Source organism: Bradyrhizobium sp. BRP20 (genome assembly GCF_020194215.1).
Taxonomy (GTDB): Bacteria; Pseudomonadota; Alphaproteobacteria; order Rhizobiales; family Xanthobacteraceae; genus Bradyrhizobium; species Bradyrhizobium yuanmingense.
The window spans coordinates 1-57,671 of record NZ_JADYVY010000012.1 but is presented as its reverse complement, the minus strand read 5'-3'; the positions used below and the strand labels follow the sequence as shown (position 1 = coordinate 57,671).

Genomic DNA, 57,671 nt, shown 5'->3' with positions numbered 1-57,671 from the left:
TTCGGGCATAAGGGTTCGCAGGCTGAACAGCTCGTACACTGCGAGGCGATGATCTTGAATGGCATATATCCCCCTTAGCCTGCGGAGATCAGAGATCCTTGCGGGATCGCGGCGTCGCCGCGCTGCGCGTGCTGGATCTCCCCGCGTTTCACCTTATCCAGATAGGATCTGAACCAGGCGATCGCCGACTTCTCAATGAACTCATGGGCATATTGATCGACCGGCTCGATCCCTGCCTTGATCAGATTGCTTTTCGGGCAGCCGCCTATCTTGGAGACGAAGACCGCATGGCAGTCATGGATGCCACGCATGATGGCGGAAAGCCTGTCCTCCTCGCCATAACCGCCCTGGCAGTAAACGTCCACGCGGCGGTGGCCGACGAATTTGGCGCCGGATGTAGAAAGTTCGTAGACCTGGAATTCCTTTGCATGCCCAAAGTGCTCGTTGATCACCCCCGAGCCCTTGGTTGCGACGGCCACTAGAAGAGTGATCGCGCTCATCTCCCCGGCAAATTCCGCAAGCTCCTTTTGGGCGACCGCGACTCTGGCGGCACGCTCATGCTCTACCCTGCCCTGATATGCCTTGCGCATCTCTAGGTCATATTCGACGTCCATTTTCATGACCTGATCGGTGGTGAACTCTGCGCTGCGGTCCTGCCCGAGCAGACCGACCGCATCGGCCCGGCACTGGCGACAATGGCGCATAATTTTTATCTCTCCTTCACAAGCATCTTGCAGCGCCTTCAATTCTTGCGCCGTCGGTCCGCGCTGACCGTTGAGGCCAAATACTGTGCCGTGTTCGGGCGCGGAGATCAGCGGCATGATATTGTGAAGGAAGGCACCGCGCGACTTCACCGCCTTGTTGACCTCGATCAGGTGGTCGTCGTTGATGTTTGGGATCATCACCGAGTTGACCTTGCACAGGATACCTCGTTCGCTAAGCATCTCGAGACCTTGCAGTTGGCGATCGGTGAGTATTCTTGCCGCGTCAATACCCGTGTATCGCTTGTGGTTGAAGAAGATCCACGGATAAATCTTGGCTCCGATTTCGGGATCAACCATGTTGATGGTGATGGTGACGTGGTCAACCTTGGACTTGACGATGGTATCAACATAGTCCGGCAGTGCGAGTCCGTTCGTTGACAGACACAGTTTGATTTCGGGAGCGGCCTTGGCGACCAGCTCGAACGTCTTGAACGTCTTTGCTGGATTGGCCAGAGCATCGCCCGGTCCAGCGATGCCAAGCACCGTCATCTGCGGAATGCTGGTCGCGACCGCGAGCACTTTTCTGACCGCCTGCTCAGGCGTGAGCTTCTCGCTCACCACACCCGGACGCGATTCATTGGCGCAGTCGTATTTTCGGTTGCAGTAATTGCACTGGAGGTTGCAGGCAGGCGCGACCGCGACATGCATACGGGCGTAATGATGATGCGCTTCTTCGCTGTAGCAGGGATGGTTCTTGACCTTTTCCCAGATTTCGGTCGGCAGATCGCCTTGGCCTGCGTGCGAGCCGCAGCTCGCCTGTCCGGTCTTGGCCGAAGCGCGGCAGCGCTTATGCTCGGGGGCGGGCTGCATCATCTTGCCGCTATCCACTGCAGCTTTGACATACTTTCCGCGTTCATTTTCATTTTTCCCTGCTGGCATCATCGCCCCCCCAGGACGATCCGTGAGCGAGCCTCAAGAAGCTGGATAGCAACTTGCATGCCATGGCGCAGACGATGAAATTGCAGCCATACGCCAAGGAGTTAGCGGAAACCATCGTCGCTGGCGCACGAAAGAAGAGCAATGATGCGCTTGTTGACGATGCGACAGATACGTCGTCATTCTCACGCAGAGCTCCACGGCTTGCGCATGCTCGCGCTAAGCTCGCCGGAACCGGCTCCATCTGAACGGGTTTTCTCGCGTTGCGGCTCCCACGATACGAGCTGGGGGATCCGGGCTTCATAAGGCCACTAATGGGTGAGCAGTATCTCAACCGTGCAAGGGAACCCAATCGCAAGCGGTGTCAGGCGTTGCTCGAGTAGAAAGCGGAGCTCGTTGCGAGAGAGCGCGTCCCCATCAACGATGGCATAGTGGGTGCTGGCCGAGCGCTTGATGATCTACCGCCGCATAGCTACGCAACAGCTGTTCGTTGAAGCGACAGCCGATCAAGAGAAAGGTCTGTTCGCCTTTCCTTGATGGATGTCCGGAACTGGCGTCTGAATGTCGATTTCGGTCAACGCCTGACGTAGTCCGCGTCGGAGATAAGGAAGGTGTTGGCCGGCTGCACGCTGCCATGCGACTTGTACAGCACCCCCGTCGCCCAGCTGACGGCCACGGCACTGCCGACCTCTCGGCCAAGCGAATCGTAAAGGCGATACCAGCGATTTTCGCCAATGCCGACGCGGGTGATACCCTGCACTTCGACCCATCCATCGCGCTTATCCAGCGCCGGGCGCATGGCGGCATCATACCAGATGTCGACTATGACTCGCAGCGACAGGGACGCAAGATGATGGCGCGACCGCGTCGGCTGAACTGGCCGAGCGAAAGCCCGCGCCATCAATGCCGTCACGGCGGACCGATCTTTGCTGATCTCGACTTGTCGCGCCGACGCCAACGCATTGCCCCTAGCCGGCCGCGGCAGCGGAACCTCGCTCGAAGAAGCCGGGCAACGCCTCTGGCGTGGTCGACATATCGGATCTGCACAATTCGGCGAGGCCAGGACCGAGATGGGGAACAATGCTCGCGGCCCTCGTCCACGAGCGTGGCTTTTGCATCGGCCGCATCGACAAAGTCGATCTTCGGGGGCGCCTTCAGGGATCGTCCCCGTTCTCGCCCCGTTTTTTAGCGTTGATTGTGATCGGTAGCCGTGTGTCGCTCGCCATCTCGGGCAAATCGAGCACCCAGCCATTAGCTACTTTGATCCAGCCGCCCCATAGCGTCTCGTGCTCGGATTCCACGATTGGCTCTTCGAGATCCTTTTTTGGCACGTATATCGACAGGCCCGCGTCCGGAGACCGGCGGATCATGATTTTCACGTGGTCAACTCCTTGGCTGTGACGCAGGAGGTGGCGCGCAGGCGAGCCACGATGTCGGACACTGCGCACACGACCTCATCGACCTCCGCGAACGAGGTTTCACGTGACAGAGAAAAGCGCACCGCGCCGCGCATCCGCCACGCCGGCACCTGCATGGCACGCAGAACATGCGAAGGCTGCATTGAGCCGGAGTTGCAGGCTGATCCGAGCGACACGGCAATACCGGCCCGATTGAGATGGTGGGCGATGGCTTCGCCTTCGAGATGATCGAAGGCAATAGTGGCCGTGTTCGCTAACCGATTGCTGATATCGCCGAGCGCAACGCACTCGCCATTGTGCAAAATTCCCTGCTCTAGGCGGTCGCGCAACGCGCCAATGCGAACGCGCTCCGGTTCGAGCCGCTCCGCCGCGAGCTCGGCAGCCTTTCCCAGGCCGACGATGCCGGGAATATTCTCAGTCCCGCCGCGGCGTCCTCGTTCCTGTGATCCGCCACAGATCAGCGGCCGGAATTTTGTCCCTTTGCGCAAATATAGCGCGCCGATTCCCTTGGGGCCGTGCAGTTTGTGCGCGGATAGCGACAGCATGTCGATCGCACTGTCCTTTAGGTTTACGCGCACCTTACCGATGGACTGGACTGCATCGGTGTGAAACAGCGCGCCCGCCTCACGGGTCAACCCGGCCAGAAACTCTACAGGGAATATCGTTCCGGTCTCGTTGTTGGCCCACATAACCGAGGCGATCGCTGTGCGTGGCCCGAGCGCGCAGCGAAACGCCTCGATATCGAGCCGGCCGCGGGAATCTACGGGTACGATGTGCGTCTTGACTCCTCTTGCCGCCAATTGCTTGGTTAACGCAAGAACGGCGGAGTGCTCTACCGAGGTGGTGACAATCTCGTCTCGGTCTTCCTGCGTCGCAAGCGCAGAGAGGATCGCGGCATTATTCGCCTCGGTCCCTCCCGAAGTGAAAACGATTTCTTGATCGTATGCGTTCCCTAACAGGCCCCGCAAGCTATGCCGGGCCTGCCTCACAGCGACCGCGACCTCGTCGCCAAAGGCATGCGTCGACGAGGCATTGCCGAATTGCTCGGTGAAGAACGGCAACATGGCTTGTACAACGGATGGATCGGTCCGGGTCGTTGCATTGTTATCGAGGTAGATCGGCATTCTATTCCTCGCTCATCCATTGCCTCGCCTGCAGCAGCAACGGGGACCAGATTCAATTCGCCGAATTGATCAACCAGCCGCGCCTGAATGCCTTCCAGCGTCACCCGCGAAGTCTACAAACCGTGCAGGCACCGGTCAGCGTGACCATGATCCTGCTGCTGCCATCGATGCCTATCAGCTGACAGTCGCCATCATCGCGTGGCAGATTGGGGCGTATCTCTTCGAGAGCCCCGCGAATGCGACGCTTTAGGTCTGTCGCAGTGGACGACGATTGCCTCAGTTGTTCGGCCGGCATGCTTCGATATGTCCTCTTCATCAGCTGAACGATTTTTTTCATCAGCTGAACGATTTTCCGCAGGAGCAGTTCGCGGTGGCGTTCGGGTTGTGAAAGGTAAAGCCAGAACTCTCCAGTGCCATCACGAAATCGATGGTCGTGCCGACCAGATGCTCACGGCTCTTGTTATCGACGAACACCTTCAACCCGTCGCATTCGATCACGGTGTCGTCAGGCTTCGGTTCCTCGGCCAGGCCCATCTTGTATTTAAATCCATTGCAGCCGCCTGCTTCGATCATGACGCGCAGACCGCCGGTCGGGTGCGCCGACGATGAAATCGCGCTCTTGATTGCATTCACTGCGCTGTCCGTCAGGTTGATCACGGCTTTCCCTCATCAGCTTGGATCTAGCTGTTAAGGGCAAGTCACGTGCCAGCGCGCAGGCGCTTGATGATGCGCACTTTTTCGGACCGCGCCTGTTGACTTTGGAACCGGTGTTGGGTTCCTGACACGACTAGGCGCGGCCCCCTGACGCGTTTTCTTTCTAAGCTACGCGCGGGCAGCTACGCATGCAACGGCAAGCAATTTGCATCGCATCTGGCACCGGCCAAGGCGTCGGTGAAGAGCTTAGATCGAGGACGAATTTAATGACTGCAATCGAGAACACCGCACTCGGCAGATTTGAGAAGGAGGGCCGCCTGCTCAACGCCGTACTCAAAGGCGCGACTACCAAGCCGGGCCGGTTCGGCTTTCGTGGCGACGTCGCACTGAAGTTCCAGACTCAGGTCGCCGACGAGAAGCGACCGCCGGACTATTCGATCGAGCAGGTTCTGACGATCGCGCAGGACGGAGAACGCACTATTCCGGTGCTGGCCGGCTACCTACACTCCTTCGCGTATCTTGCTGACGTCGCGACCGTCCTTGACGGCGCCTTAAGCCCAACCGGCAGCTACTTCATGTTTTGCAACAACATCGATTTGCTGGCGAAATATCGAATCAAGTTCGGTGATATCAACTTTCACGTCTTGCCCTGCGATGAATCGACCGTTTGGAAGGAGATGATGGAGCTGGTCGGGCTCAACAAGGACGACATCAAGAAGCTCGATCCGGGCGGCAAGCTTGATTACCTCCTCGATGCCGCAAAGGATCTCGATCTGTCCTATGAGGAGATCTCTTACGACGGCGGGCTAAAGAGGATGGAGCCGGTGAAAAACCGCAACGAGAACCGCCCGGTCTGAGGCGGTCTTCAGTTGTTTGGCGATGCATCGTCTTCGACAAGACGCACGCCGAGGACACAGATATCACCATCCAGAACTGCCAACGCGATCGGCGTGAGCGCTCTACCCTGACATGGACCTTCGACGCACCGCCCGGTGCCGAGTTCGAAGGTCGAACCGTGCTTGCCGCACATCAGCCGGATGCCGCAAGGATCCAGGAATTGGTTCTGCTCCCAATCCAATTTGACGCTGTTGTGCGGGCATTTATTGACATAGCCAAGCACTTTTTTGCCCCAGCGCACCACAATGATGGACCACGGCCGGTGATTGCCGTCATCTTCAACGACCATAAGATGGAATCCCATGGCTTGGCGGCTCGGAATGTCGTTAAAGCCGCAAATTGCATAGATGGGATTTGGCTGCATTCATGCTCGCTTATTGCAAGGCGCTTTTCATTGCGTTGTGCAATCAACGTGCAAGAAGTGTGCAAGTGCCTGAGCGGATCGTGTCTGTGGTAATCCAATGCGCAAGCTTATTGCAGCTCACCCCATTACCAACGCACAATTAGGCCAGTTCGTTCGACGATTGGGCCGTGCTGCCCTTCCATGAAGCCCGCCCAGCTACAGCTTTCGGCTTCAAGCATTCTGCACGATTTGCCGGATAGCTACATGCGGTGGCTGGTCGTTGCTGCTCGTTGATGGCCACGGCCGTGGCAACCCCGTTAGGGCCCCTCGGATCGCCTATCCCCCGCGAGCATCGTAAGAGCCTCGGAGAGGGGCTAGACGGTCGTTTCGGCCGCCGGGGCGACGCTGCGAGCGTCGCCCCCTTGAAGTAAGACCATTGCGTCCGCTATAGAACGGTCGAAAGCCCATCATTTCAGGCCCGGTGCTGCTATGCAGCCAATTTACTCGAGGGGCATTCGCCTAAGAGCGCGCTCCAGGTAAATTGAAGCGCCGTCGTCCGAGGAATCCGAGTCGTAGCTTCTCTGAGGACCGACATCACTGCCCCCAGCTTTGGAAAGATACTTCGTAGGCTTGTCTACACGCTGCCACTTGTCATTCTCGTTCTTCGTCCACACTTCGGGATTTTGGTGAGGATCAAGCACCCAGTGGTTACGGCCCACGTGAACAAAACCCATGTCCGCAAGGCGGGGTTCCATGCCTGGTAAGGCCGGCCTCGACATGATCAGCGGATGGTCGCCGTCCTCTCGCAGTAGATGTTCTAGCAAGATGTCGCCAGCGTTCTCGACAAGCGGATGAGTTACCCTAAGATCTACCACGGACGTGATATCGTTCCGCCCAAACTGTTGTTGAAATTGGTCTCCTTTGATCCGAACCGGGCCTCCTGCTCTTAATAGCCCGACAATTTCGTCGCCCAACCGGTAGCTGTAAAATCGTGCTGGCTTATTTGGATCGTCGTAGGTGTAGGCGTAACTTCCAGCAACGGTTGCTGCGCGCTCAGCCTTCTCGGAGACGAAATCTGAGTATTCCTGTGGGTTCTCGGCGATCTGCATGATATCGCTGCGCAAGAACCTCTCGACTCCTCTCCTGAAGGTTTCGCGGTCGGGGATCTCTCTAATGGGCGGTTCGGAAACGAGAGAGTATGACGCCGCTGGTTCGGATGACGACCCACTTGGTTCCATCCCTGCAACTGTTTCCGCAAATCGGGGACTATCTCCCGCTTCTGACGAATCGTCATTACCGGTTGTGAACTGGCTGGATGAGCCAACGATTCTGCCATACATCAGACCGCTCTCCTATGAGAAAAGTTGCACGCAATCGAGCTCGCCCACGCGCGGCTCTGCCTGCGAGGATAGAATTCCTAGCTGACCACAACCTGACCAAAGCACTCAGCGTTTACACGTGGCTACCCCGCGCAGTCTGCGCGTAGCTGCGACTAGCCGCGATCTGTGGGTGGAATCGCACGTAATATCGGCGGCTACGATCCGTCGAAGAAACCGATGCTTATGATAATGACTTGCACGTTCCTATTAGCAGATGGGTTACCCCGCCCGACCACGTACATCGACCCATGAACCCGCAACGAGAATTAGAGACCTGCGTGCCAATTGTTCCGCGTCCTGATTTTGCGATGTGCGCTCGATGCCCATGTGCTCTATTGCAACGGCCTGTACTGGGCAGCGAAATGTCGTCCCCGCTGGGCGTGTGCAAAAGACCAACTAAGGTGTTCCCGGCGCATCCCGTCCCTGTAGAATCGACCATCTAGGCAGACACCATTGTCCACGATCGGCGGCGCGGCGGGAACATAAGCTTCTCCTGATCCGCAAGCAGACATGCACAGGATCCGCTCGGATCAAATCGCCAGATGTAGTGGCTAACTGCCTTTCAAAGTAGACTCCTCGGCCTCAATCATGACAGGCTTCAATCCACTTAGTGCGGCGCGAGGCGCAGCTCGCCTCCTACGAATACGCGAACCTTGGGGACGAGTGGTTCGTGAGCAACGGATATTATGCCGGCATGACATAGCCCGAGGCCCCAACCATCGCCCGGTAATGCTTACGCTTTCGCCGCTCGATCTTGCTATTCGATGCTTGGTCGACATCCTTCTGGCATGCCGTCCTCACCTGAGTTCACCTGATCACAATTGCGCCTTGCCTCACGTATATCTCGCCTGCCACAACAGGACGAGTGTGTTCGCTCACGCTGCTTCAGGTACCGCCGAAGTGTGCGTCTGGCAGTTGGCCGGGCAAACCCTGGCGCATGCACCGCAGCCGATGCAGGCGCCTTGATCATTCAGAACCATAATTTTCTTTTCGATCTCATCGTCCTCGTCGTCGAGGTCGACAAGTTCGCCTCCCTCACCGATTCCTTTCAAAGTCATGACATCTCGACCGCACACCTTGAAACAGCGGCCACAGCCGATGCATTTCTTTGCATCGATCGTGATCAAGTATTGTGGCGTCCAGTCGCGTCCGTCTCGTGTTTGGAACGACATGCATTGCCCCTTTTAAGTATTCTCTAGCGCCTTCAAGGCGAGACTCTCGCGCTCAAGTTCGGCATAAGCATCGTACGTCTTCTGCGCGACCACCATGATCGAGGTCCAGTTGATGGGCAATTCTTCCGAAAGGTCGTGCAGATCCAGCTTGGCCTGTATCGCCTTGGCGGACACTTTCCTTAGTTCGGCCTTCAGTGTTTCACGATCGCTCATGAATATCCCCAATAGTTCGCCACCTCCGGAAATTTCCAAATCAGGCCGATTCCGTCGCTGACACATTTGTCGCCCTGCTGCGCGAGCTTCACCAAACTATCAAATCCGAAGCGATACACATCGCGCAGCTGCTTGTTCACGGCGATCAGACGGCCTGAGATGAGCACCATGCGGGCGAATCCTTCATGATGCAGATCCAGAATCGGCTGGGTCATCGCGCCGGTCTCCCTCTCGATCGAGAGCGCGACCGCATCGAAGAAAAGCTTAAGCCGCCACAGTGGATCGGGATCAGGATCACCGATAATCGGCAATGCGCGCCGTTTCTCCTTGTCCAGAATATAGAGTTCGAGCAGATCGAGATCGCTCCTCGCCTCCAAGGCTCCGTTGGTGTCCTGAGCACGCCAAACCTTGATCAACTCCACGAGGAACGGCGCGTCGGCGGCGTTTCCCTGCTGCTCTATTTTAGCGGTCATATCACCTCATTCGTCGAACTCGAAGGTTCGCCGTCGGTCTTTTGCCATAGCCTTGCGTAGCCAGGGAGGTGGCGTGCCCTTCAGTACGCGCTCGAGTTTCTCGAGCAACACCAGAATGCTTTCTGGCTTGTTCACCTTGATAGGATGGATCTTGTTGGCGACCACTCGCGCAGCCCCAGCACCGCCAATGGCGCCGACGTAAAGGATTGCGCAATCCTTGATTGCGTCGATCTTGGGCGCCAACTTGTCGTCGTTGCCGTCTTCCTTTAGATCGCCCTCAAACTCAACCGCTTTGAGAAACACGTGCCCGCTAGGCGTGACATCGTAGATCGCGATATTCTTTGCCCAACCAAAATGGGCATCGACGCGTTTCAGGTCCTGAGTGGCAAACGCGACCTTCATGCACTCGACCTCTCAGCTGCGCCGGTGGAACTGCGATATCCCGAGCATCGCGGCGATCCGGCCGCAGTTCGCCATTTGTCGGGCGTAGGCCGATCGTTCTCCTCACGATGCGCGATCACGAGATTGGCGATATCGAAGACCAGATTGCGGGTACCACGATAGCCCACGGATAGTTGGTGTCCCGCACCAAGTCGGTCGAACATCGGAAAACCCGTACGATAGAACGGGACTTTCAGCCGAGCAGCCGCTTGCCTGCCATGCGAGTGCGTGATCAGCAGGTCGCAATGCTTTGTTTTGGCAAGCCCTTCCAGATCCTCGAGATCGCCAATGAGTACCTCCTTGGTCTTAATCCGCTCGATCACCCCCGACTGAGTGGTCGTCACGGCCGCCGTCACCTGCGCGCCCATATCGTGGAGCATGCCGGATAGATCGAACAGGAGGTCTGGCTCAGCGCCGATCGCAACTTTGCGACCGCCAATATGGAAGTGCGCGTCCAGCATTGCATCGGCGAGCTGACCGCGCTGGCGCCGATACTTCAACGGTATGGGGCGACCGCTGATCTCGCTCAAGAACGTCATGAATTCGTCGTTCGGACACAGGCCACACAACCGCTCGAAGACACGAAAAGGCACGCCGGTCTTGCCCTGCATGACCTCTGCCGCCCGCTGCATCTGCGCGCCGATCGCAATCGTCCACCCGGCGCGGCCCATGCTCGCAATTTCGTCGACGCTGATGCCGCCGATGGTCGTTGGCGTAAACTCATCGGGGATATGCCCATCGAGCGATCCCGCCAGATCAGGGAGGAAGGACGGGATCAACCCGAAATCCTCCAGTATGACACGGAGTTCATCAAGGTCGCCGGGCGTGAGGTGACATCCCGGCAGAACATTCACCTTCGATGGATCCCGCAGGCCGCTGGCGTTGGGCCCTTCCACCAGCACCTCCACAATGCGCGCCACAGCCTTTTCCCAGCCGTCCTGGAACGCGCCCTTGAAATCCGGCGTCGAGACATACACCAGTGGCAACTTTGCGAGTTGCGGATGATTGCTCCGGATTAGCTTGAGGTAGGCATCCACATCGTCGCCGTTGGTCTCGGTGATACCGGTCGAGCAGATTCCGATGATCTTTGGCTTGGTTCGGTTATAGATGTTCAGTATAGCGTGCTCGAGATTCTCATAGCCGCCGAGTACGGTCGCGACCTCGCTCATCGCGGTGGTCTGCAGCGGTACTGCCTCTTTGAAATGCCGGACAAAGAGCGTGAGACCGAAGGATGTGCACCCCTGGGAGCCGTGCAGAAGCGGCATCGCCCCGCGCAGCCCCATGAACGCGAATGCGCCGCCGATCGGCTGACTCATCTTCAGCGGGTTGACAGCGCACGCTTTTGTCGGCGCCGTGACGATTGCCATGACGCCTCGCTATTCTGCGGCCTGTCGCATGGCAGATGGTTCGGACACCAAGATATCTTCGATGCGTCTTTGGCAGCAGCCACCGACCGCATTGGTATGCTCTCTGACCGCTGCGACGCTCTTCAGGCCGTGCGCATAGATTGCATCCTCAATCGTGCCCAAATCGACTCTGTTACACACGCAGATCTTCCTCGCGCGGCGCGCGGTTTCGGCGAGCGCCGGATCGCGGGCGATCGCGGCCATCGGCGATTGTATCTGCACCATCGCCTTGGCCAATGCTTCCCATGGTGCCGGTCGACGTAGCTGCTCCCACATCGGACTGGAGAGCGAATTATCGATCTCCTCCACCAGCTTGACCATTCCGACATAGCCCATATAGGCGTGGCAACGCTCCTGGTTGATATCGAGCCAGGGCATCGCCGCTTTCAGCGCGACGAACTGCGACTTGCCGCCCGATAGCATGATGTCCGCTTTTGCGTCCTTCAACATCTTATACATTTCGCGCGGCGTCATGTCCTCGATCATGTGGGCATCCTGCCCCATGAGCTCCTTGATGCGCTCCTTGTCCTTCCTGGTTGATTTCTTGACGCTGGTTCCGACTAATTCAAGCCCTGCTTCCTGGAGTGCCGCAACGACCGACCACGACTTGACGCCGCCGGTAATCAACAAGGCCTTCTTACCTTCGAATCGCGGCTTGTACGGCTCTATCGCAGCCCACGCCCACGCTTCCTCGCGCGCGATCACTGCTTCGGTGCGCCCGAGCAGATCTGTCGGCGCGCCGCGTTCAACCAATAAGCGGGCAAGCTGACGCAGCGATTCGCTCGAATCTTGAATACCGTAGAACGACCCCTCGAAGAACGGGATCCCGTAGCGTTGCTCCATCTTGCGTGCGACGTTGATCATCGACTTTGAGCACACCAACATCGCCGCCCGCGCGCGATGAGATGACGCGACTTCGCGATATTTGCCATCCCCGGAGATGCAGGAGAGAATCCGTACTCCAAGCTCGTCTAGCAATGGCTTCACTTGCCAGAGCTCTCCCGAAAGGTTGTATTCCCCGATCAGGTTGATGTCATACGGCGTGGTATAGTCCGGTTCTTGCGTCCCGATCACATACTCGAGCAAGGCCTCGCCGGCGAGCTTGTTACCGAGGTTCTTCGAGCCGACGAAGCCCGGCGAATTGATCGGGATCACCGGCTTTGCGAACCTTTGAGATGCTGCCTTACAGACTGCGTTGATGTCGTCGCCGATCATCGCCGGAATACAGGTTTGATAGACGAAGATGGCGGGCGGGTCGCACTTCTCGATGATCTCCTTGATCGCTTTGCAGAGCCGCTTCTCGCCTCCGAATACAATATCGGTTTCGCTCAAATCGGTTGTGAATGCAGTGCGCCACAGATTCGCGCCGGACGACGCCGCGCCGCGATTGTCCCAGGAATTTCCTTCGCACGCGATCGGACCATGCACCAAGTGAGCGACGTCGGTGAACGGCTGCAACGCAATCTTGGCGCCATCGAAAGCGCAGCCGCCGGCAGCGCTACCCGGCTGCAGCTGTTTGGTGCAGCCGTTCTTGCGTTCAGCCTCCGACTTACTGCCGTTCTTGGCGCAGCCCGGCTCGTCGAAAATATTCTGGAGCGTGGCCGCTAGTGAATTCATCCTTTTTCCTCTCAGCGCAAACTAATTGCGTGGTCAACCCTCGTGTGCTTGTGTCATCGTCAAGTGCTTTGGCGATGGCACACGGTCGCTCATCAACGAATGATATCGAAACTGTAGTCAGTTTTGCCAAGAACGTTTGTCTTCTTGTCCATCTCATCGAAGATCTTGTCCAGGATCTTCACCAGCACATTCAAGCCGCCCTGATAGCCCCATAGGGGGGAGCGGTGATGATGATGCCGATCAAAAACGGGAAAGCCGATGCGGATCAGTGGCGTTCCAGTATCGCGCTCCAGATACTTGCCATAGGTGTTGCCAATCAGAAAATCGACTGGCTCGGTGAACAGGAGTGAGCGCATGTGCCAGAGATCTCGGCCCGGATAGGCTTGGCAGCCCTGCCCAAATGGCGAGCTTGCAAGCAGCACCTGCATTTTTTCGTGCCACGCCTTGTTGCCGTTGGTGGACAGCACATGGGTCGGTTCGGCGCCGAGTTCGAGCAGAAACCCAGCCAACCCATAGCAAAGATCCGGATCGCCATAGATCGCGAACTTCTTGCCATGGATATGCGCGCTGGAGTCAGCGATCGCGTCGACCAGGCGGCCACGTTCTCGCGCGAGTTGCTCGGGAATCTCCTTGCCGCTGATGCGTGACAGCGCCAGGATAAAGTCATCCGTTGCCGATAAGCCCACGGGGTAGTTGAAGGATACGACGTCCTGTCCATGCTCAGCCACGAATGGCAGCGTTTTTTCGGTGCACCACTGCTGCATGGAGATTGTCGCCTTGGCGTGAACCGCGTTGGCCGCATCTTTCAGGGTCGTGCCTCCGTCATACATCCGGAACTCGCCGTCTGTCGGAGTATCGAAAACGTCAGAATTGTCCGCTAGAATCGTGTGCTGGATGTCCATTAACGCCAAGATGCGCTTGATCTCGCGAAGGTTTCCGACGGTATAGCCATCGAACCCACCAATGATGTTGATCGCCCCGTTCTGCTTGCGCTCCAGCTTCGGCGCTGTTCCGGCCTTACCGTCCCAAAAATGCTCCAGAATGCCCTTGAGCGCATTGTCATAACCGGTAACGTGGCTGCCGACGAACGCTGGCGTGTGGGCGAATGGCACGTCGAAGTCTGCCGGAACCGAGCCTTTTTCTTTCGACGTCTTGATGAAGGCGTTGAGGTCATCGCCGATCACCTCGGCCATGCAGGTCGTCGAGACCGCAATCATCTTGGGCTTGTACATGTTGTAGCTGTTCGCGAGCCCGTCGATCATGTTGTTCAGGCCGCCAAATACGGCAGCGTCTTCCGTCATCGACGAAGAGACGCAGGAGCTAGGCTCCTTGAAGTGCCGCGACAGATGGCTGCGGTAGTAAGCCACGCAACCTTGAGAGCCGTGGACGAAGGGCAGCGTGCCCTCAAAGCCAACAGAGGCGAATACGGCGCCAAGCGGCTGGCATGCCTTGGCCGGATTTACCGCTAGCGCCTCCCGCGCAAAGTTCTTCTCGCGATATTCGGCCGTTTTTGTCCATTCCTTGATACGCTCGACCTCGGCGGGATCGCGAGGATTCTCGAATATCTTCTTCTTAGCCAGCATCTGCTGGTATTCTGGACCGCGGAACAGCTCGAGATGATCGAGCACGTGTTCGGCACTCTGCGCCATTGTTGAAATCCTTCACTATCGAGGTTGGTGTCGCCCCGGCTTTCCCAAAGAGCGAGATAAGTTGATTTATTCAGCAGCCAGGAGCTTCGCCCTCGAAGCTTGATTCCAGGGGGCCTTCGTTTTCTTCCAGACCGGCGAGTTGATCGCCATGTCCATGTCGCGCGCAAAGATCGCAAAGCCGTCATAGCCGTGATATGGGCCCGAATAGTCCCAGGAGTGCATCTGCCGGAACGGCACACCCATCTTTTGGAAAATGTACTTTTCCTTGATACCCGAGCCGACGAGGTCAGGCTGGAGCTTTTCGACGAAGCGCTCGAACTCATAGCCATTGACGTCATCGTAGATGAGCGTGCTGTCCTTTACGTAATGCTGAGCTGTGCGCTGATAGTCGTCGTTGTGACCGAACTCGTATCCGGTGCCAATGACTTCCATCCCGAGGTCCTCGTATGCACCAATCACATGACGCGGACGGAGCCCGCCGACGTACAGCATCACCGTCTTGCCCTCCAGGCGCGGGCGATATTTTGCGATCACAGCGTTCACCAGCGGCTGGTACTTTTCAATCACCCGCTCGGCGCCTTCCTTAATCTTGTCGTCGAAATAGCCCGCAATCTTGCGCAGAGACTCTGCGATCTTTGAAGGTCCGAAGAAGTTATACTCGCACCAAGGGATACCGAACTTCTCTTCCATGTGGCGTGAGATGTAGTTCATGGAACGGTAGCAATGCAGAATGTTGAGCTTTGCTTTCGGGGTTGCCTCGAGCTCAGCCAGAGAACCGTCGCCGGACCACTGCGCGATCACCCGCAGGCCCATCTCCTCCAGCAGAATTCGTGATGACCAGGCGTCGCCGCCGATATTGTAGTCTCCGATGATCGCAACATCGTACGGCGTCGGCTCAAACTTTGGTTTGCCATCCGGCTCGAGCTGGTCGAAAATCCAATCGCGCACCGCGTCGTTGGCAATGTGGTGGCCTAGTGACTGCGACACACCCCGAAAGCCCTCACAACGGACCGGCACGATGGTCTTGCCGCCATATTCCTTGGATTTCGCTCTTGACACGGCCTCGATGTCGTCACCGATCAATCCGATCGGGCATTCCGATTGGATCGTGATGCCGTTGTTGAGTGGAAACAGCTCCTGGATTTCGTCAAGAATTTTGACCAGCTTTTTGTCGCCACCGAATACGATATCCTTTTCCTGGAAGTCGGAGGTGAACTGCAGGGTCACGAAGCTATCGATGCCCGTCGTGCCAACGTAATAGTTGCGTCGCGAGCCCCACGAATACTGACCGCAGCCGACTGGGCCATGGCTGATATGAACCATATCCTTGATCGGTCCCCAGACCACCCCCTTTGACCCTGCATAGGCGCAGCCTCTGATCGTCATCACGCCGGGTATGGATTTGATGTTGGACTTCACCCCGCAGTCTGATTTGCCGGCTTGGTGAACGTTGAGGTGCTTGGCACGCCGTTTCGCGGTTTTCTCCGGATAGACCTTCAGCACCTCCTCGATCAGCTCTTTGTTGCGAGCCCTGATTTCTGCGATGCTCTGGGTCGTGGCGAGACTCATCTGATGTCCTTCAAAGGTTAGCTGTTGTGAGGGCGGCTTCTTGCCAAGACTTCTGCAACCAGCATGCCAGCATCTCGTGAGCACAAAAAACAGAGCAATCAAAATCGCTTAGCGCGCCTCGTGCGGTGATAGGGGGTGTTGTTGCGAACCCGACATCACGCTTTGGGCAGAGAACTCTTGGCTTGGCCCTGTTCGAAATGGAACAAGGGCTGGTTATGGGTGAAATTGCCCGCCCAATACTCGAGCGTGTCCGCGATCGGAATACTCTGCAATCGGCGCTCGCCGAAAGCGGCCGAACAGGAAGACCGGCTGCAAGGCCGAGTGGCCTACACAGGCTCGCCAATGCTATCTATGCCTGCTGAGATCTACAGGTGCTTACGTGCTACGATGACGATGAGGTGCATGACCTCACGCTCCAGATCTCAATGCGAGCTGCCTCGCCACCCGGCGTCGTAGGCTCGCCGATCACGATAACAGCTGCCGCGCCTTGATAAGCGCACGCACGAGCACATCAATCTCTTCACGTGTATTGTAAAGTCCGAGTGACGCACGGCACGTCGCCAGCACGCCGAAGCGCTTGAGCAGCGGCATCGCACAATGGCCCCCCGCCCGCATCGCTACACCAGCGCGGTCGACGACGGTAGCAATATCATGGGCATGCGTACCCTTCATATCAAAGGAAATGATCGGCCCCTTCTCGGCCGGGGTCCCGATCATGCGCACGAAGTTGATGTCCGTCAGCCTCTCCTGCGCGTAAGCGAGCAGTGCGCCCTCGTGCCTGCGGATTTGCACCTTGCCTATTGAGTTGATGTAATCGATAGCCGCCCCTAAACCGATGGCTTCGACGATCGGCGGCGTACCCGCTTCGAAGCGATGTGGCGGATCACCATAAATGACGCCGGAACGCGAGACGTCGCGGATCATCTCCCCGCCGCCATTGAAGGGCGGCATCCATGCCAGATGCTCAGACTTGCCGTAAAGCACACCGATCCCCGTCGGACCATAGAGCTTGTGGCCCGTCATGACGTAGAAATCGCAATCAATGTCGCAGACGTCGGCGCTCAGATGGACGCATCCTTGCGAGCCGTCGACCAGCACCGGGATACCACGAGCATGCCCGATCCTCACCACGTCTTTCACCGGCAACACCGTGCCGAGCACGTTCGACATTTGTGTGATTGCAACCATCTTGGTGCGCGGGGTCAGCAGTCGCTCAAAATCATCGAGCAAAAAGTTTCCGTCATCATCCACTGGGGCCCATTTGATCACTGCACCGAGTCGTTCCCTGAGAAGGTGCCATGGCACAATGTTGGAGTGGTGTTCCATAATCGAGAGAACGATCTCATCACCCGCGCTAATGCGTTCACGGCCAAACGTCTGCGCCACCAGATTGATTGCCTCCGTGGCGCTCCGGGTGAAGATGATCTCTTCGTTTAAATGCGCGTTCACAAACCGCGCCACCTTGGCACGGGCGTCTTCATACGCCTCCGTCGCCGCGTTAGCGAGGTAGTGCAAGCCGCGATGAACGTTGGCATATTCGCTGGAGTACACCTGCGTCATACGGTCAAGCACCGCGTTGGGCTTTTGCGCGGATGCAGCGTTATCGAGGTAAACAAGCGGCTTGCCGTACACCGTCATGGCGAGCGCAGGAAAGTCTGTACGCAGACGGTTGACCTCGTAAATGCCATTGCTCACGGCGGGATGTGCGCTCATCGCCCCGCCTTTAGCCAGTGTTCAGCTTGCGCCGTCACAAAATCGCGCAGATTCTCGGAAGTGATCTCCTCAATCGACTCGCCAACGAACGCTTTAATCAGCAACATCTGCGCATCCTTCTCTGATAGCCCCCGGGCGCGCAGATAGAATACGAGAGTGTCGTCCAGCGCACCCGATGTCGCTCCGTGGCCGCAGGTCACGTCGTCGGCCAAGATTTCGAGTTCCGGCTTGTTGTCGACCTCGGCCTGGTCGGATAGGAGCAACGCTCGCGTCGTCAGGGTGGCGTCCGTTTTCCGGGCGGCAGGACGAACGATAATTCGGCCCTGAAACACCGAGCGACCGCAATCGTCTACGACCGCGCGGAACTTCTCCCGACTGGTGCAATGTGGCATGGCGTGGTCGACCACGACCGTTGTGTCCGCGTGGAGCTTGTCCCTGATGAGATTAACCCCATTCGCCGAGAGCTTGGTTCCCTCGCCGGCCAGCGTGATGAATCCCTGATAGCGGCTGATGGAGCCGCTGCAGGTCATGCTGAAGAGGTCGAGCTTAGCCCTGGCGCCGACTGCGATGATCGCCGACGAGATGTTCACGGCGTCAGAGGCAGCAGCTGCCACGCGGATATACGAAAGGCTCGCCTCGTCACCAACCAGGGCGATTATCGCATCGTTGGCTTGATAGCCACTCGCGCGTTCAGCCGGGACGAAACTTTCTACGATGGCCGCATGCGCTCCTTTACCGAGTTGCAGATAGCAACGTGTAAAGGTGGACACCGACAGTCCGGTTGCGACGTGAACGATTTGAATTGGACGCTCCACCGCATTGCCGTCGGCGACCGTAATCACCAAGCCATCTGTCGCCATTGCGGCGTTGAGCGCGATCGCCGAGTCGCTCGTCGTCGATAGCACCAGACCGGCCATGCCCCCAGTAGCCGAGTTCTCCAGAACCTCTCGCAGCGACCGCACAACGACTTCGTTTTCCAGCCTGCCGAGATCGGATAGCTCCGGCGCGAATATGCCATCCACCAAAACCAGTTTGACCGCCTGATCGGCAGCCACTTGCTTGACCGAGACCTTTGCGCGCACCAGCGCCTCCGCATCCGGCCGCGGAGCGAGTGGCAGCACCTCGCTGATCAGGGCGCGCAGATCTGTGTATTTCCAATCCTCCATGCGCCGATGCGGGAGGCCGGTACGCTCGTAGACCTCGAATGCTCTCGCCCGTATTTGGGGGACAGGGCCTGCACCAGGCAGCCGTCCACGCGCCGCAGCGAAAACATTGCCCATTGCGCGTTCGGCGTCGGCTTTGACCAAAACCTGCTTCATCGGGAAGTCCCTAGAGCCGTCAGGCCGCGTCTTCGAATTGGGCGTAGCCACAAGCCTCGAGCTCCAGCGCGAGTTCCTTGCCGCCACTCTTCATGACCCGCCCTTTCGACATCACGTGCACAATGTCCGGCACGATATGCTCGAGAAGCCGCCGATAATGAGTGATCACGATCATCGCTCGTTCCGGCGAACGTAAGGCGTTGATGCCACTGGCGACGATACGCAGCGCGTCGATATCGAGGCCGGAATCGATCTCGTCAAGGATGCACAGGCTCGGCTCGAACAACGCCATCTGCAAAATTTCGTTGCGCTTCTTCTCGCCGCCGGAGAAGCCGACATTGACGCCGCGCTTGATCATGTCCCGGGGAATGTTGAGCGAACCGGCCACCTCGCGGACTCTTTTCAGAAATTCGGGGGTGGAGAATTCCTGTTGGTCGCGCGCCTTGCGCTGGGCGTTCAGTGCCGCGCGCAGGAAGTTCATGGTGGTCACGCCGGGGATCTCGACTGGATACTGGAATGCTAGGAACACGCCCTTGGCGGCGCGTTCATTTGGCTCCATCCGCAAGAGGTTCTCGCCCCTGAACAAGATTTGTCCGCCGGTGATCTCATAGCCCGGCTTGCCGGCGATGACGTGCGAGAGCGTCGATTTGCCGGAGCCGTTCGGCCCCATGATCGCGTGCACTTCACCGGCATGGACGCTAAGATGCAGCCCGCGAATGATTTCGCGGTCTTCGACACCAAGATGCAAATCTCGGATTTCGAGTAGCGCCATTCTGATCTGCCCCCTGAAATGCGTCGTCTGGCGAGCCGCATTCGAGGGGCTCGCGGGAGGTTTCGTTATCCAACGGATCCGTCGAGCGAGATCGAGATTAGCTTCTGCGCCTCCACTGCGAACTCCATGGGCAGTCTTTGCAGAACTTGCTTGACGAAGCCGTTGACGACGAGGCCCACCGCTTCTTCCTGGCTGAGCCCGCGCTGGATGCAGTAGAACAGCACGTCCTCGGAGATCTTCGAGGTCGTCGCTTCGTGCTCGAACGTCGCCGACGAATTCTTCGCCTCGATGTACGGCACGGTATGCGCACCGCATTTGTCGCCGATTAGCAGCGAGTCGCAGGCGGTGAAGTTGCGCGCGCCGGTCGCTTTGCGATGCGCCGTCACGAGACCGCGATAGGTGTTCTGCGACTTGCCGGCGGCGATACCCTTGGAGATGATGCGGCTCGACGTGTTCTTTCCGAGATGGATCATCTTGGTGCCGCTGTCGACCTGCTGGAAGCCGTTCGAGATCGCGATCGAGTAGAACTCACCGCGCGAATTGTCGCCGCGCAGAATGCAGCTCGGATATTTCCAGGTGATCGCAGATCCGGTCTCGACCTGGGTCCAGGAGATTTTCGAATTGGCGCCGCGGCAGTCGCCCCGCTTGGTGACGAAATTGTAGATGCCGCCCTTGCCTTCCGAATTGCCGGGATACCAGTTCTGCACCGTCGAATATTTGATCTCGGCATCGTCGAGCGCGACAAGCTCGACCACGGCGGCATGCAGCTGGTTCTCGTCGCGCTGCGGCGCGGTGCAGCCTTCGAGATAGGAGACGTAGGAGCCCTTGTCGGCGATGATCAGCGTGCGCTCGAACTGGCCGGTGTTGCGCTCGTTGATGCGGAAATAGGTCGACAGCTCCATCGGGCAGCGCACGCCCGGCGGCACGTAGACGAATGAGCCGTCCGAGAACACCGCCGAGTTCAGCGTCGCATAGAAATTGTCCGAGGTCGGAACCACCGAGCCGAGATATTTCTGCACCAATTCAGGATGCTCGCGGATCGCCTCCGAGATCGGCATGAAGATCACGCCGGCCTTCTTCAGCTCCGCCTTGAACGTGGTCGCCACCGAGACCGAATCGAACACCGCATCGACCGCGATCTTGCGGCGGGCCGGATCTTCCTCGCCCACCTTCGGCTCAACGCCTTCGAGCATGGCGACTTCCCGCAAGGGAATGCCGAGCTTCTCGTAGGTTTTCAGGATCTCCGGATCGATCTCGTCCAAAGACGAGACCGTCTTCTTCGGCTTCGGCGCCGCGTAATAATAGAGATCCTGGAAGTCGATCTTGGGATAGTCGACGCGGGCCCAGGTCGGCTCCTGCATGGTCAGCCAGCGCCGATAGGCCTCCAGCCGCCACTGCAGCATCCAGGCGGGTTCGTTCTTCTTCTGTGAGATGAACTTTATGATCTCTTCCGACAGCCCCTTCGGGGCCTTCTCGGAGTCGATCAGGGTCTCAAACCCATAACGATACTGGTCGACGTCGATGCGCTTCACGCGCTCGACCGTCTCTTGTACGGCTACCATTGCCCGCTCCACTCACGCAGCGACAACTCCCGCCGGCGAGGATAGCGCCGCAATCTCTCTGAGCGGATCGTGCAAGTCGCCGCCAACTCTGGGCCAGCGAGTGAGAGAAACAGGACACGGATCCAAAAGGCGGCGGCTGACGATAGCGTCTTCATCATGTTTCGCGCCGGAGCTCCTCTCATCGGCTACCCCACCTATGCCGGCACGCAGGTATCGGGCACCGGGCAAACGACCACGCATTGCGGCGCGTCAAAATGCCCCTCACATTGCGTACACTGGGTCGGATTGATCACATATATATCGTTCTTCAGGCTGATCGCGGCATTGGGACATTCGAACTCACACGCACCGCAGACGGTGCACTGGGATGCGATTATCTTGTAGGCCATCACTGCGATTCCATGAGCAAAAGTTGCGCGACAGTTTCTTGCTTTCAAGTCTTGTGCCAGACAGTTAACCTTGATTTGTCTGGGCTATTTTCGATAACGCAAGTCGCCGCCTCGACACGGTGTCGCAATTCCTACAACGCGCATGACAGCAGCTTGATCTCGATGCCGTGGTTTGCGCATGGTCGATCTCTCGGCAGTCAGCGATCAGGTGAACCGCGTTAGCCAGCCTGCGATGCATCCTAAGGTGGTCGTGCCGCGGCTATGATCGATGCGCCGCGCGACTTCACAAGGTTCTCCGCCGGTGTATCAGGTCGACCCCAAGCCCCAGTCACGGGACACCGGCGGCCTCGGCGACGGCACCGCGATAAACAGCCCGCGCAGTCATCACCGGTCCGGTCGGCGTTCCACAGCCAGCCAGAAAGGGTCGCGGCGATCGCGCCAGATAAAGTCGCCCGTGATTGCGGGTCCCCTGCGGACCCGCGGGACGCATTCTCAATTGCCTTCGATTACCTGGCAAGACCGGCATTCATATGCGCTGTATGGGCGAACGTACATTGTCTCGCATCGTGCGAGCGACTGAAGCCGGCGCTCGTCTGGTGATCCTTCACTTATGCCGACGGCGGTCAGCAGATCGATGGAGCCAAAAAAAAGCCACCCCGAGGGGTGGCCTAAGTCAGGGAGGAAACGCCCATAAGGGCCTCTGGGATCAGGCCGCAGCCTGTTCGATCGGTGAGAAGGGCAGCCCGAGGCTTTCGGCCACCGCTTTGTAAGTTAGTCGGCCCCGATGGACGTTGAGGCCCGCGCGCAAATGCGGATTTTCGAGCACGGCGGAAAAACCTTTGTTGGCCAGAGCCAAACCAAACGGCAGCGTCGCGTTATTCAGTGCCTGGCTCGAGGTCAGCGGTACAGCCCCAGGCATATTGGCCACGCAATAATGAATGACGCCATCCACTTCGTAAGTAGGATCAGCGTGGGTGGTTGGGTGCGATGTCTCAAAGCAGCCGCCCTGATCGATAGCGACATCCACGAGCACCCCCCTCTTGCGCATCGAGCTCAGCATGCTCCGGCGGACCAGCTTCGGCGCGCTCGCACCTGGAACGAGCACCGCACCAATCACCACATCCGCCGCAAATACCTCTTCCTCCACGGAGTCGATAGTCGAAAACCTGGTGCGAACGCGTCCTTCGAATAGCTCGTCCAGCTCGCGGAGCCGGCGTATCGAACGGTCGATGATGGTCACTTCTGCGCCCAGACCGACCGCCATGCGTGCCGCGTGCGTACCAACGACACCACCTCCGATCACCACGATACGGGCAGGCTGAACACCGGGCACCCCACCGATCAACAGCCCTCGTCCGCCTGCACTCCGCTTCAGGGCGCTACCCGCCGCTTCGATCGCAAGCCTACCCGCGACCTCGCTCATCGGCGCCAGCAGCGGAAGACCACCATGCGCATCAGTTACGGTCTCATAGGCGATCGCGGTGCATCCAGATTTCAGGAGGCCCTTGGCCTGATCCGGGTCGGGGGCCAGATGCAGATAAGTGAAAAGGATCTGATTTTCCCGCAGCTGACACCATTCGGACGGCTGAGGCTCCTTAACCTTTACGATCATCTCGCTCGATGCGAATACCTCAACTGCGGAAGTTAGAATCGTTGCGCCAGCATTGCGATAATCGTCGTCGGTTGCACCAATGCCAGCGCCGGCATTGGTCTCGATCATCACGCGGTGGCCCGCTGCCACGTATTCGCGGACAGCTCCCGGGGTAAGGCCGACGCGATATTCGTGCGCCTTGATTTCCTTGGGGACTCCGACCTTCATTTGAAAACTCCCTACCTGGAGCGCCTTTCTAATCGGAAGCGAGCAGGGATATTGCGACGCAGCCGTCAAAATGACGCAGAAATTCAGCGATATTTGGCAAGCTTCGCAGGATTTCAAACCCACTGGTGCCGAGCGGATCGAGTGACCATGCTCGCTGAGCTTAACCGTCGAAAATGCGTGATCGCGATGAAGTTTCGAATTGCGTTCTCGGCTCGTGAAAAAGCTAACAACCGAAATCCAGCCTCGCCGAAACTTCTTGAAGAGCCGAGTCGCAGTGTGCCGGTTGGGTAGACTTGCCCATAGAAGGGATCGTTTCCAAAGCTGATGGCTCTTGGCTAATGACCATTGATCATAAATTTGGTTTCCAAAAAACTGGACGATGCGCAACGTGTTCAACAGATCCGAGGCAATTGTTCGCCCCACAACCAATCAACGATTCGCCGGCCGCCGAAACCGGTCGCCATCTGCACAAATTTCCGATCGTCAGCCACCGCCTCGCCAATATCAGCTGCATCGGACCCGAGCGGGTGCGCCTTCATGGCTGCAAGCACGGCATCGGCCAAATCAGGCGCGACGATCGCAACGAGCTTGCCCTCATTGGCGACATGGATCGGATCGAGACCAAGGAGCTCGCAGGCAGCTGCAACCGCGGGCTTCACCGGAATGGATGTTTCCTCCAGATGGAACCCGAGGTCAGATTGATGCGCAATCTCGTTGAGGGTCGCGGCAAGCCCACCCCGCGTCGGGTCGCGCATCACCCGGATGCTGCTACCGCCGGCGGCAACCATGACCGCTACGAGATTATGCAACGCTGCGCAATCCGAGACGACCTCGGTTTGAAAAGCGACGTTCTGACGTTTTGACATGATCGCCACCCCATGATCGCCGACGCTACCGGACACCAGCACACGGTCCCCGACCCTTGCCTTGTCGGCGGAGAGATCGAGCCCATCGGCCACAATCCCGATGCCGGTCGTAGAGATGAACAAACCATCGGCCTTGCCGCGCTCGACCACCTTGGTGTCTCCGGCAATGATGTAAACGCCAGCGCCGCGCGCTGCCGCGCCCATCGAATCCGCGATCGCCTTCAGATCCGAAAACCGGAAGCCCTCCTCGATGATAAAACTGGCCGACAGATAGAGGGGACGCGCGCCGGACATCGCGACATCATTGATCGTGCCGTGCACAGCCAGTGACCCGATATTACCGCCCGGAAAGAACAGCGGGGAAACCACATAGCCGTCGGTCGTCATCACCATCCTGCCTGCCGCAACGTCAAACGCGGACTGATCATTGCAGCGGGCGAGCCATTCATTACCAAAGGCTTGGTGAAAAAGGCCGGAGATCAGCTGTGCCATGGCACGGCCCCCGGATCCATGGGAAAGATCAACGCGTCCGTTCTCGATGTCGAGCTTGCGTTGATAAGCCTTTACGCTCATGACGTCCGCCTCAACTGTTCATCGCGAACTCGGCCGTAGGCCCAATACGCCGCACAAGCGCCTTCTGATGACACCATGCAGGATCCTATGGGAGTTTCCGGCGTGCAGACGGTTCCAAACAGCTTACAGTCGACCGGCCGCTTGGCGCCACGCAAGATCGCGCAGCACTCGCATGCCGGATTGTCTGCGATACGCAGGTCGTGGATCGCAAAACGCGTCTCGGCGTCGAATTGCGCGTAAGCCTGCTTCAGCTTCAGTCCGCTGTTGGGGACGAGTCCGAGCCCTCGCCATTCAAACTGCTCGCGCAGTTCGAATATCTGCGATACCTCCTCCTTGGCGCGCCGATTGCCTTCACGCGTCACCGCACGACTGTATTGGTTCTCTACCTCGTAGCGATCTTCGTTCACCTGCCGCACCAGCATCAGGATCGCCTGCATCACATCGAGCGGTTCAAAACCCGCGATCACGATGGGCTTGCCGAATTGTTCCGCCAGAGGCTCGTAAGGCTGCGTGCCAATAATGGTGCTCACATGTGCAGGCCCGATGAAGCCGTCGATTGGAACCCCGCCGGTGTTGCGGATTTTGGGGTTCTCGAGAATGCTGTGCATCGCAGAGGGTGTAAGCACGTGATTGCAGAACACGCTGAGGCCCTTCAACCGCTTCTTCTCGGCAATCCGGATCATCACCGCCGTCGGAGGGGTAGTGGTCTCAAATCCAATGGCAAAGAAGACCACCTCGCGGCTCGGCGCCTGTTCGGCGAGCCGGATAGCGTCGAGCGTCGAGTAGACCATCCGAATGTCTGCGCCGAGCGCTTTGGCTCGCAACAGGGACTGTCCTTGCGACCCAGGCGCGCGCATCAGGTCGCCGTAGACGCACAGAGTGACCTCTGGTCGGTCGACGAGCCGGATCGCCATATCAATTCGGCTGGCGGGCAGAACGCAGACGGGACAACCGGGCCCGTGGATCATGCGAACGTTCGCGGGCAGCAGATCCTCCAGGCCGTAGCGGGAGATCGCATGAGTGTGTCCGCCGCAGAATTCCATGAACCGATAGGCTCTTTGCGAACTGACCTCGGCGCCAATCGCACGCGCAATTCCCTGCGCGATGGCCTTGTCGCGAAATTCGTCGGCATATTTCATGATCGGCGTTCTCCTGCACTGCCTAGCTCCTGCAGGAGCTCCAGCGTGCGCTTGGCTTCCGTCGGATCGATCTTGGCCAGCGCATAGCCGACATGGACAAGGACGCAATCGCCGACCTCGAGCTCGTCGATGAGAGCAATCGATATCTCCAGGCTGATGCCATCGATGGACACCGTAGCCATGTCGTTGGGAAGAATTTTCGCAATCCTTGCCGGCACTGAAAGGCACATATCAGGCTGTTCCTTCCCTGGCGGACGACCGTTGAGCAATCTGCAGAGCGGCAATCCAGGCCTGGCCAAGGCTCAAACCGCCATCATTGGGCGGCACCCGCCGTGGCACGAGCGGGGTAAGGCCGGCAGCGCTGCAACCGCGCGGGATCTCATCCGCCAGCACCGCGTTCAGGAAGCAGCCGCCGCTCAGAACGACAGTATTAACGCCGGTTGTCCGCGCAGAGCGTGTGACCCAGTCAACGCAGGCGGCAGCGAAGGTGCCATGAAAAAGCCCGGCTCCGCCCACGGCGTCAATGTCATGTGCAATCAGCTGCGCAAACAGCGGACGAAGCGACAGCACGCCGCCGTCGATCGTCCAGCCGGCTTCGAGAATCGCAGTCCGCCCCACCAGCGCCTCGAGCTTCATCGCCGCTTCGCCCTCATAGCTCTGCAAACTCGCAATCCCCAGCAGCGCCGCTGCCGCGTCGAACAACCGGCCCGCACTGGTCGTGGTGGGCCCGCCCGGCTGATCGAGCAAGGCCGACACACATCCAGCCCGCCGTTGCGCCGCAAAGCGCGGCCCGATTTCATTACCCCGGCCGAGCCCGTGTAGTACTGCGCTCGCCATGCGCCAGGGCTCGCGAGCTGCACGATCTCCACCAGGCATTTGCAGCGGCGCTAAGTGCCCGATGCGTCGGCACCTCGGGCCTTCGCACAACAATAGTTCGCCACCCCAGTTGCCGCCGTCGGAACCAAAGCCATGGCCATCGAGCACCAGGGCAAGCGCAGGTCCCGCATGGCCATGCTCGGCGATCACTGCGGCAGCGTGTGCGTGGTGATGTTGGACAGCCACCAGCTCGCGGCCATTTGCTTCCGCAAACCGGGTAGAAACCATATCGGGATGCAGATCATGGGCGACGACGACAGGCTCCACGTCAAGGCTCGATGTGAGGTGTCGGATCGTCTCCTCGAACGCACGAACGCCTTCGGCCGTATCCAGATCGCCAATATGCTGAGAGACGAACGCTTGGTTGTCCCGCGTGATGGTGATGGTCGATTTCAGCGCGCCGCCGACGGCGAGCACGGGGGGCACAGACTTCGGAAGCCTGATGGGTTCGGGAACATAGCCACGGGCACGACGAATGAATTGTGGCCGGCCAGCCACCACTGACACCACGGAGTCATCAGCACGCGTCAGGATATCGCGGTCATGGGTCACGACAAGGTCGGCGATCTCATCGAGCCGCCGCAGCGCCTGCGCGTTGTCGATCAGGAGCGGTTCGCCGCCAAGATTGGCACTGGTAGCCACGATGACCGCGCCGGCCCCCGCCCATGCACCTGCCGAGCGAAGCGCATGAAAGATGAGGTGATGCAGCGGCACTATAGGCAGCATGACACCCACACGTGACAAGCCAGGAGCTATGTCGGGCGCCAGGTTGTTTCGCGAAGGCAGAAGGACGATGGGACGTGCTACGGATTCGAGCAGCGCAAGCTCGGGCACGTTCGCCTCCGCGATCTCGCTGACGCGCTCTATCGAATCGACCATAACCGCGAACGGCTTCTGAAGGCGCTGCTTTCTCCTGCGCAAACGCTGCACCGCGTCCTGGTTACGCGCATCGCAAAGCAGCTGGTATCCGCCCAGCCCCTTTATCGCCACGATTTGTCCACCCGCGATTGCCGCGACAATGGCGCTGATCTCATGGCTGAGCCGAGGACCGCATGTCGGACACGCGATCGCCTCCGCATGAAACCTGCGGCTCTCCGGATCGCCATATTCGGCCGCGCAGGCGGCGCACAGCCTAAAAACCCTCATGACGGTGTTGCGGCGATCGTAGGGAAGCCGTTCGGCGATGGTGTAGCGTGGGCCGCAATGGCAGCAACTGATGAAGGGGTAAAGGTAATGCCGATTTTCTGGATCGAACAGCTCACTGAGACATTGCTGGCAGACCGCAGCATCAGCGACGATCTGCGTTGACAATTTGCCGCCTTCGCTCGTGCCGATCGAAAAGTCTTTCGCCGCGAGCGCCGCAGTCTCCCGAACGCAGATGTGGTCGATGCGTGCCAATGGCGGCGCCTCGAGCGGCAACGTGGCGATAAACTCCGAGGCCCGATGCCCCTCGACCTCGATCGTAACACCGTCGGGGCCATTGATGACAAATCCCGCCAATCCGTACCGCATAGCGAGTCCATAGACGTAAGGACGAAAGCCGACCCCTTGTACGGCCCCACTCACGCGCACGCGTAGCCGTGTTCGGTCGCAGGAGGTTGCGGCGTTCATCGCCTTGTGTCCTCTACGATGGGCCTCTGATGCCTCGCCTGTCTATCGATCCAGGCGTAGAGCGCGCCAAAACCCTCGCCGGTACGAGCCGAAACTACAAGCACGTCAATCTTCGGATTGACGCGTCTGGCGTATTCGATCGTCTTACCCAAATCGAAATCGAGCAGCGGGGCTAGATCAATCTTGTTGATCACCATGAGCGAAGAAGCGGCAAACATATCAGGATATTTGAGCGGCTTGTCTTCACCTTCGGTAATCGACAAGACTACGATCTTGCAGGCCTCACCAAGATCGAAGGCTGCGGGACAGATCAGATTACCGACGTTCTCGATGAAGAGAATACCGCCAATCAGCAGCGGCAAGCGCCGATGAGCCTCGCCAATCATTGCAGCATCGAGATGGCAACCCTTGCCGGTGTTGACTTGAACGGACGGCACGCCGGCGGCCCGAATGCGTTCGGCATCGTTCGAGGTCTGCTGGTCGCCTTCGATGACCCCGACCGGACGGCTGCGCTTGAGCTCGGACACGGCGCGGACAAGCAGGGTCGTTTTACCTGCACCAGGACTAGACAGAAGATTAAATACAAGCAGGTCATCAGCTACGAAGAGCGCGCGGTTGTCCGCCGCAATCCGATTATTCTTGCCAAGAATGTCGCGCTCGATCTGAATGACCCGCTCTCTGCTCATGCCCGCAGCCTTCAAGCCAGCCGGCCCGGCGCCGCCGCTCAGCAGCGCCTGCCCGCCATGAGCCTGGTGATGGGCAAAGCGATGATCGTGACTATGACTGTCGCGAACATGGTATGAACGTTGCAGGCCTTGGTCGCCATGCGGATGGTAACCGCGATCGAAATCGTCCTGCATATCAACATAGTAACGCGCGTGGCTCTCCGCGTCATGCGCCTTGGCGCGTTCGGTCGACGGCGTCCCGTCGGTGCAGCCGCAAACGGTACACATCAATCGATCTCCAGCTCTTTCACGCGCATCTGCTCGCCCGCGGTTACCTGCAACTGATAGCTGCCGCAGCGAGGACAGCACTCACCGCGCCGTGCAATTTCAACGCTTTTCGAACAGCTCATGCACCAGACAATGCCTGGCCGTTCGACGATATTAAGGACCGCGCCCTCGGCAACGGTCCGCGTTGCAACGACAGCAAAGCAGAACCTGATCGCTTCAGGCGCAGCATGGCCCAGCGCTCCCATCTCTAGACAGACGCTCCGTACGCGCGAAAACGATCGGTGACGTGCCTCCTCCTCGATGATTTGAATGATGCCAAGACAAATCGCCATTTCATGCATCGCCAATTTCGCGAAAATTGAGGGTGAATCCGACGCACGGATCGAGCGATGCAATCACTGCATGGACTGCATCCCGACGCCGTCTAGCCGTCAGCACCGCGCCCTGCAGGCTGCGGACAAGCGGTCCGCGGCGGTGGAAATTCCACTCCGTCGGCGCAAGGAATTCGAAGCGGGATATCCGGCCCTGAGGATCAAGCTCAACCGCTTGGTAGAGACGCCCCCTGGCGCATTCGACCGCGGCCGCTGCACGGCCGGGCCCTAGCCTATATCTTTCGATAATCCCATGCTCCGCCGACTCAATCTGAGCACCGGCCTTGAGCCAGGCGCATAGCCGGAGGATTTCAGCAATTCTGGCCCTCAGCCGCTCGGCCGCTCCGGAGGGGCTCGGCGAGAGTTGATCACGCGCCATTTGGCGCGCCCATGGACCCGTCTCGGGCGCATGTCCGTCAAGATCGGGACAATGGCAAAATGTAGCGTCATCCACGAGCAGCCGTTTAATGATGTTGCGGTCGTCAGCAACGGACAGGAACGAGTGCTCCGCCGGAATTGACTTCAGGTCGATCTCATCAAGCGCTGCAATGCGAAGCGCCAATGGGCTACCGGATGTCAGCGCGCCACCCTCATTCGGTATGCCGAGCGCGGCCAGCGCAGCCACAATCCGCACCGTTGCTTCGCATTGAGTGGAGCCCCAGGGTGGCTGGGTGGTGCCGACAAGCGCTGAGATTTCCCGCATCACGGAGCGGACTGCCGCCGCACTGATGACGTCTTGCGCAAGATGTCCGACAAAGAGGCCCCTTAGCAAGTCCGCGATGCGCTCGGTAACGATAAGCGCAATACGATGCTGTTTTGTTGTGCGTGTGATCACTTCGTCGCGCGCCGTCTCGATCGCGGACAGCAGTGCGGTTTGCTGCGCAGCGGCACACAATGCGAAGAGCCGCGGCAGCACCTTAAGCAGCGACGAAGCTTGTTTGCCAGCGAACAGCTGCCCCAGCGGCGGCCGGACTCGCGGCAGGATCTCGACCGCGGCGACTACGTCGGCAGCAAGCGATACGGTGACATCGATCTTGTTGTGGGCAGCAAGGCTCATGCGCACCGCTCCGCAAACATCCTGCGCAAGGTATGCCGGCGGTCGCTGCGCACGCGCCGTCTACGGGATCCCCCCGGACGCCGAACGTTCTCCAAGCTCTTCATGTGACGTACGCCTTAATAATTTCCTGCATGCGTTCGGCAGAGTCCTGGAAATCCTCGTCGGCAGCCAACGCAACAATCGGCACGCCGCCGACCTCCAGCGTATCAAGGATGATGTTGTCCGTAGAATTGAAGAACTGCACCGACCAGACATTCCTGATCCCGGTCGCCTGCACTCGGCACGTTCCGTAACCGCGGAAGATGAGCTGGACCGGGCCATTGCCCAGGCTGAGCTGCAGGAATGCCAGATCGATAACGCTCATCGGCAGCAACGTGAGATTGATGACGTGAGCGCGCATGCCAAACCGCCAGACGCGCGACCGCTCGCGTATTTCCGCGAGCAAGGGTTGCACGTTCATCGCGCCGTCCGGCGCCGCGCGGATCACAATATCGGCGGACGTCAGGTCACTTGCGGCGCGCCGGACAATTTGCGGAATCGCTCCGACCTCGACATATTCGTGCGCCGGATCGGTCCCGATGCGCACGCGCCAGATTCCCGCAAGCACGGACTCCCGGATTTGCGCCAAAGTGCCATCTGGCAGCGCAACCACGCCAGCAATCTCACCTTCTCCGAGCACTTCGCCAATCAGCTTGCGCTCGGGATCGCTGAGATTCGCGAGTCCGTACTGTTGCGTCCGAGCGCCCCTTCTCTGGCTGGCAACGGCAGCAGCGGCATTCGATAAGAGCGCGGTGGCATTTGGATAGTTCCTTGCAAGCCCGTCGCCATCGCGCCAACCGCTGGCGAGCGCACTCCTCGACCCGCCATGGAATACATCGAGGCTCCCAGAGCCCATGGCAAGCTTGCTCGCCACCCGCTCGGCGCCGTCCGATGCAACGCGGAGCGCTGTTTTCATCATGCGATGCTCCGTTGGCTGTCTCGAGGAGCAATGCCCTTGCCGACACAAGTGCTGCCGGCGTGTGGCCGAACGATCGGTACCGAGATACGGCTGATCCTGACCAAACGGACCGGTCTCTTGCCGATCACGCGGAGTGTATTGCGCCGACGGCGCAGGCTCGGGCTCGACGGGCCGCGCAGGCCGAGCCGGCCGACCAGTTCGCCACCAACGCCGCCCGCAGGCACTGCGCCTTGCATGCGCCGCCGAAACGAGTTGACCATTTCAGGACGGAAGTACGCGGGCTTGATGATTCGGAGCAAATATAGGAGATCGGCCGGTGACTGCGGCATCACGTCCGCCCTCACGGGAGCGTGTGCGACTAGGCACGCACCTCCGCTGACGCCCCCCACCTCGGATGGAGCGGGCCGCGAAAGACCACGCTGCGCCGGCTGCAACTTCATCACACGCCTTCTGAAAATCTTCGGTTCTGCTAACAGGCTATTAGCAAGGTGCATGCCAATCATCGTCTGGCCGCGTCTCCCCCTCGAACCAGAGGCTCGAAGCGCCTGACATTTTCCATGCAAAGGTTACGAGCGACTGGAAGCCAATGTGTGAGCAAGCAATCGGCGCAATATCCGCAAGCGGAATCGCTAGCGTAGGTGCTCCGGCAATTGCGGCTCATGACCGATTAAGTCCGCAAAGAAGGGATCGCAGTCCTGGCCGTTGAGGCTGGCCTCAAGCCCGTCCAGTGCTTGCGAGATCAGCGTTGCTTCATTTTCATCCAAAAGCCGCACCGCGCTGTCGATATGAACGAGCACCTTTGCGCCGACCACGGCGTCCGAGAGCAGCATGACCGAGACGCGCCGCTGTTTATCGCCATACTCGCACAGCGCCGTGATGCCGTCGGTCTCGAGAATCGTCATTGGCAATCCAAGGCACATGGTCACTCGCGGGCCGCTAGATCGGCTGCGTCCTCATCTCATAATTTGCATGGTCGATATTGTTCGCCAATAGTCGTTCTGATGCAGGCAGCGGCGCGGTCCGCGGTTTTGCCGGCGAGTCCCACTGCGCCAGGAGTTTGCAAGCCAGTTCAATCGCAGGCGCAATCTGAAAGCGTACCGGGGCAGTCAGCGGACCGCCCCAATGCTCCAGGTCCAGCGGCTGACAGCCGATGAGAGCGAGCTCTCGCGGGCGGCGGCCAAGCAGGTCGGCCGCACTCAAGACCTCCTGAAAGCCGGTCTGATGCAGGCTCACCTTCTTGGCGGCGGTAAATTTTGGCACTTCGTCATCTCGCACAAGCTTCAACTGCCCGGGCAGTAATCCATAGTCGATAGCATCGAACACGATCAGGCAATCGGCCTGCTCAAGAAAACTAATGAGGTAGAGCCCCTGTGTGCCGCCATCGAGAACGGTGACGTTGTCATCGATGGCATAGCGGCGATGAAACTCCTCGACCACCCGCACCCCAAATCCCTCATCGGCCCATAAGATATTGCCGATGCCGAGCACCAGAATCCTCTTCTTGGTTTCCGGATTGAGCATCCGCCTCCCAGTCAATCGCGAGACCCGCGCTCACCCGATGGACTAGATGCTCCGGCGCGACATGAGTCTTCACGGATCACCGCGTAGATGTGGACCAGCGCAAAGGTCACGATCACCCACAGGCCGAGATGATGCCAGGTATGGACGTCCTGACTGTTCGGCCAAATTGAAAATACCCAGCTGAACAGCTTGTACTGCCAGCTGTCAGTGCCTGCACCTTGCCCATAAAGTGCAAATCCTGTGACAACCATGAACGTGATCGTCTGCGTAAACATAAAGAACATTGCGAGCTGAGCAAGACGGTTGCGCCCGACGCGCCTCTCGGGCTCAACTGTAAGGAACGCATACGAGCGAATCTCGTGGTAGACCTCGCGCCAAAAGCACCTGCGCCAGAGCGGCACCCAAAAGATCTGCATGGCATGCGCATTTCCCATTAAAGCCCAGTAGATTCGCAGAAGAAAGCCGGTACTGAGCACATATCCCGCCGAGAAATGAGCAAAGCGGATGTAGCCGAACAGGAAATTGCCGGTTGCCTCTCCCGACATCGCCGGTGTCCCGGTTCCAATGAGATAGCCGGTTAAGCTCAGCATCAGAATGGTCGCGGCATTGACCCAATGCCACAGTCGCACCGGCGCGGAGGCGATGCCACCGCCGATCCTGCCTTCAGTCGGTGCCGCATCGACGGCGGCAAGGAGCTTCCGAGCCGTGTCCGGCATGCCCCTAACGAACATTGACTGAAGCCATTTCCTGGCCATCAGGACTCATCACATGGGTCGAGCAAGCCAAGCATGGATCAAAGGAATGGATCGTGCGCAAGATCTCCAGGGGCCGCTGCGGATCGGCCATCGGGGTACCGATCAGGGAGGCTTCAAAGGCGCCAATATTGCCCTTGGGATCGCGAGGAGATCCATTCCACGTCGTCGGCACAACACATTGATAATTGTCGATCTTGGCGTCCCTGATCTTGATCCAGTGCCCAAGCGCACCGCGCGGCGCCTCAGTGAACCCGTAGCCCTTGGCCTCCTTGCGCCAAGTTTCCGGCTTCCACCTGCTGACATCGGCAGTTGCCGTATTGCCTGCCTTGATGTGGATTACCAGCTTATTCTGGAAATAACGCATCTGATGCGCCGCCCACTGGCATTCGAGCGCTCGCGTCGCAGTACGGCCAAGCGTCGAGAACAGCGCACTCAGGGGAAGATTGAGCCCCTTGAGCAGTCTCTCGGCGGGCTCCTTGAACTCGGCTTTGTCTTGCGCATAACCGATGATGTATCGCGCTAACGGCCCGACCTCCACGGCGTGGCCGCGCCAGCGCGGCGCTTTGATCCAGGAATACTTGCCGCCCTCGTCGAGTTCCTTAATATCTGTCTTGCTGCCTTTGAGTTTTGGCCCAAGTTCAAAACTCGGCTCGGTGAGACCGTCCCAGGGATGCAGTCCAGAGCAATCGCTGGGGTATTTATACCATGAATGCGGGACGAATTCCTGGATCTGCTCGGGATCACCATGGTCGATCGGCAGTATCTCCTTGAGATTGCCACCAAGAATGACCCCTCGCGGCAGCTTGAAGCTTTTGGCGGAACAGTCATTTGCGTTTTCGGGGATGTCGCCATAGGACATCACGCTTTTGCTCGAAAGTCCGCCGCCATGGAGCCAGTCCTTATAGAACGAGCAGATCGCGGCAATGTCGGGCAGGTAGACCTGCTCGACAAACTCGATCGAACGGTCGACGATCGAGGACACGATGTTCAATCGCTCCATATTGATCGCACCCACCGCACCAGTTCCGTCGACGTTGATCGCGCAGGGCACGCCGCCGACCAACCAGTTCGGATGCGGGTTCTTGCCACCATAGATCGCCTGGATCTTGACGATCTCCTTCTGAAAGTCGAGCGCTTCTAGATAATGCGCTACAGCCATCAAGTTCGCTTCCGGTGACAGCTTGTAGGCCGGATGCCCCCAATAGCCATTCTTGAACGGACCGAGTTGGCCTGATCCGAAGAATTTGGTGAGCCGGATCTGCAAATCCTTAAAATAGCCAGGGGACGATAGCGGCCAGGGCGAGACAGACTGCGCGAGCGCGGAGGTCGACTTGGGATCGGCCTTGAGCGCGGAGACCACGTCGACCCAATCCAGCGCGTGCAGGTGATAGAAATGTACGAGGTGATCATGCACGAGCAGGCACAGCTGCATGATGTTGCGGATCGAATTGGCATTCTCCGGAATCGCAATTCCTAGTGCATTTTCAACCGCGCGCACGGAGGTGAGCGCATGGGTTCCGGTGCATACCCCGCAAATCCGCTCGGTGAACGCCCAGGCGTCGCGCGGATCGCGCCCGCGCAGGATAACTTCAATGCCACGCCACATCGTGCCGCTTGAGACCGCATTGCGGATCACATTGTCTGAATCGAGATTGGCTTCGACACGCAGGTGGCCTTCGATCCGCGTCAGCGGATCGATGACGATTCGCCTGCCGGAACGATCGAGATTGAACCCATTCGGTGTCTGGACGGCCACCGTCGCCCCCTCCTCAAGTCGATTTGCTTTTGTGGGCTGCGCGATCCCGCTTGTGGGTCAACCGCTTCGCGGCGGTGAGCGCCGCGTGGGCAGCGACGGTTAGCCCAACTACGCCGGCAGCGGCCATGCCGATCTGGTCGGCGTTCGCCTCGATGCCGAACTGCTTGATGGTTGTGAGGCGGTCGTAAAATGATCCCTTATCCCAGAAGCCGTCTTCGGAGCAGCCGAAGCAGCCGTGGCCGGATTGAATCGGAAATGAAATGCCGCCGTTCCACCGAATGGCCGAACAGGCATTGTAGGTGGTTGGCCCCTTGCAGCCCATCTTGTACAGGCAATAGCCCTTGCGTGCGTACTCATCGTCCCACTCTTCGACGAATTGGCCAGCGTCGAAATGGGAACGCCGATAGCACTTGTCGTGAATCCGCTCGGAATAGAACATACTGGGACGGCCTTGGCGATCGAGCTCCGGAAGCTTTCCGAACGTGGTCATGAAAGTCAGGAGGCCACTCATAACCTCTGCGATAGGAGGGCACCCGGGCACCTTGATGATCGGCTTGTTGGTGATCACCTTATCGATCGGCGCCGCGCCAGTCGGATTGGGCTTGGCCGCTTGCACGCATCCCCAGGACGCACACGTGCCCCAAGCGATGACCGCCATGGACTCTTCCGCCATGTACCTGAGCTTTTCAACGAACGGCTTGCCGCCGTCAATGCAGAACATGCCACCCTCGTTCAGCGGCGGATTGCCTTCGACGGCGAGCACATACCTGCCTTTGTACTTGGCACGAGTTTCCTCCAGGATGGCTTCGGCCTGGTGTCCTGCCGCCGCCATGATCGTATCGTCATAGTCGAGCGAAATCATCGACAGCAGCGCGTCCTTGATCAATGGATGGGCCGAGCGGATAAAGCTTTCCGAGCAGCAGGTACACTCGAGCCCGTGCAGCCAGATGACGGGCACACGCGGTTTGGTCTCTAGGGCGTTGGCAATTCTGCCTGCGGCGAGCGGACCGAGTCCCAAGCTCGCGGCAGTCAAACTGCAGAATTTGTGGAAACTACGACGCGTGATACCCTGACGTCTGATCACGCTGTAGAACGTTTCTGTTGCACCACCCATTAAGCCTTCCATGTGAGTTGTCGTCGACCGAAACGAATTACTGACGTTCAGCAAGAAACAAGCCACAGAAGCGAAACACTTGACAGATGGCACGCCACCGCTTCTGGATTTGATGACAGTCGAAACCAGCCAGCGAGCCACGAGCTGCGCCATTGATCTGTCATGCTAATGGTGTCCGGTTTTGGACATCGATGTGATCAGTTCAACAGAGCGACACGATGGTTCATCACTGCACGGTGACTACGTCCTGCTCGCTCTTGCAGATGCGACACTCACGCCTCATGCCGATTGTTGAATAGAATTGGTGCAGTTGACGGGGACCGCACTGCCCCTGGGGCGCTTAAAGCCGCTCATAGTCGCAACTGCGCAAGCAGCCCGTACCAAAGCGGCTGTCGAGCGACGAAGAGAAGCCGCAATGTGAGCCCCGAGGCGCACGCAGCGTTCGCTTTTTAGGTCTGATCGACCCGATCTGCCTTCATTCAAAGCGGCTCGCCGCACCGCATCGCTGCATATTTTAGGCGAGAGCCTGGATGTTCAGAGCTATTACAGGAGCGTTCATCGCGCGAGCCGATCGATAGCAATGCGCGATCGTCTTGGCGCATCGCGATACCAAACCCGCTTACAAGAGCTTCTTCTCGATAGCGGAGGCGATCTCGTTATTGAAGCACTAGCGCGATCCGGCCGGGCGCTGCCGTCCACGACGAGATGCTCCTTTGGGTCGCAGAACAATTGTGTCCCGTAGGCGCCGGTCCAGGTGAACTCGCTAGACGAGTTCTTCGCTCGCGAGACCGCCAGTAAAAGCGTTCTGTGCGCGGTGGTTGCAGATCCGGCTTGCAATACTGCTGCTCGGTCGTGATCGGATGTGTCCGGCGGGCAAGCCTAGGACGGTTCAATGCCTCTCTTGACACAGTGTCTGTCGATGAGGGCTAAGGTGAAGATAGCCGCAAAGGCGAACATCACCATGCCGCCGGCAACCACACTCGCTTCGCGCCAGCGAGACGCTTGGACGTAGTCTACGACGTGGGCTGACAAGACCTTGGTGCGCCCAGGAATGTTGCCGCCGATCATCATCACGACGCCGAATGTGCCGATCGTATGAGAAAACCCAATCACGGCAGCTTTAACAAACTCCAATCGCGCCAGCGGCCCGCTGATGGTAATGAAGGCATACAACGACGAAACGCGCCCTGTAGTTTTCAACGGGCAATCGCCTATCGCAACAAAGGCGTTACGGATCGGCTGCACCACCAACGGCAGCGCCGAGAGGACCGATCCGACCACGATTCCTGCGAAGGTAAAAGCGAGCGTGCGCTCGCCCCACAAAGAGGCGAGGACGCCACCCGGTCCGTTGGGGCCGAGCAACACGAGTACGCAAAAACCGAGAGCCGTAGGCGGTAGCACTAGCGGCAGGGCGATCATCGTCGCCACCGCCTCGCTCAAAAGAGTCTTTGAGCGCGCCAGCCACCAAGCGAGGGGGACACCAATCAGGAGGAGGATCACGGTCGTCACGCTGGCGAGCTCAATCGTGAGCGCAACTGACTGCGAAATCTCTGCCGAAAAGACATCCATGTGGGTCAGCCCAAAAGTGCGAGCAGGTCGCCGTGTCGGCGGAGTGAGCGCCTGCACGTCCGGCTCGTCCAGGGATGTGGCGCGGATCGCCCTTTAGTCGCGCGGCACTTCGTGGCGGCCGCCACATCGCGCGTCGTTTCTGCGAGCAACAGCAGCATCGCAAGTCTGATCGGCAACTCCTGTGACTGGGTCACTTCCATCCATCTGACGGCGGAAGCTCCTCGTTCGTCATCAGCAATTGCTGTGCCGCGTGCGAACTGTGGCGCGTTCAATGCTCAACGTGCGAAATTCGCATAGACGGCGACGTCACCCTGGCGTGAACCTAACGCTCTGTCAGATTTCTGGCATCTTTGTTGCCGAGCAGACAGCGACACGCCGCGCAACGAAGGGCAGATTTTGACGCCCCCAGACATGCTTGTTTGATTCGTCGATGGCTCAACCGCCGCACTCGCCGCGCTGGCAATGGAACGGATCTCAGCAAGACTGCCGTAAGTAACGGGAACGATCTAGCTGTAAGCTGCTTCTGCGACGCGGCAAAAGGCACGAGGAGCCGAGAGCGAAGGCCGCCTGCCGACCAACCTGCCTAATGCGCAGCGCTAGCACAGGCCTGGAGACAATGCCCGTGAACGAGCCTTGCCGTTAGCGACAGCGCAGTGCATTGATCAAAGATTCTTCCGCGCAATCGAGTTCCTAAGCCAGGCTTCCATCGCGTGGATGCCTACGATCCAAACTATGAATTTTACCGATGTCACGTACTGTTGCATCCATCTCAGCAGTCGGCGTATATCGATCCCGCTAGAGCTTCGGGGCCGAGACGTGACTCCGCTAATGCGCCCAGCCGATGAAGTTACGAGTCACGCTAGAACTTTTTGTTCGACCTTGCGAACGCGGTCCGAGCACTCAAACCCATGCCGCCGGAGACAGACGGTTTGTCCGCCACTGCTTAGTCGGCGCACTTTGGGCATCTGGTGCAGATCTTGCTTAAGAGAAAGGATAAACGCAACTCGCCTGCCTTTGGAACGACGCGCCGACTCTCGGAACCGTCTTCAATCGCACACGGCTAAAATGAGTCTCGTATGACGCTGTCGCCTCTCAAAGTCGCGGCGGCTCACATTCGAGTATATTCGGGAAGGAAGCGTCATGACCACCATGTCAACTGCGGCGCCCGCGCGCGCGTCGCAAACTTGGTATAAGATTCTCTACGTGCAGGTGCTGATTGCGATTTTGATTGGCGCCATGGTCGGCTGCCTATGGCCGTCCGTCGCGACCAACGACTGGGTCAAGGCGCTTGGTGACGGATTCATCAAGCTAATCAAGATGGTGATCGCGCCGATTATTTTCTGCACCGTTACATCCGGTATTGCGCATATTCAGGATGCGAAGAAAGTCGGGCGCGTCGGCGTCAAGGCGCTGGTCTATTTCGAGATCGTCTCCAGCTTTGCCTTGTTGTTGGGCCTTGTTATGGGCAATCTGGTCCAAATCGGCCATGGCCTTGCGCTCAAGCCGGATGCTGCGGCGGTCGCCAATTACGTGAAGCAGGCGGAAGCCTCGAAGACCGTCGATTTCTTTCTCAACATCATTCCCGACACCGTGGTCGGCGCCTTCGCTCGCGGCGATGTTCTGCAGGTTCTCTTGTTCGCGATTCTATTCGGCTTTTCGTTGATGGCGCTCGGAAAGCGCGGGGAGCGTCTGCGCGGCATGATCGACGACGTCGCGCACGCGGTGTTCGGCGTAATCGCTATCATCATGAAAGCGGCTCCGATCGGCGCCTTCGGCGCCATGGCCTTCACCGTTGGCAAGTTCGGGCCGGCAGCACTCGGCAATTTGATCGGTCTGATCGCTCTGTTTTACGCGACTGCGGCGCTGTTTGTTGTGGTGGTGCTCGGTTTGATCGCGCGCCTCGTCGGCTTTTCAATCTTCAAGTTCATTGTCTATATCAAGGACGAGATTCTGATCGTGCTCGGCACTTCGTCCTCTGAAAGCGCGCTGCCGCAATTAATGGAGAAGCTCGAGCGGCTGGGCTGCTCCAAGCCCGTGGTCGGCCTGGTGGTGCCAACTGGCTACTCCTTCAACCTCGACGGCACCAATATCTATATGACACTTGCGACATTGTTCATTGCCCAGGCACTCGGGGTCGAGCTCACCTTTGGCCAGCAGCTCACCATCCTGCTCGTTGCAATGCTGACGTCGAAGGGAGCAAGCGGCGTCACCGGCGCGGGCTTCATCACGCTCGCTGCGACGTTGTCGGTGGTCAACCCAGCGCTGGTGCCGGGCATGGCAATCGTGTTTTCGATCGATAAGTTCATGAGCGAGGTGCGCGCCCTTACTAACATCACCGGCAATGGCATCGCCGCCGTGTTCATATCTTGGTGGGAGGACGAGCTGGAGCACGCGACGCTGCAGGCCCGGCTCAACCAGCCCAACGTTTCCACCACTATCGACGCACGATGAGATAGGTCCCGGATCTTAACCACAGCCATTCGAAGACGCGTCAAATGCAAGCGCAGCCACATTTCTCGTAGTTCGAAGACACAGCCGACTTGACACGAGCCGGAACTTTCAAGGGCGATCTCCAGTGCGCAGATCTTGTCCCGCTTCGCCCCCCCCCGGCAGCCGCCCTGAAAAGATGCCAGCCGGGCAAAAGAGCCGGAGCTTTTTAACGGTCATTATCAAGCGCGTCTTTCGCGTCAAGCTCCCGGCCATCTGAACGCTTCTGCGACATTTTGCCGTGCCAGATAACAGGACTGCGACAGAACTTGTCCAGCCTGACGGACCTAGGTGTTGCTCCGCCTACAATTGCCAATGCGCGCGGTCACTGCACTGGCCTCGCTCAACCAACGACGTGGTAGCGATCTTGCTGACGCAACTCGTCATCCCTTGTTACGGTCCGTGCTGCCGCATTAGATCGTGATGGGTGTGATCAGCATGGATTAGATTGCACCTCGACGGAGCCATGCCGGCTCGCACACGGCTAGTGTTCGGTTCGGCGTCGTTCGCGCGCGCTCAACGGCTGACCGGAGACAAGTCCTCTCAACTAGGCGTGTGGCCCTCGGGCATGCAAGGCAGTCGCGTAACTTCGCCTTCGTATCTCGGCACGAGACGGTTGCGCTTTCTTCCGCATGCCGATCGCAACGGCGAGATGAATCGGCCGGCAGCTTGTCCCTGTTCTTTCCGGTTCGGCGAGGCGCGCCTGATTGTTTCGGCTCAACGTCTTGGCCGAACTGCAGCCGCTGTCCTCGTCCGGCTGGCGTAAGGGAGTTGTCCTCGGCTGCAGCCTCAAGCGCCTGCCCGGAGGTTATCGGCAGCGGAGGAAAGTAGACATCTCAGCTTCGATTCTAGGCGTGTCAGCGCGCCATGTTGGCCATATTGAAAGGTTTAGGACGACTATACGTATGTCTGTGATGCGTTTTTTCTTCGCGCGTGCTCAGTTCAGCAAGCAATCGATCTCGGAACCGCTCACAGCAGGTGCTGGTGCCGAGTATTGCCCCATTTTTGCCTAAAATGTTATAGCTCTCCCGCCGGAGAACAGGCCGGACAGTATCAAAATGCGTAGCCAGATCAGCAGTTTAAAGCGCTCAGCCCCTCAGTTTACCTTCGGCTCCATAACGCTGGCGGTGGTAACACTGTCTTGCTTGTACCTTCACGCGCATTTCGCCCCCACGGCGTTCGCCTATTTGTTAGTGGTGTTACTGTTTTCGTTGATGGGCAGCTTCATCGCGTCGTCCGCGCTTTGCATCGTAGCCGTTGCTGCTCTCGCTTATTATTTTGCGCCGCCGGCGTTCAGCCTGCGAATCGATGACCCCCAAGATCTGCCCGTGGTTGTTGCATTCTTTATTGCCTCGATTGTGGGAGCGCACCTGATCGGAAAGCTGCGCCAGGAAAGCGAGGCTGCGCGTGTGGCTGCGGCCAAGCTTCAGCGGAGTGCGGCCGATTTGGAGGATCGGGAAAAGCGGTGGCGCGCCATCTTCGAGCACAATCCGGCCATGTACTTCATGGTCGATGAAGCCGGCACTGTCCTCGACGTCAATACATTCGGCGCGACACAACTCGGCTATGCTCGTGCTGAACTGATTGGTCAATCCGTGCTGGAGGTATTTCTCGAGGAGGATCGCGCCTTCGTTCGCGAATGCGTTCGGACGTGCCTGGAGGATGTCGGACAAACGCGCACGTGGGACGTCCAGAAGGTCAGGAAGGACGGCTCGGTATTGTGGGTACGTGAAATCGCCAAAGCCATGCTCTGGGCGGATGAGCGGCCCATTATCCTTGTCGCCTGCGAAGATATAACGGAGCGAAGGCGGACTGAACTTGCCCTGCAGCGGAGCGAAGCACATTTGGCCCAGGCGCAGGAGTTGAGTCACACAGGCAGCTTCAGCTGGAACCCTGCTACGGGCGAGGCCTTCTGGTCAAAGGAAACATTTCGGATCTTCCAATTGGATCCTCAGACAGTGCCACCGGGGCCGCAGCTCGTCGTTGAGCGCACTCATCCAGATGATAGGGCTTCGGTTAGAGAAATTATCGATCGCGCGATGCGAGACCCGAGCGATTTCGAGCACGAATACCGGCTTCTGCTGCCGGATGGCTCGGTAAAGCACATTCATGCGCAGGCACGAGCGACGAGGACAGCCTCTGGTGACATCGAGTTTGTTGGGGCAGCTACGGATATTACGGCGGCGAGGCGAGCAGAACAGCAGCTGCGCCGCAGCGAGGCCTACCTGGCCGAAGCCCAGCATCTCAGTCACACGGGCAGTTGGTCCTGGGACGTCTACGGTCTAGATTTCGTGTATCGCTCCGCCGAGGTCGATCGTCTGTTTGGCTTGAGCCCACAAGAGCCGGTAACGATCGAGACCATTCGATCGCGCATCCATCCGGACGACTTGCCGCGGCTACAGGAGGTGCAGCGCCAGGCGATTGAACACGAGGAGGAGCGGTTCGAATATGATTTCCGTATCCTTCTACCAGATGGCGGGATAAGACGCATACACTCCGTTGCGCACGTGGTGGTCGGCAGCGATGGTAACGTCAGCGAGCTGATCGGAACACATATGGATGTCACCGAGCAACACGCAGCTAGGGAACGCCTGGAAAACACACTTGCCGCGCTGCGCGAAAGCGAACAGCGCTTTCGCGACTACGCCGAAACAGCTTCCGACTGGCTCTGGGAGACCGGGCCGGATCATCAGGTCACTCACTTGTCCGAGCACACCAGCGCTGCGGGAATTTTGGCGACAGGATTGATGGGCCTGCTTCGCTGGGACATTGCGTGCGACGTCGAAGAGGAACCCGAGAAGTGGCGGCAGCATCGGGCGACGTTGGAAGCCCATCTTCCGTTTCGAGATCTCGTCTACCGTACCGTGAATCGGACAGGATCTCCGATCTACGTCCGCACGAGTGGCAAGCCTTTTTTCGATGGAAAGGGCAATTTTCTCGGCTACCGTGGCGTTAGCACTGACATCACCGCTACCATTCGCGCCGATCAAGCCGAACAAGAACTACGAAAGGCACAGGCGGAGCTTGCGCATGTGACGCGTGTAACGACGTTAGGAGAGCTGACGACCTCCATCGCCCATGAAATCAACCAGCCACTCGCCGCTATTATCAGCAACGCCGATGCCTGCCTCGGTTGGATGGGTCGCGAAGCTCCTAATCTTTCCGCCGCGCGCTCTTCGGTGGAATGGATCATCGAAGACGCAATCCGGGCAAGCGAGGTGATCCGTCGTGTTCGCGCACTCGCGAAGAAAGGCGAGATTGAGATGGTTCCGCTCGATATCAATGAGGTCGTTAAGGACGTCATTGCGCTGGTAACACGAGAGCTGGTGAGCCACCGAGTGACGTTACGAACGGAGTTGGCCGCAGCGCTGCCTACGATCCTCGGCGACCGGATTCAGCTACAACAGGTGATCATCAATCTGGTGATGAACGGAATCGAAGCTATGGACGCAGTTTCAGACCGAACGCGCGAACTGCTGATTCAATCATCAAAGGACGATCTGGGGCACGTCCAGATTGCCGTGACCGATTACGGCGTGGGCATCGCCGAGAACGACGCGGACCGCGTCTTGGATCCCTTCTTCACCACCAAATCGAGTGGTCTTGGAATGGGTCTTTCGATCTGCCGGTCGATCGTGGAAGCTCATGGCGGACGGCTGTCGATGGTCCACAAAGATGGACCGGGCGCGACCTTCCAGTTCGCCCTGCCGGTGCATAAGGAGGCCGTCTCGTGACAGGACGATTTGACACGCCAGGTGAAGGCAGCAACGCCAAGGCCTCGACAAGGGCGATCGTCTTCGTCGTCGAGGATGACATCTCCATGCGTCGCTCACTTACGAACCTTTTTCAGTCGGTAGGGTTAGACGTCATTGCATTCGGATCGGCCCGCGAAATGCTGCAGAGCACAATTCCGGACGTTATTAGCTGTCTAGTTCTTGATGTCCGGCTGCCAGGCTTGAGCGGCCTTGACTACCAGACCGAGCTAGCGAGATTGAACATACATATTCCGATCATTTTCATTACCGGCCATGGCGACATTCCCATGACCGTCAGGGCCATGAAGGAAGGAGCGGTCGATTTTCTCAGCAAACCGTTTCGCGATCAAGAACTGCTTGATGCCGTGGTTGCGGCGACCGAACGCGATCGCAAAAGACGGGAGGCTCAGCAGACGGTCGCGAACCTGCAGTCTCTATTTGAGACCTTAAGCCCGCGCGAGCAGGCGGTGATGAAACTGGTCGCTGCCGGCCTGATGAACAAGCAGGTAGCCGCCGAGCTTGGGCTCGCCGAGATTACGGTCAAGATCTACCGAGGACACGTAATGAAAAAGATGCGTGCACGGTCGCTGGCCGACTTGATCAGAATGACTGAGACGCTGGGAATTCGCGCTAATCGTCCTGAACAAACCCAAGTATGATTTTACAATTTCATCAGTCGAGCCCACTTTTCGCCGAAGGTGGCTAATGCTTGCAGCCGCTATTCACGCGTCAGGAGGGATCGTCTTGTCCACGCCTTTGATTTCCGTCGTTGACGACGACGCCTCAGTCCGTGCGGCGACAGAGAATCTTTTGAAGTCGCGTGGCTACATCGCCCAAATATTTGCGTCGGCCGAGGAACTCCTGAGGTCCCCGCGATTGGACGAGACATCCTGTGTCATTACCGATGTGCAGATGTCGGCTATGAGCGGCCTGGATCTATTGGCAGAGATGCGGACACGTGGCTACGACGCACCATTCATTTTCATTACTGCTTTCCCCAACGACCGCGTGCGCACGTCAGCGCTGGGCGCCGGCGCGATTGGCTTCCTCGCCAAACCCTTTGCAGGACAAGCGTTAATCGAATGCCTCGACACCGCACTGAACGCGTATGACGGCCGGCGCGACATCTGATGCAATCCATCTGCGGCTTGGGTTGGTGTCCGATCTAAACGCTCCACGCGTCGATCTCGCCGCCGATCAACCTCTTCGAGTCAAAGATGCTACTTGCTCTAAAATCAAGCGAGCGAGAGGCCAATTGTCGCTTGTCGACACTTTAGCGACCATCGCCGGGCGGCTACATTGGTGCAGAACAACCTTATCGCTGCGAGTGCTGGAAGGGTACGCCAGCTCGACTCATTCTGCAGATCGACGTTCAACGTAATGCTCACCCAAAGCAATCGACGACCCTGAGCCCTTCTTAACTCGTCTGGATCGTTTCTATATGTTCTATTGCAGAGCGGAGCTGGCCGAGAGCGATCGACAAAGCAAGAGATTGGCTGTTCGCAGCCGACGGCAGTGACGATGATAACGGAGCTTCGCCCAGGACAACCGCCGCGTGTCTTCTGTTGAGGCTTTTCTGGTGAAAGTGCTCTGCACGATGACCGTGCTCTCGGCGTCGTTATGTCCGTTGACGCGTGCCAGCCATCTTGCCCATCGGGCGCCGCTTCGCTGTGCATTTCCTTGCCCACCGACTCGCGGCAGGCGCCCACACCCTTACTACTTCGTAGGCGTCATCTGTAGACAACTTCTGGCTCCAAGCCGTCCAACGACTCGGCACAACACGCCCGGCCCTCGGCGGCCGGGCGCACTTTGGCGGCACCCCATCCAGGTCCTCTCCGCAGCGAGCATTGTCGCAATTGCCTTCCGCAGTGAGCCCCTACTTCCAAGGCTCAAACAAATCAGCAACCGCTAAGCCAAGAAGCACTCTGCGGACAGTATTCTGAGCCAACTCAGAGGAACTCTCAGCCGAAAAGGCGATAAACACAGAGGAGCCCGGAGCACGCTAGATTGGTCTACTCCATCGGGCCAAATCACCGGTGATCCCATTGTCACATAAAATCATCCTCATAGTCGTATGTTGAGGGGCTCGCTGAGATCTCGGTATCACTACCTTCACTGTCGTCAGCTTTGGAAAGATACCGCGCAGCAGTACCTTTGCGCTGCCATTCGCCGTCGCTATTCCTTACCCACTTATCTGACTTCGCTGGGTCAAGAACCATGTTGTCGGCGTCAACCTCGACGAATCCCATCTTTGCCGCACGGGCTCTTGCTTCCGAATTAGCCGGACGCAAATTGAGCAGCGGCTGTTTTCCGTCTAGTCGAAGCTGGTGCTCGAGCAGGATGTCGCCAGCGTTCTCGACAAGCGGATGAACGACTTGAAGATCCACAGTAGAGGTAGTCCCGGTGCGTCCAGGAAATAGCTTCTTCCACCTTTCGACGTCGAACTCGGTCATGCTGTCGCCGCCTTCCGTTCTTAGAAGTCCGACACTCTTGTTGCCCAATTGGTAGCTGAAGTATCGCGCCTTCTCGGAATCTCGGGTTCGCCCGTAGTCTTTGGCAACTTCGGCAGTTCGCCTTGCCTTGCCGGACACGAAGTCGGAGTACTCTTGGGGGTTGTTGGCGATTTTCATGATTTCGTCACCATGATAGGCCTCCGCGGCTTTTCGGAATGACTGACGATCCTCGAACTCTTTTATGGGAGGGGTTGAAACGAGCGAATACGGTCTTGTTGCCGCAGATGAACTGCTACTGGAACCAGATTCGGCTAAGCGCATATCTGCGAACGCATCCGCAAAGATGTCCGCGTCCATTTGCTCATCAGTTTCGGCATAGTCAGAGGATTGGAAGTAGGACGAGCCATTGATCCGATTATACATGGCGATTGGTGCTCCCGTCGGACATACATTTCCGCATCTAGTTTAGGCTTGTTAGGCCCAGCGGCGCTGATAGGGAGCCTGGCTTACCAAAACCTGACGTGGCCGCCCTCACGTTTGGCTTGTCATAGGGCTTCCTTTCGAACTACACAGCGGCACGCTCGTGCCATTGGCATTCATCAGGTTTGATGAGAGGCCGCGAACACCTCCGAGGAGCTCCTTTATTGGGAATTGAGCATGTCGTAGAAGTGCGGCTCCGTGCCGCGTTCGTAGCCGTACAACTGATCGCGCTCTGGGCCAAAAACTGTCCCGAGGTGGTCAGCAAGCCTGCAAACGACCTCCAGCAATCGCCGTTTGCCAGTTGCCTGAAAGAACGCGACACCTGCTTCAATCAAGTGCCCCGCGCAATAAAGTTCGTGGCACTCCGCTAGGTTGGTCCAGCGCTCCTGAGGCGCGTTCAGTATGAAATAGGTGTTGAGATAGCCGTCGCCACTGGCCGCCATCAATTCAATGAGCTCATCGGCCGCTTTCTCCAGCTCTGGATTTGGTGTCTGGCATAGCGACCATGCAGCCGCCTCAAGCCATTTTGCGACGTCACTATCCTGAAAGACCGCGCCGTGAAACTCGCCCCTCGCACGTCCGGCGGCAACGCGGAAGTTCTCTACCGCGTGGCTCGGTATCGCCCCGGGACTGCGATCGTTTAGCACCTCCCAGTGGTAGGGAATTGCCACTTCCCTTACCAGTTGCTGGCATTGCCCAATCAGCGGATCCAAGACTTCTTGATTGTGAAGATCGACTTCGGCCACATTTCTCTCGTTCCTCCTTGCCGTGTGGCGAACGGAGCCTAGTAAGCCACCTCACCACGATTGCGTCGTTGAGGTTGTGGCTCTGAGATTTGCGGCTGCACACTCGTAGTCTCGGTGCGAGGGTTCAAACGATAGAAATGGTGAGGCTGCCCTAAGGCGCCACACTCCCAGGGGCGCGTTGACAGCAGTCGTTCGACGAGGGGACAGCAATTCCCGTGCCGATTATGAGGACCGGTTCTTCTGGCAACCCGATCTGCAGCTCCGCGGAAGGAACCCGATGCGATCGCTGGCCCACCAACCGGATTTGGCGGTCGTGCTAATCCAACGTCGTCGCAAGGCTAGTCCATCCTGCTATACGAGCGGGTGACTGTCGCTGGATCAGACAGTGGCCAATAGAACTCGCCTGCCGCATATACAGCCAGGGGCGCCGCGTCCTTCCGGTGCGGCGCCCCCTGCACTTGGTTTTGGGCCCTCACCTTGCGCGGGAATGTCAGTTATCTAACGATCCATTTGATGACACGTATCAGGTCGGAGAACCGCGGTGGCGCGTGTGGCCCAACCGGATTGCGTGAACCCCTGCCACGCGCGATCGAAGGGACAAACTGGACTGCTAATCCTGAGCAATCGTCCCCGGGGTCGAAGTGCATGCTCGACGTGCCCGACATCGCGCGGATGCTGGCAATCGGGAAAAGTAAGTTGTCGCGCGTATGCGCCGCCAGTGAATAAGCTGCGACGGAGCGGCCCGAAGCTGTTGTGCACGGACTTGTTCGTCGACATCGGCGAGGTGGGAGGATGAGTTAGAGAGTATCTTTTGTGGCTTCAGGCTGATTTGGCCCTGCAAAGCAGATCGCGGGCTGGTAACCGAGAGCTGACTTCGATCTTCCAATTATCCGGAATTTCCACTTGTTATCGACCGTTCGGCTCGAACAAGAGGAAGGTAACGCTCGCTCCCAGGACGTTAGTCGGTAGACGATGATGACGCAAGCAGGGCTGACTGCTGCTCATCGGTCTGGATCGGTCTATGATTGACCTGTGATACCGGGATCGTTCTCTTTCTGAGCTCGCCCAGGCGATTCGTGGCCTCAAGGACCGACATAACACTGTAGCCTCATTCCACAGTCACCGATTTTGCTAGATTACGCGGCTGATCCACGTCCGCGCCCCTTACGAGAGCGGTATGGTAAGCCAAGAGTTGTACCGGAATGGCATAGACCATCGGCGTAAAGCGTGCGACCATCTCAGGCAGCACAATGGTCATGAGTGTGTCCACCGTCGCTTCCAAAGAACCCTTCGAATCGGTGATCAGGATGATCTTGCCGCCCCGAGCCGCAACTTCTTGCATATTCGAGACGGTCTTCTCGAAGACATCGTCATAAGGTGCGATCACCACCACAGGCACGGCCTCATCGATCAGTGCGATCGGTCCGTGCTTGAGCTCGCCGGCGGCATAACCTTGTGAGTGGATATAAGCTATTTCCTTCAGCTTGAGTGCGCCCTCGAACGCCAAGGGGGCCGATGTGCCACGACCGAGATAGAGCACGTCCCTTGAATCGGCGATATAACGCGCGAGCTTCTCGATCTGCGGCTCGATCAACAGCGCCGCAGCAATCAACCGCGGCACTTCGATAAGCTCACGCACGAGCCTCGTTTCATCGATCTCAGACAGTTTACCGCGCTCTTTGCCTGCTGCGACGGCAAGCGCCGCCAATACCATCAGCTGGCAGATAAATGCCTTGGTGGAGGCGACGCCGATTTCCGGCCCCGCCAGCGTCGGCAGAACGGATTCGCTCTCGCGCGCAATCGTCGACGTCGCGACGTTGACCACAGATATCGTGTGCACGCCCTGGTCCTTGGCGTATCGCAGTGCAGCTAACGTGTCAGCGGTTTCGCCCGATTGCGAGATGACGATCGCGAGATCGCCCCGGCGCAAAGGCGCCTCCCTATAGCGGAACTCGGACGCTACATCGATCTCGACAGGCAAGCGCGCCAGCCGCTCGAACCAGTATTTGGCGATGTGCCCGGCATAGCCTGCAGTCCCGCACGCGGTAATTGAGATGCGCTGAACGGATTTAAAGTCGAACGGCAATGTGACCGGCAGGGCGACGCGCTCGGCCGCCATGTCGAAATAATGCGCCAATGTCTTGCCGGCCACTGTCGGCTGCTCGTGGATTTCCTTGGCCATGAAGTGGCGATAATTCGCTTTGTCCACAAGGAGTGACGATACGCCAGACTTTGATGTTTCCCGCTGGACGACAGATCCGTCTGCGCTATAAATCACGCACATCGTGCGGGTAAGCACGGCCCAGTCGCCGTCTTCAAGATAGGTGATGGTGTCGGTCAAAGGCGCGAGCGCAATCGCGTCCGATCCTAGATACACTTCGCCGATACCATGTCCGATCGCAAGGGGCGACCCCTTACGCGCACCGATCAAAAGATCATCGTGGGCTTTGAAAAGGAATGCCAGCGCGAAGGCACCGCGCAGCCGTGGCAGTGACGCTTGTACCGCATCCCGCGGCGAGTAGCCCCTGTTGAGATAAGATTCGACGAGATGCGCCACCACCTCCGTGTCTGTCTCTGAGTTAAAGTGGGCTCCATTCCGCTCCAGTTCGGCTCGCAGCTCGCGGAAATTCTCAATGATCCCGTTATGAACGACCGCGACATTTTCTGTCGCATGCGGGTGAGCATTGCTCTCGGTCGGCTTTCCATGAGTCGCCCAGCGGGTATGACCGATGCCGGTATGACCCAACGGCGGATAATAGCGCAGCTGCTCTTCAAGGTTTCTCAGCTTACCTTCAGCGCGCCGGCGTTCGATACGGAGACCTTCGAGAGTCGCGAGGCCTGCGGAGTCATAGCCACGATATTCCAATCGCTTGAGCGACGCGACCAACTGGCCAACGACCGGACCACGCCCCAAAATGCCAACAATTCCACACATATCGATCAATGCAGCCCAAGTTCAAGGGGCCCGAGATCCCGCCTACAGGAATCCGATCATGAAATCGCCTGCCCGACGGTAACAGGCGTCAAGTTCGGGCTTTTTCGCGGCCGCCTGTATCGCCTCCGCATTCGCAAGCGTGAGTTAGACCTCCTTCAGCCATCATCGCTTCGGCCGACTACATTCCGCTTTTGGCTGCCGATCGAGTACAAACTGCGCAGCAGCTCTAGCTTGAATTGTTCTGTTCTACCTGAAACATTTTGCCGGCTTGGATTTAGGAGGCCCATCATACTCGAACCAAGGCAAGTTACGCTCATCGAGATTAGACGATTGGCAGCGAAGCTCTATTGTACGAGCGTAAACTTTCGATATCGAAACGTTGGAGCATCTATACCAACGTTTACTACTCTTTCTCATCTTGTCTTGTGTCGACCGCTCCACTGCCTGCCGCGAGCTTGACATTGGCAACAGCGCTGATCACGGGCGATGAATCGACCGCGAAGACCGGGTGTTCTGTCCGGAAGTTAACTTTCTTGACTACGAATTGGCGTGCAAGCTTGACTGTACGCTTGCTTGCATCCCGTCATCGGGCAAATGCATCGATGACTGCGGCTCCAGCTCGTCGCTCTCGCAAGCCGTGACGAGACCACGCGTATGCGTACTTGCGCCTGAGGTTAGATAGGAACACAGATGGTCAGCTTCTATCTCGTTGGAGATATAGCCCGGACAAGCGCGCCCTTGCGCTCGCAACCGCGATCGCATGCATCTCGCCTACTTAGGATCGTCAGAGATATAAGCCAGGATGCGAGCGTTAATTGACTTTGATGTTTTGGAGATCAATGCGTTCACACAATCCAGTCCGATTTAAAACAATGTATATAGTGTGCTTTCCTAGCTGATGTGTATGACTGGACATAACGATCGCTTTCCTCAAATTGCGGGTGGAGCGGGCTTGCGCATCTAGACTTCACGCGTTTCACAGGGCTTTTCTTTCCGGCGAAACTACGAGAGACCATGACGGTTCAGGACTCAAAGCGACGCGTTGCGCTGATCACCGGCGTCACCGGGCAGGACGGAGCATATCTCGCCGAGTATTTGCTCGGTCTCGGCTACGACGTGCACGGGATCAAGCGCCGATCGTCCTCGTTCAACACCGCGCGCGTCGATCATCTCTACCAGGATCCGCATGCCGGCAGTGTGCCGTTCCTGATGCACTATGGCGACATGACGGATTCGACCAATCTGATCCGGCTGGTGCAGCAGATCCGGCCGACCGAGATCTATAACCTGGCCGCCCAGAGCCACGTCCATGTCAGTTTCGAGAGCCCGGAATACACCGCCAACGCCGACGCAATCGGCGTTCTGCGCCTTTTGGAAGCGATCCGCATCCTCGGCATGGAAAAGGAGACGCGGTTCTACCAGGCCTCGACCTCGGAGCTTTACGGGCTCGTGCAAGAGGTGCCGCAGAAGGAAACCACGCCATTCTATCCGCGCTCGCCCTATGGCGTCGCCAAGCTTTATGGCTATTGGATCACGGTGAACTACCGTGAGGCCTATGGCATTTTCGCCAGCAACGGCATCCTTTTCAACCATGAGAGCCCGACCCGCGGCGAGACGTTCGTGTCGCGCAAGATCACCCGCGCCGTCGCCCGCATCGAGGTCGGCCTCGAGAACACGGTCTATCTCGGCAATCTCGACGCCAAGCGCGACTGGGGCCATGCCCGCGACTATGTCGATGGCATGCACAGGATCCTGCAGGTCGACGAGCCCGGCGACTTCGTGCTGGCGACCGGCGAGACGCGGTCGGTCCGCGAGTTCGTCGAGGTGGCGTTTGCCGAGGTCGGGCGCAGCATCGAATGGCGCGGCAGGGGCGTCGAGGAGGTCGGCGTGGACAAGGCCTCGGGCAAGACCCTGGTGCAGATCGATCCGACCTATTTCCGTCCGACCGAGGTTGATCTCCTGATCGGTGACGCCAGCAAGGCGCGCGCCAAGCTCGGCTGGGCTCCGAAGACGCCGTTCTCGCGACTGGTGAAGGAAATGGTCGCCAGCGATCTCGTTGAAGCCAAGCAGGATGCGACCAATGGCAAGCACGTCGTTTGAACTGAAGGGTAAGACGGTTTTCGTTGCGGGCCATCGCGGCATGGTCGGCGCGGCGCTGATGCGCCGGCTAGCACGCGAACAGGCCGATCTCTTGACGGTGCCGCGCAGCGAGCTCGACTTGCGCGACCAGGCCGCGGTGAACGCCTGGTTTGCCGCGAAGCGGCCGCAAGCCGTGTTCCTCGCCGCCGCGAAGGTCGGCGGCATCGTCGCTAACAACACGCTGCGCGCCGAGTTTCTGCACGACAATCTGGCGATATCGAGCAACGTCATCCAGGCGGCGCATGCCAATGGGTGCGAGAAGCTGATGTTCTTCGGCTCCTCCTGCATCTATCCGCGCTTGGCGCCTCAGCCGCTGCGAGAGGATTCGTTATTGACCGGCCCGCTGGAACCGACCAACGAACCCTATGCCATCGCCAAAATCGCCGGCCTCAAGATGGCCGAGGCCTATCGCAGCCAGTACGGCGCCGATTTCATCAGCGTGATGCCGACTAATCTCTACGGCCCCGGGGACAATTATCACCCCGAATACAGCCACGTCGTCGCCGCGCTGATCCGCCGCTTCCACGAGGCCAAGATTTCGGGCAGCCGCAACGTCGTGGTGTGGGGCACCGGCACGCCGCGCCGCGAATTCCTCTATGTCGATGATCTCGCCGATGCCTGCATCCATCTGATGAAGACCTATTCCTCGTCGGAACTGGTCAATATTGGTAGCGGCGAGGACATCAGCATCGCCGACTTCGCACTCATGATCGCAGCCGCCGTCGGTTTTCGCGGTGAGATCAGCTTCGATACGTCGCGCCCGGACGGCACGCCACGCAAGCTGCTCGACGTGCGTCGGCTGTCTGGGCTCGGCTGGCGCGCCACGACTTCGCTAAAGGATGGCATTCAGCTGGCATATCGGGCGTATCGGGCTGACAGCGACGGACGGCACCAGAGTGATTCGCTTGTTCCCGGATAAGGGGCGATCCCACGATCGCCCGGCGGTGAACGTCCGTCCTAGCAGACTCGCCGCTCACGTAACGATCAATCTTGCTTCGCAAGTTGACGAACGTTCATTGTCAACAGCTGCCCTCAGTTCGCCGCCAAGAACCCCTGCCGACTTGCAGGAAAAGGAAAGATCAGATCGAGACGTGCTGCCAGCAGTTGAGAGCTCATCGACTCTAAATCTCAACCGCCGACGGGCGATCACTAGCCGGAGCGAACCGGCGCTCCCTTCCTCTTGACCAATGCCTTAGCGATGGTCGGTCATCATCCTCGCCGACAGCATCACGATGGACATGAGCGCGCCTAACATCCCGAACGCCATTGGCAAGCCAAATATGTGTGCGATGAGCCCGATGCCGGCCGGCCCGACGAGTATACCCGCGTAGCCGCCTGTCGTGATGACCGCTATCGCTATGCCTGCTGGCATCACGTTCTGTTTGCCGGCGCGTCGACACAGTATGGGTACAACATTTGAAATACCCAATCCGATAAGCAGGAACCCTGCCATAGCAATCAACGCAACGGGCGCGGCTACCACGGCCAAAAAGCCTGTTACCATTAGTACAGTCCCGAGCATCAATGTGGCACGGTCGCCGATTCGCGCCACCACGGCATCTCCGCTGAGACGCCCTGCGGCCATGGCGATTGAGAAGAGCATATAACCAATGCCCCCGTGCGCCTCCGCGAGAAGATCTCGTTCAACGAGAAGCAAAGCGCTCCAATCGAGCATTGCACCTTCTACAAGAAAGGTGATACCCGCGAGCACCGCTATGAGCAACACACTGCGGTGGGGCAAGACAAATAATGGCCCCTGCTGTCTCGAACCCGTCGCCAGCAACCTCGGCCAGGCCGTCACAATCGCGATCGTTACTAATGCCGAACAGACCAACGTCGAGAGAAGCGAGCCACACTGCAGGGAGACTAACAAGGTGACCGCGGCAGAGCCGGTGACTTCCCCAATGCTGTACCGAGCGTGGAAGCCGGACATCAATAGACGGCCCGTGGCGCGCTCCAGTTCAATCGCGTGGATGTTCATTGCTACATCGATCGAGCCGAGTGAAACGCCGAAAGCAAATAGCGTGGCACCGAGCCTTACAGGTGTGTCGGAAATTGCAAGGCACGGCAGAATGATCGCGAGTCCAAGTCCACCCGCGAGGATAATGGGCTTGCTGCCGTACCGCGAGTTCAACACGCTGGTCAAAAGCATCGCGACGACAGATCCCGTTCCGAGACAGAGCAGCAGTAGACCAAGCATGCGGTCATCCGCCGCGAGCCGCTCCTTGGCGAGTGGCACCAAAGGCGCCCAGGCCGCGAGGCCGAATCCGGCCACAAAAAATGTCAGGCGTGTCCCAAGCAGGCCGGCAGACAAATTGGCACATGGTATCACGGACGCTCCTGAGAGAACGGACTCGCGGGCGCGGCGCCCCTCATCCTGCGTGCGTCGCCTGCAAGCGACGCGCGGCTCGACGATGATGGCCTCAAGTTGACGTTCTTCATCCCTGCAAATGCGATGCCGTCACAAATGCTGAACTGCGTCACACGGAGAGCGACAAGTAGGGGTGATCGTCGAGCCCCTGGGGATGGCGGTGTTTCGGCCAATCTCTCCCGGATGAGCTGGCCACACGAGGGCAATGATTTTTGCTGGTCTGCGACAGCCAAATCGCAACGCTCAGCATGCTTGTCGCAACGCCTACAAAGCCGACGGCGCCCCAGGCCTCTATGCAGTTGGCGCTAACACGGCCGTCCTTTTTCCGACAACTTTGCACAATCGGAAGCTCTCATCACGAGTGGCGGCGCTGTCTCAAGAGATCACTACAACGAGCTCCGCTACCACGCGCAAGCGGTTAATGTCGGCCCCGATGGTTTTGATATTCGTTCGTCCCTGGTTTCCGGCCGCCAGATGGTTCCCGCGCAGCCATTGGGCCTCAGTTCGTTTGTTCTGGGCCAGCGTGTCGCCGCCGGCAACAGCCACTTCGAGTAGCATGGCGGCATCAGGGCTGTCCTGTGTCCCGGGTTCCCGGCGGCGGTGGGCTGGGCCGTCTGGAGCAATCAACCAGATTTGCAAGCCATCATCATCGCCGCCGAAGAGGGCGGCGTCGATCAGGTCCAGGACGCGCGCGCATTCGATACCGAGTTGCCCGCCGGCATCGTTCAGGTGCTTATATCCGCAGTTCGCCGAGATGAGATTGGATTGTGCGTTGTAAAGAACAAGTATAGCAGGCAGAGATCGATCAGTATCGCCGCCGCCATCACGCTATAAGCCCAGGCGCTCTGCACTAGATCGAGCTCAATCAGCACCCGTGACAAGCCGAAGCCCACGATCCAAGCATCAAAGCTCATACAGATGCGTCGGAATATCTCCGCATCAAGCCGGCGAATGACGTAGGACCCCAGCGGGACGCCAAGCATGACACTCGGTACAAAAACATAGAGCAAGCTGCCGCTTTCGTAAATGAACAAGCCGAGCTGATAATAGACGAAGGCGGTAACGCTCGATTCCACCACGCGAACCAGCGCTAGGCCGGCGCGAAATTCGTGTTTGACCAAGCCCTGGTTGTTTAAACAGCATCGCTATGGGAGGCCCGGAGATTGTCGTCAGCGAATAGAGAACGCCCAGCATCCACCCGAATGGCAGGCCGATCAGCCAGCTTGCTCCGATAGGACGGCGCCAACCCGCAGCTTGCAGCAGGATCAGGGGCAGAATGATCGTGTAGGTGGCGAATTTGATCCAGCCCGGCTGAAGCGAGGTCAAGGCATAGCCGCCGAGCGCAACGCCCGGCAAGAGCCCGAGCAAGATGGGAAACACTCGTCTCCAAACCACCCGCACGCCCTTCAGATTGATGAGGAGGACGTAAACGTTGACGAAGACCTCGATGATGACAATGGCGGGGTTGAGAATGCGATTGGTGTAGAAAACTAGGGCTCGGACTCAATTGATCCAATAGGCAACGATGGCGGCGAGATGGACGGCAGCCAAGAAGTTCCTGGCTAGTTTGTCGTAGCGAGTTGCGACACGCCTGAAATCCTTGAGGCGGCAGAAACA

At 58.4% G+C, this 57,671-nt stretch carries 51 protein-coding genes and 1 pseudogene (1 of these 52 running past the window's edge); 8 read left to right on the top strand and 44 right to left on the bottom strand.

What is annotated here, in order from left to right; all coding sequences use genetic code 11:
* The 7 genes from I6F33_RS25530 to I6F33_RS25500 form a co-directional block, all read right to left on the bottom strand.
* A protein-coding gene (locus I6F33_RS25530) for a 4Fe-4S binding protein (RefSeq protein WP_225129566.1) crosses the window boundary here: on the bottom strand, window positions 1-65 show its 5' end (the start). 160 nt of this gene lie to the left of the window's left edge; the window shows 65 of its 225 coding nt (coding positions 1-65); its start codon is at window positions 63-65; the stop codon falls past the left edge of the window.
* A gap of 9 nt (window positions 66-74) precedes the next feature.
* Entirely contained in the window at window positions 75-1,574 is a 1,500-nt protein-coding gene (nifB, locus tag I6F33_RS25525) for a nitrogenase cofactor biosynthesis protein NifB (RefSeq protein WP_225144561.1), read from the bottom strand.
* Between the two features lie 640 nt (window positions 1,575-2,214).
* The gene (locus I6F33_RS25520) at window positions 2,215-2,553 is read right to left on the bottom strand and encodes a hypothetical protein (protein ID WP_225144492.1); all 339 of its coding nucleotides are present in this window, start codon (window positions 2,551-2,553) and stop codon (window positions 2,215-2,217) included.
* 241 nt (window positions 2,554-2,794) lie between these two features.
* Window positions 2,795-3,019, bottom strand: a complete 225-nt coding sequence (gene nifT, locus I6F33_RS25515; RefSeq protein ID WP_027571421.1) for a putative nitrogen fixation protein NifT — start codon at window positions 3,017-3,019, stop codon at window positions 2,795-2,797.
* Window positions 3,016-4,182 carry a cysteine desulfurase NifS gene (gene nifS, locus I6F33_RS25510; protein WP_225129568.1) on the bottom strand — a complete coding sequence of 389 codons (1,167 nt, stop codon included), beginning with the start codon at window positions 4,180-4,182 and terminating at the stop codon, window positions 3,016-3,018. The genes nifT and nifS overlap by 4 nt, the downstream gene beginning before the upstream one ends.
* 100 nt (window positions 4,183-4,282) lie before the next feature.
* A complete protein-coding gene (locus tag I6F33_RS25505; RefSeq protein WP_225129570.1) occupies window positions 4,283-4,477 on the bottom strand; it encodes a NifU family protein in 195 nt (64 codons plus the stop codon).
* A gap of 41 nt (window positions 4,478-4,518) precedes the next feature.
* Complete coding sequence (locus tag I6F33_RS25500) at window positions 4,519-4,839, bottom strand: iron-sulfur cluster assembly accessory protein (protein ID WP_225129572.1); 321 nt, start codon at window positions 4,837-4,839, stop codon at window positions 4,519-4,521.
* Window positions 4,840-5,102: 263 nt separating this feature from the next.
* Between I6F33_RS25500 and I6F33_RS25495 the strand changes: the two genes are divergently transcribed.
* Window positions 5,103-5,693: a hypothetical protein gene (locus tag I6F33_RS25495; RefSeq protein WP_225129648.1), complete on the top strand. Its 591-nt coding sequence runs from the start codon at window positions 5,103-5,105 to the stop codon at window positions 5,691-5,693.
* A gap of 8 nt (window positions 5,694-5,701) precedes the next feature.
* Here the strand turns inward: I6F33_RS25495 and I6F33_RS25490 are convergent, their stop codons facing one another.
* The 30 genes from I6F33_RS25490 to I6F33_RS25345 all read right to left on the bottom strand — a co-directional run bounded on the left by I6F33_RS25490 (window position 5,702) and on the right by I6F33_RS25345 (window position 38,688).
* On the bottom strand, window positions 5,702-6,097 hold the full coding sequence (locus I6F33_RS25490) for a Rieske 2Fe-2S domain-containing protein (RefSeq protein WP_225129574.1): 396 nt from the start codon (window positions 6,095-6,097) through the stop codon (window positions 5,702-5,704).
* Between the two features lie 479 nt (window positions 6,098-6,576).
* Window positions 6,577-7,416 (bottom strand): host specificity protein, encoded by an 840-nt coding sequence (locus tag I6F33_RS25485; RefSeq protein ID WP_225144491.1) that lies wholly within the window; start codon window positions 7,414-7,416, stop codon window positions 6,577-6,579.
* A 914-nt stretch (window positions 7,417-8,330) separates the two neighbouring features.
* Complete coding sequence (gene fdxB, locus I6F33_RS25480) at window positions 8,331-8,627, bottom strand: ferredoxin III, nif-specific (protein ID WP_225140382.1); 297 nt, start codon at window positions 8,625-8,627, stop codon at window positions 8,331-8,333.
* A gap of 12 nt (window positions 8,628-8,639) precedes the next feature.
* Window positions 8,640-8,840 (bottom strand): CCE_0567 family metalloprotein, encoded by a 201-nt coding sequence (locus I6F33_RS25475; RefSeq protein ID WP_225144490.1) that lies wholly within the window; start codon window positions 8,838-8,840, stop codon window positions 8,640-8,642.
* A complete protein-coding gene (locus tag I6F33_RS25470; protein WP_225144489.1) occupies window positions 8,837-9,313 on the bottom strand; it encodes a NifX-associated nitrogen fixation protein in 477 nt (158 codons plus the stop codon). Before I6F33_RS25470 ends, I6F33_RS25475 begins: the two co-directional genes overlap by 4 nt.
* 6 nt (window positions 9,314-9,319) lie before the next feature.
* Window positions 9,320-9,715 carry a nitrogen fixation protein NifX gene (nifX, locus tag I6F33_RS25465; RefSeq protein WP_225129584.1) on the bottom strand — a complete coding sequence of 132 codons (396 nt, stop codon included), beginning with the start codon at window positions 9,713-9,715 and terminating at the stop codon, window positions 9,320-9,322.
* Complete coding sequence (gene nifN, locus I6F33_RS25460; protein WP_225129586.1) at window positions 9,712-11,121, bottom strand: nitrogenase iron-molybdenum cofactor biosynthesis protein NifN; 1,410 nt, start codon at window positions 11,119-11,121, stop codon at window positions 9,712-9,714. The genes nifX and nifN overlap by 4 nt, the downstream gene beginning before the upstream one ends.
* A 9-nt stretch (window positions 11,122-11,130) precedes the next feature.
* Window positions 11,131-12,777, bottom strand: coding sequence for a nitrogenase iron-molybdenum cofactor biosynthesis protein NifE (nifE, locus tag I6F33_RS25455; RefSeq protein WP_225129588.1), 1,647 nt, complete (start codon window positions 12,775-12,777; stop codon window positions 11,131-11,133).
* Window positions 12,778-12,869: 92 nt separating this feature from the next.
* A complete protein-coding gene (gene nifK / locus I6F33_RS25450) occupies window positions 12,870-14,426 on the bottom strand; it encodes a nitrogenase molybdenum-iron protein subunit beta (RefSeq protein WP_225129590.1) in 1,557 nt (518 codons plus the stop codon).
* A 66-nt stretch (window positions 14,427-14,492) separates the two neighbouring features.
* Complete coding sequence (gene nifD, locus I6F33_RS25445) at window positions 14,493-15,995, bottom strand: nitrogenase molybdenum-iron protein alpha chain (protein WP_225129591.1); 1,503 nt, start codon at window positions 15,993-15,995, stop codon at window positions 14,493-14,495.
* Window positions 15,996-16,460: 465 nt separating this feature from the next.
* The gene (locus I6F33_RS25440; RefSeq protein ID WP_225144488.1) at window positions 16,461-17,708 is read right to left on the bottom strand and encodes a cysteine desulfurase; all 1,248 of its coding nucleotides are present in this window, start codon (window positions 17,706-17,708) and stop codon (window positions 16,461-16,463) included.
* On the bottom strand, window positions 17,705-19,027 hold the full coding sequence (gene sufD / locus I6F33_RS25435; RefSeq protein WP_225129595.1) for a Fe-S cluster assembly protein SufD: 1,323 nt from the start codon (window positions 19,025-19,027) through the stop codon (window positions 17,705-17,707). Before sufD ends, I6F33_RS25440 begins: the two co-directional genes overlap by 4 nt.
* Before the next feature lie 19 nt (window positions 19,028-19,046).
* On the bottom strand, window positions 19,047-19,799 hold the full coding sequence (gene sufC / locus I6F33_RS25430; protein WP_225129597.1) for a Fe-S cluster assembly ATPase SufC: 753 nt from the start codon (window positions 19,797-19,799) through the stop codon (window positions 19,047-19,049).
* A 65-nt stretch (window positions 19,800-19,864) separates the two neighbouring features.
* Window positions 19,865-21,361, bottom strand: coding sequence for a Fe-S cluster assembly protein SufB (gene sufB / locus I6F33_RS25425; protein ID WP_225144487.1), 1,497 nt, complete (start codon window positions 21,359-21,361; stop codon window positions 19,865-19,867).
* A 194-nt stretch (window positions 21,362-21,555) separates the two neighbouring features.
* Window positions 21,556-21,750 (bottom strand): 4Fe-4S binding protein, encoded by a 195-nt coding sequence (locus tag I6F33_RS25420; protein WP_225129601.1) that lies wholly within the window; start codon window positions 21,748-21,750, stop codon window positions 21,556-21,558.
* A 706-nt stretch (window positions 21,751-22,456) separates the two neighbouring features.
* Window positions 22,457-23,569, bottom strand: a complete 1,113-nt coding sequence (gene ald, locus I6F33_RS25415) for an alanine dehydrogenase (protein WP_225129650.1) — start codon at window positions 23,567-23,569, stop codon at window positions 22,457-22,459.
* Between the two features lie 392 nt (window positions 23,570-23,961).
* A complete protein-coding gene (hypE, locus tag I6F33_RS25410) occupies window positions 23,962-25,008 on the bottom strand; it encodes a hydrogenase expression/formation protein HypE (RefSeq protein WP_225129602.1) in 1,047 nt (348 codons plus the stop codon).
* On the bottom strand, window positions 25,005-26,147 hold the full coding sequence (gene hypD / locus I6F33_RS25405) for a hydrogenase formation protein HypD (RefSeq protein ID WP_225144486.1): 1,143 nt from the start codon (window positions 26,145-26,147) through the stop codon (window positions 25,005-25,007). The genes hypE and hypD overlap by 4 nt, the downstream gene beginning before the upstream one ends.
* Window positions 26,144-26,329, bottom strand: coding sequence for a HypC/HybG/HupF family hydrogenase formation chaperone (locus tag I6F33_RS25400; protein ID WP_306469171.1), 186 nt, complete (start codon window positions 26,327-26,329; stop codon window positions 26,144-26,146). The genes hypD and I6F33_RS25400 overlap by 4 nt, the downstream gene beginning before the upstream one ends.
* Before the next feature lie 49 nt (window positions 26,330-26,378).
* A complete protein-coding gene (hypF, locus tag I6F33_RS25395) occupies window positions 26,379-28,634 on the bottom strand; it encodes a carbamoyltransferase HypF (RefSeq protein WP_225129607.1) in 2,256 nt (751 codons plus the stop codon).
* A complete protein-coding gene (gene hypB, locus I6F33_RS25390; protein ID WP_225144484.1) occupies window positions 28,631-29,587 on the bottom strand; it encodes a hydrogenase nickel incorporation protein HypB in 957 nt (318 codons plus the stop codon). Before hypB ends, hypF begins: the two co-directional genes overlap by 4 nt.
* A complete protein-coding gene (hypA, locus tag I6F33_RS25385) occupies window positions 29,587-29,928 on the bottom strand; it encodes a hydrogenase maturation nickel metallochaperone HypA (RefSeq protein WP_225129612.1) in 342 nt (113 codons plus the stop codon). Before hypA ends, hypB begins: the two co-directional genes overlap by 1 nt.
* Window positions 29,921-31,015, bottom strand: coding sequence for a hypothetical protein (locus tag I6F33_RS25380; protein WP_225129614.1), 1,095 nt, complete (start codon window positions 31,013-31,015; stop codon window positions 29,921-29,923). Before I6F33_RS25380 ends, hypA begins: the two co-directional genes overlap by 8 nt.
* Window positions 31,016-31,115: 100 nt before the next feature.
* Window positions 31,116-31,970 (bottom strand): hydrogenase expression/formation protein, encoded by an 855-nt coding sequence (locus I6F33_RS25375; protein WP_225144560.1) that lies wholly within the window; start codon window positions 31,968-31,970, stop codon window positions 31,116-31,118.
* Between the two features lie 632 nt (window positions 31,971-32,602).
* A complete protein-coding gene (locus tag I6F33_RS25370) occupies window positions 32,603-32,893 on the bottom strand; it encodes a HypC/HybG/HupF family hydrogenase formation chaperone (protein ID WP_225129618.1) in 291 nt (96 codons plus the stop codon).
* A 16-nt stretch (window positions 32,894-32,909) separates the two neighbouring features.
* On the bottom strand, window positions 32,910-33,494 hold the full coding sequence (locus I6F33_RS25365) for a HyaD/HybD family hydrogenase maturation endopeptidase (RefSeq protein WP_225129620.1): 585 nt from the start codon (window positions 33,492-33,494) through the stop codon (window positions 32,910-32,912).
* Between the two features lie 11 nt (window positions 33,495-33,505).
* Window positions 33,506-34,210, bottom strand: coding sequence for a Ni/Fe-hydrogenase, b-type cytochrome subunit (gene cybH, locus I6F33_RS25360; RefSeq protein ID WP_225144483.1), 705 nt, complete (start codon window positions 34,208-34,210; stop codon window positions 33,506-33,508).
* A gap of 4 nt (window positions 34,211-34,214) precedes the next feature.
* Window positions 34,215-36,005, bottom strand: coding sequence for a nickel-dependent hydrogenase large subunit (locus I6F33_RS25355; RefSeq protein ID WP_225144482.1), 1,791 nt, complete (start codon window positions 36,003-36,005; stop codon window positions 34,215-34,217).
* A gap of 13 nt (window positions 36,006-36,018) precedes the next feature.
* A complete protein-coding gene (locus I6F33_RS25350; protein ID WP_225129656.1) occupies window positions 36,019-37,119 on the bottom strand; it encodes a hydrogenase small subunit in 1,101 nt (366 codons plus the stop codon).
* An 879-nt stretch (window positions 37,120-37,998) separates the two neighbouring features.
* A complete protein-coding gene (locus I6F33_RS25345; RefSeq protein WP_225144481.1) occupies window positions 37,999-38,688 on the bottom strand; it encodes a molybdenum ABC transporter permease in 690 nt (229 codons plus the stop codon).
* A gap of 1,140 nt (window positions 38,689-39,828) precedes the next feature.
* On the opposite strand from I6F33_RS25345, the gene dctA reads away from it, so the two are divergent.
* The 4 genes from dctA (at window position 39,829) to I6F33_RS25325 (ending at window position 46,061) form a co-directional block, all read left to right on the top strand.
* A complete protein-coding gene (dctA, locus tag I6F33_RS25340) occupies window positions 39,829-41,139 on the top strand; it encodes a C4-dicarboxylate transporter DctA (protein WP_225129623.1) in 1,311 nt (436 codons plus the stop codon).
* A gap of 1,094 nt (window positions 41,140-42,233) precedes the next feature.
* Window positions 42,234-44,909, top strand: coding sequence for a PAS domain S-box protein (locus I6F33_RS25335; protein WP_225144480.1), 2,676 nt, complete (start codon window positions 42,234-42,236; stop codon window positions 44,907-44,909).
* Window positions 44,906-45,589, top strand: a complete 684-nt coding sequence (locus I6F33_RS25330; RefSeq protein WP_225144479.1) for a response regulator transcription factor — start codon at window positions 44,906-44,908, stop codon at window positions 45,587-45,589. Before I6F33_RS25335 ends, I6F33_RS25330 begins: the two co-directional genes overlap by 4 nt.
* Window positions 45,590-45,674: 85 nt before the next feature.
* Window positions 45,675-46,061 carry a response regulator transcription factor gene (locus I6F33_RS25325; RefSeq protein ID WP_225144478.1) on the top strand — a complete coding sequence of 129 codons (387 nt, stop codon included), beginning with the start codon at window positions 45,675-45,677 and terminating at the stop codon, window positions 46,059-46,061.
* 917 nt (window positions 46,062-46,978) lie between these two features.
* Here the strand turns inward: I6F33_RS25325 and I6F33_RS25320 are convergent.
* The 3 genes from I6F33_RS25320 to glmS form a co-directional block, all read right to left on the bottom strand.
* The gene (locus I6F33_RS25320) at window positions 46,979-47,806 is read right to left on the bottom strand and encodes an Effector protein NopP (protein ID WP_225144477.1); all 828 of its coding nucleotides are present in this window, start codon (window positions 47,804-47,806) and stop codon (window positions 46,979-46,981) included.
* Between the two features lie 218 nt (window positions 47,807-48,024).
* Window positions 48,025-48,609: a beta-L-arabinofuranosidase domain-containing protein gene (locus tag I6F33_RS25315; RefSeq protein WP_225144476.1), complete on the bottom strand. Its 585-nt coding sequence runs from the start codon at window positions 48,607-48,609 to the stop codon at window positions 48,025-48,027.
* A gap of 1,108 nt (window positions 48,610-49,717) precedes the next feature.
* A complete protein-coding gene (gene glmS, locus I6F33_RS25310; protein ID WP_225144475.1) occupies window positions 49,718-51,544 on the bottom strand; it encodes a glutamine--fructose-6-phosphate transaminase (isomerizing) in 1,827 nt (608 codons plus the stop codon).
* A 1,014-nt stretch (window positions 51,545-52,558) separates the two neighbouring features.
* On the opposite strand from glmS, the gene gmd reads away from it, so the two are divergent.
* Window positions 52,559-53,644: a GDP-mannose 4,6-dehydratase gene (gmd, locus tag I6F33_RS25305; protein WP_225144474.1), complete on the top strand. Its 1,086-nt coding sequence runs from the start codon at window positions 52,559-52,561 to the stop codon at window positions 53,642-53,644.
* Window positions 53,625-54,602 (top strand): GDP-L-fucose synthase, encoded by a 978-nt coding sequence (locus I6F33_RS25300; RefSeq protein WP_275945323.1) that lies wholly within the window; start codon window positions 53,625-53,627, stop codon window positions 54,600-54,602. The genes gmd and I6F33_RS25300 overlap by 20 nt, the downstream gene beginning before the upstream one ends.
* 273 nt (window positions 54,603-54,875) lie before the next feature.
* Here the strand turns inward: I6F33_RS25300 and I6F33_RS25295 are convergent, their stop codons facing one another.
* From I6F33_RS25295 to I6F33_RS25285, 3 genes are all read right to left on the bottom strand, one after another.
* Window positions 54,876-56,015, bottom strand: coding sequence for an MFS transporter (locus I6F33_RS25295; protein ID WP_225144473.1), 1,140 nt, complete (start codon window positions 56,013-56,015; stop codon window positions 54,876-54,878).
* A 414-nt stretch (window positions 56,016-56,429) separates the two neighbouring features.
* Window positions 56,430-56,612, bottom strand: a complete 183-nt coding sequence (locus I6F33_RS25290) for a hypothetical protein (protein WP_225144472.1) — start codon at window positions 56,610-56,612, stop codon at window positions 56,430-56,432.
* Window positions 56,613-56,779: 167 nt separating this feature from the next.
* A complete protein-coding gene (locus tag I6F33_RS25285; protein ID WP_225144471.1) occupies window positions 56,780-57,175 on the bottom strand; it encodes a hypothetical protein in 396 nt (131 codons plus the stop codon).
* On the opposite strand from I6F33_RS25285, the gene I6F33_RS25280 reads away from it, so the two are divergent.
* On the top strand, window positions 57,168-57,548 hold the full coding sequence (locus I6F33_RS25280) for a hypothetical protein (RefSeq protein ID WP_225144470.1): 381 nt from the start codon (window positions 57,168-57,170) through the stop codon (window positions 57,546-57,548). The two genes, I6F33_RS25285 and I6F33_RS25280, sit on opposite strands and share 8 nt — an antisense overlap.
* A 9-nt stretch (window positions 57,549-57,557) precedes the next feature.
* Here the strand turns inward: I6F33_RS25280 and I6F33_RS25275 are convergent.
* A pseudogene (locus I6F33_RS25275) lies at window positions 57,558-57,671 on the bottom strand (IS5/IS1182 family transposase); the annotation flags it as partial.

Bases quoted from the DNA above. Each gene is read 5' to 3' on its own strand.
- nifB (WP_225144561.1), bottom strand. From the start codon at position 1,574: ATGCAGCCCGCCCCCGAGCATAAGCGCTGCCGCGCTTCGGCCAAGACC.
- nifS (WP_225129568.1), bottom strand. From the start codon at position 4,182: ATGCCGATCTACCTCGATAACAATGCAACGACCCGGACCGATCCATCC.
- I6F33_RS25505 (WP_225129570.1), bottom strand. From the start codon at position 4,477: ATGCCGGCCGAACAACTGAGGCAATCGTCGTCCACTGCGACAGACCTA.
- I6F33_RS25495 (WP_225129648.1), top strand. From the start codon at position 5,103: ATGACTGCAATCGAGAACACCGCACTCGGCAGATTTGAGAAGGAGGGC.
- I6F33_RS25490 (WP_225129574.1), bottom strand. From the start codon at position 6,097: ATGCAGCCAAATCCCATCTATGCAATTTGCGGCTTTAACGACATTCCG.
- I6F33_RS25485 (WP_225144491.1), bottom strand. From the start codon at position 7,416: ATGTATGGCAGAATCGTTGGCTCATCCAGCCAGTTCACAACCGGTAAT.
- fdxB (WP_225140382.1), bottom strand. From the start codon at position 8,627: ATGTCGTTCCAAACACGAGACGGACGCGACTGGACGCCACAATACTTG.
- I6F33_RS25475 (WP_225144490.1), bottom strand. From the start codon at position 8,840: ATGAGCGATCGTGAAACACTGAAGGCCGAACTAAGGAAAGTGTCCGCC.
- I6F33_RS25470 (WP_225144489.1), bottom strand. From the start codon at position 9,313: ATGACCGCTAAAATAGAGCAGCAGGGAAACGCCGCCGACGCGCCGTTC.
- nifX (WP_225129584.1), bottom strand. From the start codon at position 9,715: ATGAAGGTCGCGTTTGCCACTCAGGACCTGAAACGCGTCGATGCCCAT.
- nifN (WP_225129586.1), bottom strand. From the start codon at position 11,121: ATGGCAATCGTCACGGCGCCGACAAAAGCGTGCGCTGTCAACCCGCTG.
- nifE (WP_225129588.1), bottom strand. From the start codon at position 12,777: ATGAATTCACTAGCGGCCACGCTCCAGAATATTTTCGACGAGCCGGGC.
- nifK (WP_225129590.1), bottom strand. From the start codon at position 14,426: ATGGCGCAGAGTGCCGAACACGTGCTCGATCATCTCGAGCTGTTCCGC.
- nifD (WP_225129591.1), bottom strand. From the start codon at position 15,995: ATGAGTCTCGCCACGACCCAGAGCATCGCAGAAATCAGGGCTCGCAAC.
- I6F33_RS25440 (WP_225144488.1), bottom strand. From the start codon at position 17,708: ATGAGCGCACATCCCGCCGTGAGCAATGGCATTTACGAGGTCAACCGT.
- sufD (WP_225129595.1), bottom strand. From the start codon at position 19,027: ATGAAGCAGGTTTTGGTCAAAGCCGACGCCGAACGCGCAATGGGCAAT.
- sufC (WP_225129597.1), bottom strand. From the start codon at position 19,799: ATGGCGCTACTCGAAATCCGAGATTTGCATCTTGGTGTCGAAGACCGC.
- sufB (WP_225144487.1), bottom strand. From the start codon at position 21,361: ATGGTAGCCGTACAAGAGACGGTCGAGCGCGTGAAGCGCATCGACGTC.
- I6F33_RS25420 (WP_225129601.1), bottom strand. From the start codon at position 21,750: ATGGCCTACAAGATAATCGCATCCCAGTGCACCGTCTGCGGTGCGTGT.
- ald (WP_225129650.1), bottom strand. From the start codon at position 23,569: ATGAAGGTCGGAGTCCCCAAGGAAATCAAGGCGCACGAATATCGCGTC.
- hypE (WP_225129602.1), bottom strand. From the start codon at position 25,008: ATGAGCGTAAAGGCTTATCAACGCAAGCTCGACATCGAGAACGGACGC.
- hypD (WP_225144486.1), bottom strand. From the start codon at position 26,147: ATGAAATATGCCGACGAATTTCGCGACAAGGCCATCGCGCAGGGAATT.
- I6F33_RS25400 (WP_306469171.1), bottom strand. From the start codon at position 26,329: ATGGCTACGGTGTCCATCGATGGCATCAGCCTGGAGATATCGATTGCT.
- hypF (WP_225129607.1), bottom strand. From the start codon at position 28,634: ATGAACGCCGCAACCTCCTGCGACCGAACACGGCTACGCGTGCGCGTG.
- hypB (WP_225144484.1), bottom strand. From the start codon at position 29,587: ATGTGTACCGTTTGCGGCTGCACCGACGGGACGCCGTCGACCGAACGC.
- hypA (WP_225129612.1), bottom strand. From the start codon at position 29,928: ATGCATGAAATGGCGATTTGTCTTGGCATCATTCAAATCATCGAGGAG.
- I6F33_RS25380 (WP_225129614.1), bottom strand. From the start codon at position 31,015: ATGAGCCTTGCTGCCCACAACAAGATCGATGTCACCGTATCGCTTGCT.
- I6F33_RS25375 (WP_225144560.1), bottom strand. From the start codon at position 31,970: ATGAAAACAGCGCTCCGCGTTGCATCGGACGGCGCCGAGCGGGTGGCG.
- I6F33_RS25370 (WP_225129618.1), bottom strand. From the start codon at position 32,893: ATGTGCCTTGGATTGCCAATGACGATTCTCGAGACCGACGGCATCACG.
- I6F33_RS25365 (WP_225129620.1), bottom strand. From the start codon at position 33,494: ATGCTCAATCCGGAAACCAAGAAGAGGATTCTGGTGCTCGGCATCGGC.
- cybH (WP_225144483.1), bottom strand. From the start codon at position 34,210: ATGCCGGACACGGCTCGGAAGCTCCTTGCCGCCGTCGATGCGGCACCG.
- I6F33_RS25350 (WP_225129656.1), bottom strand. From the start codon at position 37,119: ATGGGTGGTGCAACAGAAACGTTCTACAGCGTGATCAGACGTCAGGGT.
- I6F33_RS25345 (WP_225144481.1), bottom strand. From the start codon at position 38,688: ATGGATGTCTTTTCGGCAGAGATTTCGCAGTCAGTTGCGCTCACGATT.
- dctA (WP_225129623.1), top strand. From the start codon at position 39,829: ATGACCACCATGTCAACTGCGGCGCCCGCGCGCGCGTCGCAAACTTGG.
- I6F33_RS25335 (WP_225144480.1), top strand. From the start codon at position 42,234: ATGCGTAGCCAGATCAGCAGTTTAAAGCGCTCAGCCCCTCAGTTTACC.
- I6F33_RS25320 (WP_225144477.1), bottom strand. From the start codon at position 47,806: ATGTATAATCGGATCAATGGCTCGTCCTACTTCCAATCCTCTGACTAT.
- glmS (WP_225144475.1), bottom strand. From the start codon at position 51,544: ATGTGTGGAATTGTTGGCATTTTGGGGCGTGGTCCGGTCGTTGGCCAG.
- gmd (WP_225144474.1), top strand. From the start codon at position 52,559: ATGACGGTTCAGGACTCAAAGCGACGCGTTGCGCTGATCACCGGCGTC.
- I6F33_RS25300 (WP_275945323.1), top strand. From the start codon at position 53,625: ATGGCAAGCACGTCGTTTGAACTGAAGGGTAAGACGGTTTTCGTTGCG.
- I6F33_RS25290 (WP_225144472.1), bottom strand. From the start codon at position 56,612: ATGCTACTCGAAGTGGCTGTTGCCGGCGGCGACACGCTGGCCCAGAAC.